This window comes from Actinokineospora sp. UTMC 2448, assembly GCF_024760565.1.
Classification (GTDB): Bacteria; Actinomycetota; Actinomycetes; order Mycobacteriales; family Pseudonocardiaceae; genus Actinokineospora; species Actinokineospora fastidiosa.
Map to the genome: position 1 here is coordinate 5143954 of NZ_CP031087.1, position 56411 is coordinate 5200364.

General features: G+C 72.7%; 51 protein-coding genes (2 of these 51 only partly in view). 11 read left to right on the plus strand and 40 right to left on the minus strand.

Translation table 11 applies throughout. The annotated features are described in order from the left end of the window. Positions 1 to 340: the 5' end (the start) of a cytochrome P450 family protein gene (locus Actkin_RS23380; protein WP_258904273.1), read on the minus strand. 869 nt of this gene lie to the left of the window's left edge; 340 of the gene's 1209 nt are visible here — the first part of the coding sequence; it begins with the start codon at positions 338 to 340; the stop codon falls past the left edge of the window. A 58-nt stretch (positions 341 to 398) separates the two neighbouring features. After that, on the minus strand, positions 399 to 3932 hold the full coding sequence (gene dnaE / locus Actkin_RS23385; RefSeq protein WP_258904274.1) for a DNA polymerase III subunit alpha: 3534 nt from the start codon (positions 3930 to 3932) through the stop codon (positions 399 to 401). A gap of 61 nt (positions 3933 to 3993) precedes the next feature. Here dnaE and Actkin_RS23390 point away from each other — a divergent pair, with 61 nt between their 5' ends. Beyond that, entirely contained in the window at positions 3994 to 4623 is a 630-nt protein-coding gene (locus tag Actkin_RS23390; RefSeq protein ID WP_258904275.1) for a nucleoside/nucleotide kinase family protein, read from the plus strand. A gap of 122 nt (positions 4624 to 4745) precedes the next feature. Continuing rightward, positions 4746 to 5780: an AsnC family protein gene (locus Actkin_RS23395; protein WP_258907977.1), complete on the plus strand. Its 1035-nt coding sequence runs from the start codon at positions 4746 to 4748 to the stop codon at positions 5778 to 5780. Here the strand turns inward: Actkin_RS23395 and Actkin_RS23400 are convergent. The 6 genes from Actkin_RS23400 to Actkin_RS23425 form a co-directional block, all read right to left on the minus strand. Further along, positions 5777 to 5995, minus strand: coding sequence for a hypothetical protein (locus Actkin_RS23400; protein WP_258904276.1), 219 nt, complete (start codon positions 5993 to 5995; stop codon positions 5777 to 5779). The two genes, Actkin_RS23395 and Actkin_RS23400, sit on opposite strands and share 4 nt — an antisense overlap. Positions 5996 to 6068: 73 nt before the next feature. Next, positions 6069 to 6953: an RluA family pseudouridine synthase gene (locus tag Actkin_RS23405; protein ID WP_258907978.1), complete on the minus strand. Its 885-nt coding sequence runs from the start codon at positions 6951 to 6953 to the stop codon at positions 6069 to 6071. A gap of 41 nt (positions 6954 to 6994) precedes the next feature. Then, positions 6995 to 7549: a signal peptidase II gene (gene lspA / locus Actkin_RS23410; RefSeq protein ID WP_229786996.1), complete on the minus strand. Its 555-nt coding sequence runs from the start codon at positions 7547 to 7549 to the stop codon at positions 6995 to 6997. A 23-nt stretch (positions 7550 to 7572) separates the two neighbouring features. After that, complete coding sequence (locus Actkin_RS23415; RefSeq protein WP_258904277.1) at positions 7573 to 8883, minus strand: aminotransferase class V-fold PLP-dependent enzyme; 1311 nt, start codon at positions 8881 to 8883, stop codon at positions 7573 to 7575. Between the two features lie 73 nt (positions 8884 to 8956). Next, entirely contained in the window at positions 8957 to 10438 is a 1482-nt protein-coding gene (locus Actkin_RS23420; protein ID WP_258904278.1) for a potassium/proton antiporter, read from the minus strand. A gap of 135 nt (positions 10439 to 10573) precedes the next feature. After that, a complete protein-coding gene (locus Actkin_RS23425; protein WP_258904279.1) occupies positions 10574 to 10840 on the minus strand; it encodes a DUF167 domain-containing protein in 267 nt (88 codons plus the stop codon). 152 nt (positions 10841 to 10992) lie between these two features. Between Actkin_RS23425 and Actkin_RS23430 the strand changes: the two genes are divergently transcribed. Beyond that, the gene (locus tag Actkin_RS23430) at positions 10993 to 12015 is read left to right on the plus strand and encodes a hypothetical protein (RefSeq protein ID WP_258904280.1); all 1023 of its coding nucleotides are present in this window, start codon (positions 10993 to 10995) and stop codon (positions 12013 to 12015) included. Between the two features lie 20 nt (positions 12016 to 12035). Here the strand turns inward: Actkin_RS23430 and Actkin_RS23435 are convergent, their stop codons facing one another. Beyond that, positions 12036 to 12572, minus strand: coding sequence for a hypothetical protein (locus tag Actkin_RS23435; protein ID WP_258904281.1), 537 nt, complete (start codon positions 12570 to 12572; stop codon positions 12036 to 12038). Between the two features lie 60 nt (positions 12573 to 12632). On the opposite strand from Actkin_RS23435, the gene Actkin_RS23440 reads away from it, so the two are divergent. Continuing rightward, positions 12633 to 13073, plus strand: coding sequence for a MarR family winged helix-turn-helix transcriptional regulator (locus tag Actkin_RS23440; RefSeq protein ID WP_258904282.1), 441 nt, complete (start codon positions 12633 to 12635; stop codon positions 13071 to 13073). Positions 13074 to 13139: 66 nt separating this feature from the next. On the opposite strand, the gene Actkin_RS23445 is transcribed toward Actkin_RS23440, so the two are convergent. The 4 genes from Actkin_RS23445 to Actkin_RS23460 all read right to left on the minus strand — a co-directional run bounded on the left by Actkin_RS23445 (position 13140) and on the right by Actkin_RS23460 (position 20004). Then, positions 13140 to 14714 carry a penicillin-binding transpeptidase domain-containing protein gene (locus tag Actkin_RS23445; protein ID WP_258904284.1) on the minus strand — a complete coding sequence of 525 codons (1575 nt, stop codon included), beginning with the start codon at positions 14712 to 14714 and terminating at the stop codon, positions 13140 to 13142. A 93-nt stretch (positions 14715 to 14807) separates the two neighbouring features. Next, positions 14808 to 17945, minus strand: a complete 3138-nt coding sequence (gene ileS / locus Actkin_RS23450; protein WP_258904286.1) for an isoleucine--tRNA ligase — start codon at positions 17943 to 17945, stop codon at positions 14808 to 14810. Positions 17946 to 18128: 183 nt separating this feature from the next. Beyond that, positions 18129 to 18788 (minus strand): ceramidase domain-containing protein, encoded by a 660-nt coding sequence (locus tag Actkin_RS23455; RefSeq protein WP_258904287.1) that lies wholly within the window; start codon positions 18786 to 18788, stop codon positions 18129 to 18131. A 13-nt stretch (positions 18789 to 18801) separates the two neighbouring features. Then, complete coding sequence (locus Actkin_RS23460) at positions 18802 to 20004, minus strand: MFS transporter (RefSeq protein ID WP_258904288.1); 1203 nt, start codon at positions 20002 to 20004, stop codon at positions 18802 to 18804. Between the two features lie 24 nt (positions 20005 to 20028). Here Actkin_RS23460 and Actkin_RS23465 point away from each other — a divergent pair, with 24 nt between their 5' ends. Together Actkin_RS23465 and Actkin_RS23470 are read left to right on the plus strand one after the other, a co-directional pair. Then, positions 20029 to 20769, plus strand: coding sequence for a class I SAM-dependent methyltransferase (locus Actkin_RS23465; RefSeq protein WP_258904289.1), 741 nt, complete (start codon positions 20029 to 20031; stop codon positions 20767 to 20769). A 158-nt stretch (positions 20770 to 20927) separates the two neighbouring features. Further along, positions 20928 to 21335 carry a hypothetical protein gene (locus tag Actkin_RS23470; protein WP_258904290.1) on the plus strand — a complete coding sequence of 136 codons (408 nt, stop codon included), beginning with the start codon at positions 20928 to 20930 and terminating at the stop codon, positions 21333 to 21335. Positions 21336 to 21606: 271 nt separating this feature from the next. On the opposite strand, the gene Actkin_RS23475 is transcribed toward Actkin_RS23470, so the two are convergent. The 10 genes from Actkin_RS23475 to Actkin_RS23520 form a co-directional block, all read right to left on the minus strand. Next, complete coding sequence (locus Actkin_RS23475; protein ID WP_258904291.1) at positions 21607 to 22164, minus strand: DUF1349 domain-containing protein; 558 nt, start codon at positions 22162 to 22164, stop codon at positions 21607 to 21609. An 11-nt stretch (positions 22165 to 22175) separates the two neighbouring features. Continuing rightward, on the minus strand, positions 22176 to 22760 hold the full coding sequence (locus tag Actkin_RS23480) for a nitroreductase family protein (RefSeq protein WP_258904292.1): 585 nt from the start codon (positions 22758 to 22760) through the stop codon (positions 22176 to 22178). Positions 22761 to 22771: 11 nt separating this feature from the next. Then, the gene (locus tag Actkin_RS23485) at positions 22772 to 23275 is read right to left on the minus strand and encodes a hypothetical protein (protein ID WP_189211570.1); all 504 of its coding nucleotides are present in this window, start codon (positions 23273 to 23275) and stop codon (positions 22772 to 22774) included. Positions 23276 to 23326: 51 nt separating this feature from the next. Next, complete coding sequence (locus tag Actkin_RS23490; RefSeq protein WP_258904293.1) at positions 23327 to 24130, minus strand: DivIVA-like cell division protein Wag31; 804 nt, start codon at positions 24128 to 24130, stop codon at positions 23327 to 23329. Positions 24131 to 24176: 46 nt separating this feature from the next. After that, positions 24177 to 24461, minus strand: a complete 285-nt coding sequence (locus Actkin_RS23495; RefSeq protein ID WP_189211572.1) for a YggT family protein — start codon at positions 24459 to 24461, stop codon at positions 24177 to 24179. A gap of 19 nt (positions 24462 to 24480) precedes the next feature. Then, the gene (locus tag Actkin_RS23500; RefSeq protein ID WP_189211573.1) at positions 24481 to 25089 is read right to left on the minus strand and encodes a cell division protein SepF; all 609 of its coding nucleotides are present in this window, start codon (positions 25087 to 25089) and stop codon (positions 24481 to 24483) included. Positions 25090 to 25200: 111 nt separating this feature from the next. Beyond that, positions 25201 to 25914 carry a YggS family pyridoxal phosphate-dependent enzyme gene (locus Actkin_RS23505; RefSeq protein ID WP_258904295.1) on the minus strand — a complete coding sequence of 238 codons (714 nt, stop codon included), beginning with the start codon at positions 25912 to 25914 and terminating at the stop codon, positions 25201 to 25203. Beyond that, entirely contained in the window at positions 25907 to 26614 is a 708-nt protein-coding gene (gene pgeF / locus Actkin_RS23510) for a peptidoglycan editing factor PgeF (protein ID WP_258904296.1), read from the minus strand. The genes Actkin_RS23505 and pgeF overlap by 8 nt, the downstream gene beginning before the upstream one ends. Before the next feature lie 827 nt (positions 26615 to 27441). Further along, positions 27442 to 28752: a cell division protein FtsZ gene (ftsZ, locus tag Actkin_RS23515; protein ID WP_189211576.1), complete on the minus strand. Its 1311-nt coding sequence runs from the start codon at positions 28750 to 28752 to the stop codon at positions 27442 to 27444. 188 nt (positions 28753 to 28940) lie between these two features. After that, positions 28941 to 29444 carry a DinB family protein gene (locus Actkin_RS23520; RefSeq protein ID WP_258904297.1) on the minus strand — a complete coding sequence of 168 codons (504 nt, stop codon included), beginning with the start codon at positions 29442 to 29444 and terminating at the stop codon, positions 28941 to 28943. 480 nt (positions 29445 to 29924) lie between these two features. On the opposite strand from Actkin_RS23520, the gene Actkin_RS23525 reads away from it, so the two are divergent. Next, positions 29925 to 30380 (plus strand): Imm1 family immunity protein, encoded by a 456-nt coding sequence (locus tag Actkin_RS23525; protein ID WP_258904298.1) that lies wholly within the window; start codon positions 29925 to 29927, stop codon positions 30378 to 30380. A 4-nt stretch (positions 30381 to 30384) separates the two neighbouring features. Here Actkin_RS23525 and Actkin_RS23530 read toward each other — a convergent pair whose 3' ends face one another. From Actkin_RS23530 to mraZ, 14 genes are all read right to left on the minus strand, one after another. Next, the gene (locus Actkin_RS23530; protein WP_309569079.1) at positions 30385 to 30561 is read right to left on the minus strand and encodes a DUF397 domain-containing protein; all 177 of its coding nucleotides are present in this window, start codon (positions 30559 to 30561) and stop codon (positions 30385 to 30387) included. Continuing rightward, positions 30540 to 31361, minus strand: coding sequence for a helix-turn-helix domain-containing protein (locus tag Actkin_RS23535; RefSeq protein WP_258907979.1), 822 nt, complete (start codon positions 31359 to 31361; stop codon positions 30540 to 30542). The genes Actkin_RS23530 and Actkin_RS23535 overlap by 22 nt, the downstream gene beginning before the upstream one ends. Before the next feature lie 75 nt (positions 31362 to 31436). Beyond that, positions 31437 to 32051 carry a cell division protein FtsQ/DivIB gene (locus Actkin_RS23540; RefSeq protein WP_258907980.1) on the minus strand — a complete coding sequence of 205 codons (615 nt, stop codon included), beginning with the start codon at positions 32049 to 32051 and terminating at the stop codon, positions 31437 to 31439. A gap of 88 nt (positions 32052 to 32139) precedes the next feature. After that, on the minus strand, positions 32140 to 33540 hold the full coding sequence (gene murC / locus Actkin_RS23545) for a UDP-N-acetylmuramate--L-alanine ligase (protein WP_258904300.1): 1401 nt from the start codon (positions 33538 to 33540) through the stop codon (positions 32140 to 32142). Beyond that, positions 33537 to 34637 (minus strand): undecaprenyldiphospho-muramoylpentapeptide beta-N-acetylglucosaminyltransferase, encoded by a 1101-nt coding sequence (murG, locus tag Actkin_RS23550; RefSeq protein WP_258904301.1) that lies wholly within the window; start codon positions 34635 to 34637, stop codon positions 33537 to 33539. The genes murC and murG overlap by 4 nt, the downstream gene beginning before the upstream one ends. Beyond that, positions 34634 to 36046: a putative lipid II flippase FtsW gene (ftsW, locus tag Actkin_RS23555; protein ID WP_189211583.1), complete on the minus strand. Its 1413-nt coding sequence runs from the start codon at positions 36044 to 36046 to the stop codon at positions 34634 to 34636. The genes murG and ftsW overlap by 4 nt, the downstream gene beginning before the upstream one ends. Further along, positions 36046 to 37431: a UDP-N-acetylmuramoyl-L-alanine--D-glutamate ligase gene (murD, locus tag Actkin_RS23560; protein WP_258904302.1), complete on the minus strand. Its 1386-nt coding sequence runs from the start codon at positions 37429 to 37431 to the stop codon at positions 36046 to 36048. Before murD ends, ftsW begins: the two co-directional genes overlap by 1 nt. Further along, on the minus strand, positions 37428 to 38513 hold the full coding sequence (mraY, locus tag Actkin_RS23565; protein ID WP_189211585.1) for a phospho-N-acetylmuramoyl-pentapeptide-transferase: 1086 nt from the start codon (positions 38511 to 38513) through the stop codon (positions 37428 to 37430). Before mraY ends, murD begins: the two co-directional genes overlap by 4 nt. After that, a complete protein-coding gene (murF, locus tag Actkin_RS23570) occupies positions 38510 to 39976 on the minus strand; it encodes a UDP-N-acetylmuramoyl-tripeptide--D-alanyl-D-alanine ligase (RefSeq protein WP_258904303.1) in 1467 nt (488 codons plus the stop codon). Before murF ends, mraY begins: the two co-directional genes overlap by 4 nt. Next, positions 39973 to 41523 carry a UDP-N-acetylmuramoyl-L-alanyl-D-glutamate--2,6-diaminopimelate ligase gene (locus tag Actkin_RS23575; RefSeq protein ID WP_258904304.1) on the minus strand — a complete coding sequence of 517 codons (1551 nt, stop codon included), beginning with the start codon at positions 41521 to 41523 and terminating at the stop codon, positions 39973 to 39975. Before Actkin_RS23575 ends, murF begins: the two co-directional genes overlap by 4 nt. 85 nt (positions 41524 to 41608) lie before the next feature. Continuing rightward, positions 41609 to 43483: a peptidoglycan D,D-transpeptidase FtsI family protein gene (locus Actkin_RS23580; RefSeq protein ID WP_396123005.1), complete on the minus strand. Its 1875-nt coding sequence runs from the start codon at positions 43481 to 43483 to the stop codon at positions 41609 to 41611. Between the two features lie 594 nt (positions 43484 to 44077). Continuing rightward, positions 44078 to 44725, minus strand: coding sequence for a cell division protein FtsL (locus Actkin_RS23585; RefSeq protein WP_258904306.1), 648 nt, complete (start codon positions 44723 to 44725; stop codon positions 44078 to 44080). A gap of 593 nt (positions 44726 to 45318) precedes the next feature. Further along, positions 45319 to 46272: a 16S rRNA (cytosine(1402)-N(4))-methyltransferase RsmH gene (gene rsmH, locus Actkin_RS23590; RefSeq protein ID WP_189211589.1), complete on the minus strand. Its 954-nt coding sequence runs from the start codon at positions 46270 to 46272 to the stop codon at positions 45319 to 45321. 146 nt (positions 46273 to 46418) lie between these two features. Further along, the gene (mraZ, locus tag Actkin_RS23595; protein WP_189211590.1) at positions 46419 to 46850 is read right to left on the minus strand and encodes a division/cell wall cluster transcriptional repressor MraZ; all 432 of its coding nucleotides are present in this window, start codon (positions 46848 to 46850) and stop codon (positions 46419 to 46421) included. Between the two features lie 552 nt (positions 46851 to 47402). Between mraZ and Actkin_RS23600 the strand changes: the two genes are divergently transcribed. The 3 genes from Actkin_RS23600 to Actkin_RS23610 are packed head-to-tail and all read left to right on the plus strand — an operon-like array spanning position 47403 to position 52189. Next, positions 47403 to 48491, plus strand: coding sequence for an AAA family ATPase (locus Actkin_RS23600; RefSeq protein WP_189211591.1), 1089 nt, complete (start codon positions 47403 to 47405; stop codon positions 48489 to 48491). Between the two features lie 10 nt (positions 48492 to 48501). Next, positions 48502 to 49752 (plus strand): DUF58 domain-containing protein, encoded by a 1251-nt coding sequence (locus Actkin_RS23605; RefSeq protein WP_189211592.1) that lies wholly within the window; start codon positions 48502 to 48504, stop codon positions 49750 to 49752. A 58-nt stretch (positions 49753 to 49810) separates the two neighbouring features. Continuing rightward, a complete protein-coding gene (locus tag Actkin_RS23610) occupies positions 49811 to 52189 on the plus strand; it encodes a transglutaminase TgpA family protein (protein ID WP_258904307.1) in 2379 nt (792 codons plus the stop codon). A gap of 445 nt (positions 52190 to 52634) precedes the next feature. Here the strand turns inward: Actkin_RS23610 and Actkin_RS23615 are convergent, their stop codons facing one another. Both Actkin_RS23615 and Actkin_RS23620 read right to left on the minus strand, forming a co-directional pair. Further along, positions 52635 to 53033, minus strand: coding sequence for an SCO2097 family morphological protein (locus tag Actkin_RS23615; protein WP_189211593.1), 399 nt, complete (start codon positions 53031 to 53033; stop codon positions 52635 to 52637). A gap of 134 nt (positions 53034 to 53167) precedes the next feature. Beyond that, on the minus strand, positions 53168 to 55126 hold the full coding sequence (locus Actkin_RS23620) for an acyl-CoA dehydrogenase family protein (RefSeq protein WP_258904308.1): 1959 nt from the start codon (positions 55124 to 55126) through the stop codon (positions 53168 to 53170). Between the two features lie 73 nt (positions 55127 to 55199). Here Actkin_RS23620 and Actkin_RS23625 point away from each other — a divergent pair, with 73 nt between their 5' ends. Next, on the plus strand, positions 55200 to 56198 hold the full coding sequence (locus Actkin_RS23625) for a PHP domain-containing protein (RefSeq protein ID WP_189211595.1): 999 nt from the start codon (positions 55200 to 55202) through the stop codon (positions 56196 to 56198). Here the strand turns inward: Actkin_RS23625 and Actkin_RS23630 are convergent. Then, on the minus strand, positions 56195 to 56411 hold the 3' end of the coding sequence (locus tag Actkin_RS23630; protein WP_189211596.1) for a MarR family winged helix-turn-helix transcriptional regulator. 233 nt of this gene lie beyond the right edge of the window; the window shows 217 of its 450 coding nt (coding positions 234-450); the start codon falls outside the window, past its right edge — the gene reads right to left on this strand; its stop codon occupies positions 56195 to 56197. The genes Actkin_RS23625 and Actkin_RS23630 overlap by 4 nt on opposite strands.

Below are 56411 nucleotides of genomic sequence, written 5' to 3' on the forward strand. Positions count from 1 at the left end.
CACCGCGGACGGTGAACGCGCGGTTCACCAGTTTGCGCAGGCGGGTGTGGTCGGGCGGGTCGGTGTTGAGCATGTGCGCGGCCAGCTCGGCGGCGAAGGCGTTGGCCGCGCCCTCCTCGGCGTGGCGCTCCACGAGCTCGCCCACGCCCGCGAAGTCCTTGCTCAGCGTCGGGTCCGCCAGCGCGGCGCGGACGTCGGCGTAGCGGGTGACCAGCCAGCCGCGCAGGCCGCCGGGCAGCACGACGCGGCGGACCGGGGCGGCCTCGCGCAGCTCCCGGTAGAGGCTGTGCGGGTCCTGCACGAAGACCTCGTCCAGGCGCACGACAACATCGTCGTCCAAAATGGACACCTGATTACCCCCTCAGGGTCGAATCCCGCCGACCCCAGGGTACCGAAGATCAGGTGAGGCAGCCCGGTCCCAGCAACGCCTTCAAATCGCCCATAAGGGATGGCGAGGGCGTCACGCGCAGCGCCTCGTCCAGCTTGAGCAGCGTCTGCCGGTGCCCGTTGACCAGCTTGAGGTGCACCACCGTCCGCCCGGGATGGGCGGTGAGGACGTCCTTCAGCTGCGTCACCATCTGCGGCGTGCACTTCGTCGCCGCCATGCTGAGCCGGAACGGTGCGTCGGAGACCGTCAGGTCGGGCACGGCCAGGTCGTTGGCGATCAGCGAGATGCGGTCCTCCCGCTTGGCCACCCTGGCCTTGACCAGCACGATCGCGTCCTCCAGCACGCTCATGCCGACCACGGCGTAGGTCTTGGGGAAGAACAGCACCTCGATGCCGCCGTTGAGGTCCTCGACCTGGGCCGACGCCCACGGCTCGCCGTTCTTGTTCACCCTGCGGTTGACCGAGGCCAGGATGCCGCCGACGGTGACCTGCGCGCCGTCGGCGATGCCGCCCTCCAGGATCGCCGCGATCGGCGTGTCGGACTGGGCGGCCAGGATGTGCTCGACGCCGTCGAGCGGGTGGCCGGAGACGTAGAGGCCCAGCATCTCCCGCTCCAGCGCGAGCTGGTGCTTGGACTCCCACACGTCGTCCGGCACGCGCACGTCGAAGACGCTGGTGACGTCCTCGTCGCCGTCGCCGCCCGCGCCGAAGAGGTCGAACTGGCCGACGGCCTCGGCCTTCTTGGTCTCCATCACCGCGTCGATGGCGTCGGTGTGCACCAGGAACAGGCCCTTGCGCGGGTGCTTGAGCGAGTCGAACGCGCCCGCCTTGATCAGCGACTCGACGACCTTCTTGTTGCAGGCCGACGCGTCCACCTTGCGCAGGAAGTCGGAGAAGTCGGTGAACTCGCCCTTCTCCGTGCGCGCGCGGATGATGGACTCGACGACGTTCGCGCCGACGTTGCGGATCGCGCCGAGGCCGAAGCGGATGTCGGCGCCGACCGGGGCGAAGTCGCGGGCGGACTCGTTGACGTCCGGCGGCAGCACGGTGATGCCCATCTTGCGGCATTCCGCCAGGTAGACGGCGGCCTTGTCCTTGTCGTCGCGGACGCTGGTGAGCAGCGCGGCCATGTACTCGGCGGGGTAGTTCGCCTTGAGGTAGGCCGTCCAGTAGGAGATGAGCCCGTAGGCGGCCGAGTGCGCCTTGTTGAACGCGTAGTCGGCGAACGGGACCAGGATGTCCCAGAGGGTCTTGATCGCGTCCTCTGGGTAGCCGTTCTCCTTCATCCCGTTGGCGAAGTTGACGTACTCCGCGTCCAGGACTTCCTTCTTCTTCTTGCCCATGGCGCGGCGGAGCAGATCCGCTTGTCCGAGCGTGTACCCGGCGAGCTTCTGGGCGATGGCCATGACCTGCTCCTGATACACGATCAGGCCGTAGGTCGTGCCGAGGATGTCCTCCAGCGGCTCGGCGAGCGCCGGGTGGATCGGGGAGATCTCCTGCTGGCCGTTCTTGCGCAGCGCGTAGTTCGTGTGCGACTTCGCGCCCATCGGGCCCGGCCGGTAGAGCGCGCCGACGGCGGAGATGTCCTCGAAGTTGTCGGGGCGCATGAGCCGCAGCAGGTCGCGCATGGGCCCGCCGTCGAGCTGGAACACCCCGAGCGTGTCGCCGCGGGACAGCAGCTCGTAGGTGGGCTTGTCGTTGAGGTCGAGCGTCTCCAGGTCCGGCACGGCCTTGCCGTTGCGCTCGATGTTGTGCAGCGCGTCGTCGATGACCGTGAGGTTGCGCAGGCCCAGGAAGTCCATCTTCAGCAGGCCGAGCGCTTCGCAGGTCGGGTAGTCGAACTGCGTGATGATCGCGCCGTCCTGCGGCCGCTTCCACAGCGGGATCGACTCCATCAGCGGCTCGGCCGAGAGGATGACCGCGCAGGCGTGCACGCCCGCGTTGCGGATCAGGCCCTCCAGCCCGCGCCCGGTGTCGATGATCTCCTTGACCTGCGGGTCGGAGTTGTAGAGCTCGCGGATCTCGGTGGCCTCGGCGTAGCGCTTGTGCTTCGGGTCGAAGAGGCTGTTGAGCGGGATGTCCTTGGCCATCACCGCGGGCGGGTACGCCTTGGAGATCCGGTCGGCGATGGCGTAGCCGGGCTGGCCGAACAGCACCCGCGCGGAGTCCTTGATCGCGGCCTTCGCCTTGATGGTGCCGAACGTGATGACCTGCGCGACCTTCTCCGCGCCCCACTTCTCGGTGGTGTAGCGGATGACGTCGCCGCGGCGGCGCTCGTCGAAGTCGATGTCGATGTCGGGGGGGCTGACGCGGTCGGGGTTGAGGAAGCGCTCGAAGATCAGCCCGTGGGCCAGCGGGTCGAGGTCGGTGATGCCCAGTGCGTAGGCGATGAGCGCGCCCGCCGCCGAGCCTCGGCCGGGGCCGACCCGGATGCCGTTGTTCTTGGCCCACTGGATGAGGTCGGCGACGACGAGGAAGTACGCCGGGAACCCCATCTGCAGGATGACGCCGATCTCGAACTCGACCTGCTTGGCGTGCTCGTCGTCGATGCCGTCCGGGAAGCGGCGGCGCATGCCCGCCCACACCTGCTCGCGGAAGAACTCGTCCTCGGTCTTGCCGTCCGGGATGGGGAAGCGCGGCATGAGGTTGCGGAACTCGAACATCCCCGCCGGGTCGACCTTCTCGGCGATCAGCAGGGTGTTGCGGCAGCCCTCCTGCCACGGCTCGGACGAGTCGACCGCGCGCATCTCGTCGGGCGACTTCAGGTAGTAGCCGTCTCCGTCGAAGCGGAAGCGCGTCGGGTCCTGCAGCGTGCTGGCGGTCTGCACGCACAGCAGCGCGTCGTGGGCGTCGCGGTCGCTGCGGTAGGTGTAGTGCGAGTCGTTGGTGACGACGAACGGGATGTCGAGCTTGCGGGCGATCTCGACCAGCCCGCCGCGGACCCGGCTCTCGATCTCGATGCCGTGGTCCATCAGCTCGACGTAGAAGTTGTCCTTGCCGTAGATGTCGCGCCACGCGGCCGCGGCCTCCAGCGCCTCGGCGTCGTGGCCGAGGCGCAGCCGGGTCTGCACCTCGCCGGACGGGCAGCCGGTGGTGGCCATCAGGCCCTCGGCGTGCTCGGCGATCAGCTCGCGGTCCATGCGCGGCCACTTGCCGAGCTGCCCCTCCAGCGACGCGCGGCTGGACAGCTTCATCAGGTTGGTCAGGCCCTTGGCGTCGCGCGCCCAGATCGTCTGGTGGGTGTAGGCGCCGGAGCCGGAGACGTCGTCGCCCTTCTGCGACGGGTCGCCCCAGCGGATCCGGTCCTTGTTGAAGCGCGACCCGGGCGCGAGGTAGGCCTCGATGCCGAGGATCGGCTTGATGCCCGCGGCGGTGGCCTGCTTGTAGAAGTCGTAGATGCCGTTGGTGTGGCCGTGGTCGGTGATCGCCACGGCGGACATCCCCAGCCGCTCGCACTCGGCGAACATGTCCTTGAGTTTGGCCGCTCCGTCGAGCATCGAATACTCGGTGTGAACATGCAGATGAGCGAAGGAGTCAGCGGCCACCCGGGCAGCCTAGACCAGGCCCCCGATCGGTCGGACGAGGCGCGCCGAGAAAGATGCGCACGTGCGATTTTCCCCTACCACACAGGAGAAACTGGCCGACGACGTCGCCGAGTCGATCATTGTGTCCGGTCGCGGAGGGTGGGCTCGGGCACTCGTCGACGGGGCTCCGCCGACCGCCCCCGGCGACCTCGCCGACGCCGTCGCCGACCGTCTGCGCGTGCTGGGCAGAGCAGTGCTCCGGGTCCGCGCCGCCGACTTCCTGCGCCCCGCGTCGCTGCGGTTCGAGCGGGGCAGGGAGGACCCCGACGCCCGCTACGAAGCGTGGCTGGACGAGGGCGCGCTGCGCCGCGAGGTGCTCGACCCGCTCGGGCCGGGCGGCAGCGGCCGGGTGCTGCCATCGCTCTGGGACGCCGCCGCGGACCGGGCGACGCGGGCGGCGTACGTCTCACTGCCCGAGGGCGGGGTGGTGGTCGTCGACGGCGAGCTGCTGCTGGGTCGGGGGCTGCCGCACGAGGTGTCGGTGCACCTGTCGATGACGCCCGCGGCGCTGGCCCGGCGCACGGACGAGGCGTGGGCGCTGCCCGCCTACGCCCGGTACGACGCCGAGGTCGACCCGCTGGCCGTCGCCGACATCGCCGCCCGGGTGGACGACCCGCGCAGGCCCGCCCGGCGGCTCAGCGCGATCGGTTGATCACCGACCGGGGTTGGAGACGCGTTGTGGCTCGGCTTCCGGCGCGGGGGGTGAGGCGACCCGGTAGCGTGCGCTGCGTGACGGATGCTGTTGACGCGCGCCTGCTCGGTGTGGTCGCCGAGATGGGCAGGGCGGCCGTGCACGAGGTGGCCGCGCGCATGGGCATGGACCCGCGCGAGGTCGCCTCCCGGCTGGTCGCGCTCTCGGCGTCCGGGCTCCCGCTGCTGGTCGGCGTCGAGTGCGACGTCAACGGGCTCCGGGCCGCGCTGGCGCGGATGGCCCCGCAGCAGCAGCAACAGCCCGGATACGGCTACCCGCCCGGCTACCAGCAGCCTTACGCGCAGTACGCGGCGCCCGGCCAGCCGCAGCACCACCCGGTCGCGCCGCCGAGCGGCGCCTACCCGGTCGGGCCGCCGAGCGGGCCACACCAGGTCGCGGGCAATCCTCACCAGGCTGGCCCCCACCAGCCGGGACCCCACCAGGCCGGACTCCACAGCGGACCCCATCAGGTCGCGCCCCCGAGCGGTCCGCACCAGGTCGCGCCCGCGCATCCGGCGGGGCAGTTCGCGGGGCCGCCGAGCCATCCGTTCCCGGCGCAGCAGCCGCCCCTCCCGCCGCCGGACCCGGGCGACCCGATCAACACCTGGGGTCCGCCGCAGACCTCGACCTGGGCGCGCGGCGACCAGCCGCCGAACAACAGCATGGACCGCACCCAGCCATCGCCGCGGCCCGGACGCCGGGACGGGCGGGCGGGCGAGACGCTGGAGACCGAGGGGCTGGAGGGCGAGCGGCTGTCGATCAAGCTGATCGAGGTCGTCGACCCGGCCGACTACCTGTTCACCGCCGCCGGTTACACCCTGCAGCCGGGCGAGCGCTCGGTCGTCGTGCACACCGAGCTGATCAACCGCGGCCCGGTGAAGTTCGCGGGTCTGCCCGACCTGTACCTGGTCCTCGTCGCCGCCGACGGCCAGGAGATCAGCAAGGCTCCGGTCTCGCTGTCCTCGCGTCCGGCCCACCGCATCGGCGTCGCGCCCGGGGAGACCGCGGGCGGGCACACCGTCTACGTGGTCCCCGAGGACACGGTCCTCACCTCGGTGCGCTGGACCCCGCGCCCCGACGAGGAGTCCCGCGCGCTGACCTGGAAGATCGAGGACTAGCGCCCGAAGAGCCTGCCGAAGAAGCCCGGCTTCCTCTCCTGCGCCTCGGGCTGCGCGGGGATGGGCCGGGTCGGCGGCTCACGGTCGTAGGCGGGCTCGTCGACCTCATCGCCCGGCGACGCCCCGATGACGGGCGGGGCGACGCCGTCGTTCAGGAAGCCGCGGCCGCCGGGGGCGAACGGGTCGTCGTCGGGGGAGCCGTTGGGCGCGTTCATTGCCGACCTCCGCGGAGACTGGTTCACCCGTCAACCTAGCCGACGCGGGACCGGATGGTCAGGACCCGCGCCCTCAGGATTCGGCGGCCAGGATGTCGAGCGCGGTGGCCAGGTCGGTCGGGTACTCGCTGGTGAACTCGACCCAGCGGCCGTCGTCGGGGTGGTGGAAGCCCAGGGTGCGGGCGTGCAGCCACTGCCGGGGCAGGTTGAGCCGCTTGGCCAGCACCGGGTCGGCGCCGTAGGTCAGGTCGCCGACGCACGGGTGGCGCAGCGCGGAGAAGTGCACCCGGATCTGGTGGGTTCGGCCGGTCTCCAGCTTCACGTCCAGCAGCGACGCCGCCCGGAACGCCTCGATCGTCTCGTAGTGGGTGACGCTGGGCTTGCCGCCCGCGACGACGGCCCACTTGTAGTCGTGGCGCGGGTGCCGGTCGATCGGGGCGTCGATGGTGCCCACGCTCGGGTCGGGGTGGCCCTGCACCAGCGCGTGGTAGCGCTTCTCGACCGTGCGCTCCTTGAACGCGCGCTTGAGCACGGTGTACGCGTGCTCGCTCTTGGCCACGACCATCACCCCGGTCGTGCCGACGTCCAGCCGGTGCACGACGCCCTGGCGCTCGGCCGCGCCCGAGGTCGACACCCGCACGCCCGCCGCGGCCAGGCCGCCGATCACGGTCGGCCCGGTCCAGCCGGGGCTGGGGTGGGCGGCCACGCCGACCGGCTTGTCCACCACGGCGATGTCGTCGTCCTCGTGCAGCAGGACGAGCCCGTCGACGGGGATGGCCTGCACCTCGACCGGGCGCTCCGGCTCGGGCAGGGTGACCTCCAGCCAGCTGCCCGCCACGAGCCGGTCGGACTTGCCCGCCGGGCGGCCGTCCACCAGCACGTCGCCCGCGTCGGTCAGCGTGGCGATGACCGTGCGGGAGAGGCCGAGCAGCTTGGCCAGTCCCGCGTCGACCCGCATGCCGTCCAGGCCGTCGGGGACCGGCAGGGTGCGCGCGTCCCTCACTTCTTGGCCACCTTGCCGTCGTAGTCGCGGCCGCGCAGCGTCAGCAGCACGATCAGGATGCCGCCGATGGTGATGCCGGAGTCGGCGACGTTGAACACCGGGAAGAAGTCGCCGTTCGGCGCGAACACCGAGACGAAGTCCACGACGTGGCCCTCGAAGACCCCGGGGGCGCGGAACAGCCGGTCGGTGAGGTTGCCCAGGGCGCCCGCCAGCACCAGGCCGAGGCCGACGGCCCAGCCGGTGGAGCGCAGCTTGGGCAGGATCCAGATGATCGCCACGACCACCCCGGCCGCGACCAGGGTCAGCAGCCAGGTCATGCCGGTGGCCATGGAGAACGCGGCCCCCGGGTTGCGCACGAGCTGCAGGTAGACCGCGCCGCCGAGCAGTTCGACCGGGGCCTGGCCCTCCAGCGTGGCGACCGCGATGACCTTGGTGACGACGTCGAGGGCGTACACCACGACGGCCGTCGCGATCAGCCACAGGCCGCGCCAGGGCCCCACGGGTTCGGCCGCCGGTTCGGGCGTGGTCTCGGTCGGGTGTTCGCTGCTCACCCGCCCATTGTCCAACGCGGCGGTCAGGCGGCCAGGAACCGGGGCAGCGGACGGGGGTCGGGCACCGGGCTCCACCGGCCGTCGACGACCTCGTAGTGGGCCCTCGGCCCGCGGGCCACGAGCAGCCGCAGCGCCCGGCCGAGCCGGTCGACGTGCTCGGGCGCGGTGCCCAGCCCGACGCTGGCGCGCACCGCCTGGGTGCCGCCGCGCGCCCGCCCGGCGAGCCTGCGCACGGCGATGTGGGCGCAGAACGCGCCGTCGCGCACGCCGATCCCGTGCTCGGCGGAGAGCACGGCCGCGGCCAGGCCCGCGTCGACGCCGTCCAGGGTGAAGCTGACGACGCCGACCCGGTCGTGGTCGGGCCCGAACAGCGCCAGCTCGGTGAGGCCGGGCACGTGCGCCAGCGCCGAGCGCAGCCGGGCCAGCAGCGTCTCCTCGTGCGCGACGACCTGCTCCCACGCCCCGGCGAGCGTCGTGCAGGCCACGGCCATGGCGTGCACGCCGACGACGTTGGGCGAGCCCGCCTCGTGCCGGTGCGGGGCGTCGGACCAGGTGACGGCGAACCCGTCGCCGACGACCTTGGTGGCCCCGCCGCCGACGAGGTACGGCTCGGCGGCCTGCAGCCAGTCGCCGGGGCCGACCAGCGCGCCCACGCCGAACGGCGCGTACAGCTTGTGGCCGGAGAGGGCGACGTAGTCGACGCCGAGCGCGGTGATGTCCACGGGCCGGTGCGGGGCGAGCTGGGCGGCGTCGAGGACGACGCGGGCGCCGTGCCGGTGGGCGACCTCGGCGAGCGCGGCCACCGGCCAGACCTCGCCGGTGACGTTGGACGCGCCGGTCAGCACGACCAGGCAGGCAGGCCGCTCGGCGAGCGCGCGGTCGAGCACGTCGACGGCGTCCTCGGCGCGGTCGGGCGTGCGCAGGTGGCGGGCGCCGCGCCAGGGCAGCAGCGCGGCGTGGTGCTCGGTGTCGAACAGCACGACCGATGGGTCCGACGGCAGGGCGCGGGCCAGCAGGTTGAGGCTGTCGGTGGTGTTGCGGGTGAACACCACGGCCGCGTCCGGACCGGCGCCGACGAAGCGGCGCAGCGCGTCGCGGGCGTTCTCGTAGACCCGGGTGGAGACCCGCGACGGGAAGCCCGCGCCCCGGTGCACCCCGGCGTACCAGGGCAGCAGCTCGTCGACCGCCGCCCGCACCGCGGCCAGGCTGGGCGCGCTGGCGGCGTGGTCGAGGTTGGCGTAGTCGATCAGCCTGCCGTCGATCAGCGGCACGCGCTGGCCCGCGCCGACGACGGCGGGCGGGCCCTGATCGGGCAGGTGCGCGGCGAGCCCCATGGACTACCTCCTCGGGCATGACGTCCTACCGAAGGTAGCGAGGAGCGGGTCACCCGGCCTTATCCCAGAAGGCTCATGCGGTGCCGGTCTCGCCGCGCCAGCGCGCGTACCGGCCCGCGCGGTCGACCGCCCGCAGCCGCGCCTCGGCCGCGTCGCGCACCGCCTCGGTGGTGACGATGAGGACGTGGTCGTCCTCCTGGAGGCGGGTGGTCGGGCCGGGGGTGAACGCCCCGCCCGCGCGGGCGACCAGGCTGACCGTCGCCCCGGGCGGCAGGCGCAGCTCGCTGATGTAGACGCCGTGCAGCTTGGAGCCCTTGGGGATGGTGAGCTGCAGCAGGTGCGCGTCCAACTCGTCGAGGGAGGCGACGTCGACCTGCACCTCGTGCGCCTGCGCCGCCGAGTCGAGGCCGAGCGCCCTGGCCAGCGGTTTCAGCGTGGTGCCCTGCACGAGGGTGAGCACGACGACGAGCACGAACACGGCGTCGACGAGCAGTTCGGACCCGGGTCTGCCCTGCGACAGCGGGATCATCGCGAGCACGACGGGCACCGCGCCGCGCAGCCCGGCCCAGGACAGGAAGACCTGTTCTCGCCACGGCATGCCGAACCAGGTCGCCGACAGGGCGACCGAGAGCGGGCGGGCGATGAAGGTGACCACCGCGCCCGCGACCAGCCCCGGCACGATCGCGTCGAGCAGCCGTCCGGGGCTGGCGAACAGGCCGAGCAGCACGAACAGCCCGATCTGGGCCAGCCAGCCCAGCCCCTCGGCGAAGGAGAGCGTGTCGGACCGGTGCGGCAGCTTGGCGTTGCCGAGCACCAGGCCGGACAGGTAGGCCGCGAGCAGCCCGGAAGCGTGCACGGCCTGTCCCCCGGCGAAGGCGAGCACGCAGACGGACACCGCGGCCAGCGGGTAGAGGCCGGTCGCGGGCAGCGCGGCCCGGCGCAGCGCCTGCGCGCCCAGCCAGCCGAGCGCGCCGCCGATGAGCGCGCCGACGGCGAGTTCGTAGGCCATCAGCAGCGCCGCGTCCCAGCCGATCGGCTCGGTGCCGACGAGCAGCACGACGGCGATGTAGCAGGGGGCGTCGTTGATGCCGGACTCCAGCTCCAGCGAGCCCGCCAGCCTGCGGGTGATCGGCAGCCTGCGCAGCACGCTGAACACCGCGGCGGCGTCGGTGGACGCCAGCACCGCGCCCCACAGCAGGGCTGTCCGCCAGTCAAGGCCGAGCACGTGGTGCAGGACCAGCCCGGCGACCCCGATGCTGATCAACACGCCCACAGTGGACAGCGCGAGCCCGGCGCCCACCGCGGGCCTGATGTCCGACCACCGCGTGGTCAGTCCACCCTCGACCAGGATCAGCACGAGGGCGGCGAGCCCGAGCGACTGGGTGAGTTCGGCGTCGGAGAACTGGATGCCGAGCCCGGACTCCCCGAGCAGCACCCCGATCCCCAGGTACAGCACGAGCGAGGGCAGTCCCAATCGGACGGACACCCGGACGGCCAACGCCGCCACGAGGATCACGGCCGCGCCCACACCCAGGGCCGCGGTCAGCTCGCTCACCCACACCTCCCTCAGCCCGGGTGTCGCCCCGGGACCCGGGTCGCGCCCACACGCGACCGGCGGGCCCCATTCTCCACGGTGGGCGGGCCAGCAGCCCGGCACGCGCCGCGGTGGCGCGCGGCCGCCGCGGCGTGATCACTTGCCCAGCAAGCGTTCCAGCGTCTCGGCGTGATCGCCGGAGATCTCGATCACCTTGTCCCGGCCGCGCTCGCCGACGGCGATCACCACGTCGCGGGCGCGGACGCCGAACGCGTCGGCGACGGCCCTGCGCACGGCCTCGTTCGCCTTGCCCTCCACGGCGGGCGCCTGCACCGCGACGACGAGCGCGTCGCCGTGGCGCCCGCCCACGGCGGTCCGGCGCGCGCCCGGCTTCACCCGGATGCCGAAACGCACACCCGCCATCCTGGCATTCGCCCGGTCGGCGCAGGTTTCTGCCCACTCGATCACCCGTCCGGACGCGGGCGGGCGCCACGGAAAGTTGCAGTACGCAAGGGCCTGAACGGCGGTCTAGCATGGGCCGAACCGCCGCGCGAAGGAGGTCGTCCGGGCACCCCATGGCCACCGAACGCTGGAGTACCCGCCCCCGCACCGTCGTCCTCCCCCGGCCCGCGACCCCGCGCGCCACGCTGATCGCGCGCGGATCGCTGCTCGGCCTGGTGGGACTGGCCGCCGCGATCCGGGTCGCCGCGCTCGACGGGCCCGCGCAGCTCGGCGAGATCGGCCACGTCTTCCAGGTCCACACGCTGCGGAGCCTGGACACCGTTCCCAGCGGGGCGTCCACGCTGGCGCTGCTCCAGCTCGCCGTCTACACCACGGCGACGGGCGCGTTCGGCAGGCACGACACCGGCCTGGCCGCCGTCCGCGAGCCGATGGTGCTCGCCGCGGTCGCGGTCGGCGTGGGGATCTGGTGGATGGCGCGCCGGATGGGGCTGTCCCGGTGGACGGCGGGCGCGGCGGTCGGGCTGGTGGCGGTGTCGCCGCTGGCGGTGGCCGCGCAACTCGGCGTGCGGCCGGAGAACCTGGCCGCGGCCTGGGCGGTCGCCGCGCTGGTGCTGTTCTGGACCCCGCACCGGCACCGCACCCTCGCCCCCGACCTGTGGGCGACCGCGTTCCTGGTCATCGCCGTGCTGACCGCGCCGGTCGCCATGGCGCTGGTCCCCACGGCGGCCTGGCTCATGTGGCGCAGGCGCAGGCGCAGGCTCTCGCTCATGGTCGGGTCGCTGTTCGCGCTCGGCGTGGGCATCGGCTGGCCGTCGACCAGCCTGCGCCCGACGCCCGGCCCCGACTGGCTCGCGCTCGACCCGGTGCTCGCCGCCGCCGGGGTGTTCGCCGCGGTCGCCGCCCTGTTCTCCTTCCGGCTGCGCCCGCTCGCCGTGGGCGTGCTCGGGCTGATGGCGGTGGGCGCGGCCGTGCTCGCCGTGCCGTTCGCCGCCATCCTGCTGGCGGGCACGATCGAACGCGGGCTCACCCACCAGGCCAGGACGGGCCGCCACACCCTGGTCCACCCGTACCGCACCCCGACGGCGGCGCTGGCGGGCACGGTCCTGCTGGCCGCCATGGGCGTCTGGGTCCTTTAGGTCCTAACTGATCAGTGGTCCTAGGCGACGGACGACGGCGCGTACGCGCTTGGTGCAGCCGGACCGCTGTTCGATCGGTGACAGATCGCCAGAAGGGCGAACCAGACCAGGATCAGGATGCCCGCCGGGCGCAGGAACGATTCCGGGAGCACATCTCCCACGAAGGAGTACCCGGCCAGCCAGAGACCCGTGACCACGCCGACCACCCGGACCGGCCAGGTCCTGCTGACCAGGGAACTCGACACGATCCAGACGCCTGCGAGGACGTGCCCGCCGAGCCGGACCGCCCAGGCGGTGTCGTAGGCGATGTCGTTGATCATCAGGATGCCCGCGAGCACGTCCAGCGCCACCCAGCCGTACCCAGCCGCCTTCGCCCACGGGGCCGCGTCCAGGCGCGAGACGAGGAAGAGGATGGAGAGGTGGAAGAAGACCCCCAGGTATTCGCCCCACGCCACGTGCGGTTCCACGAAGAAGGCGACCACGGCCGGGAGGAACAGCACGAGCGGGAGAAGCGCAAGAACGCGCAGGCTGGCGTAGTGCCGTCGGGCGTCGAGCATCGAGGAAGTCCTTAGGTGCGAGCTGCTTGTAGGGTCGAACCGTAGAAGGGAGGTGTTGACATGTCAACATCTGGTCCGGCCGAGTCGACGGAGCTGTGGCTGCTGTGGAAGCGCGCGCATGAGCTGGTCCGCGCCGCGGTCGTCGCCGACATGACCGCGGCGTCCGGCCTCTCCGAGGCGGAGCTGAGTGTGTTGGTGTGCCTGCACGAATCGGGCGGTGTCCTGCGGCAGAACGCCATCGCCGCGGCCCTGGGCTGGGACCGGACCCGGCTCTCGCACCTGCTGACCAGGATGGAGAAACGCGACTACCTCGTGCGCGGCAAGGTCGCGAACGGGGTCGAGGTCACCCTGCGACCGGCGGGACGGCGCACGGTCGAGGCGTCGGTGCCGAGCCTGAACGACTCGACCCGCCGCCACCTGCTGGACCGCCTCGGCCCCGACGACGCGAAGGCGCTCAGGGACATCGTCGAGCGATTGCTCTCCGGCGAGGACAGCCGCTGACCGACCGACGCAGTCGCCCGCGAGCCGCGTGAAGCACGCAGGCGATCCAGCTCAGGACCTGCTCGTCTAGAGCCCGCCGAGGAACCGGCCGACGGCCGTCACCGCGGGCCCGGACGTTCCCGCGCCCTCGACCAGCACCGCGAAGGCGACGTCACCGCGGTACCCGGCGAACCAGCCGTGCGCGACGCGCCCGTCACCGAACTGCGCCGTCCCGGTCTTGCCCGCCACGGCCCCGTACCGCCCGAGCGCCGAGCCGGTGCCGGAGGTGACCACCGCGCGCATCATCGTCCGCAATGCCGCGACGGTGCCGGGCGCTGGCGCCTCGTACCCGCGGTTGACCTGCGTCTCCAGCTCGTCGTAGAGGCGCGGGGTCACCGCGTCGCCGCGGGCGACGGTCGCGGCCATGAGCGCGAGCCCGAACGGGCTGGCCTGCACGGTGCCCTGCCCGATGGCGTTCTCCACCTGCTGGGGCGTGCCGTTCGCCGGGTCGACGCCGCCGGTCTGCGTGGTGATCCCCGGGATCTCGAAGTCGGCGGCGAGGCCGAACCGCGCGGCCGCCGCCGACAGCGAGTCGCCGGGCAGGTCGGCGGCCAGCGCCGCGAACGTCGTGTTGCACGAGCGGGCGAACGCCGTCGTCAGCGGCACGGCGCCCAGCTCGAAGCCGTCGTTGCGGATGCGGCGCGTGCCGATCGTGGCCTCGCCGGGGCAGGGCAGCACGGTGCCCGCGTCCGCCGCCCCCGCGGACAGCACGGCCGACGCCGTCACGATCTTGAACGTCGACCCCGGCGGGTACAGCCCGTTGAGCGCGTTCGTCCCCGTGGCCGCCGAGTTCTGCGCCACGGCGAGGATCCCGCCGTCGGAGGCGTCGATCGCCACCAGGTACGCGGGCGCCTTCACCGCGTCCACCGCGGCCTGGGCCGCCGCCTGCGTCTCGATGTCCACAGTGGACGTGATCGGTTTCGCCGAATCGCCCGCCAGCAGTTCCGCCTTCTCCTTGCCCGCGCCGTCGACGATGACGACCGCAGGACTCCCTGCCGACTCCCCGCCTGCCGCGCGGACCATGGCCGGTCCCAGGACCCGTCCGGCCGAGGGCACCGACGCCCCGCCGCGCACCAGCGGCCTGCCGTCGCGGTCGACCACGGCCACCTCCGGGGCGACGCGCAGGGCCAGCCGCGTGCCGTCGGCCAGCTTCGGGTGCACGACGCCCGGCGCCCAGCGCACCTTCCACTGCCCGTCCCGTCGGGCCAGGCCGAACTCGGTGGTGTAGCTCAGGGTGCGGTCGTCATCGAGCGTCCACCCCACCTCCGCCGTCGCCCGCGCGGACTCCCCGGACTCGGCGACCGGCCCGCTGAGGACCACGCTCAGCGTCCGCGGGCCCACCGCCTGCCGCGCGCTCGTCAGCGCCGCCCGCGCCACGTCCGGCCTGTCGGTCAGCGCGGCCGCGGCGGCGTGGTCGGCCCGCGCCCACGCCGCGGCGAAGTCCTCCCCCACCTCCTGCGCGGAGGCCACCGGCTTCTCCTCGGCCACCGGCGCAGGCGGCGGTGAGTCGTCGCCCAGCAGCACGAAGTACGCGAACAGCACGATGGCCACGCAGGCCACGCCGCCGATGGACAGGATCAAGCGTCTGGCGCCGTCGGACACGTCACGAACCCCCAAGCTCCCCAGGCAACGCCCCCACGATGCCAGAGGAGCGGCCCCCGGGACCCGGGAACCGCTCCTCAGCGCACAGAACCGTTACCGCTTCACCACATCCACGCGCACCGCGACGCCGTCGCCCACCGTGCCGGTCGACCCGCCGTCGACCGACCCGTGGGAGACCTCGTCGGCCAGGGTCTCCCCGGCGATGAACTCCCGGTGCGCCGCAGCGGCGTCGAGGACCTCGGCGGGCGCGTCGACCGTCAGCGCGATCCGGTCGGACACCGCGAGCCCGGCGTCGCGCCGCGCCTGCTGCACGACGCGCACCAGGTCGCGCGCCACGCCCTCGGCGGCCAGCTCGGCGGTGACGGTCGTGTCCAGCACGACCAGCCCGCCGGGCAGCTCGGCCGTCGCGCCCGGGTCGACCGCGACGAGCCGCCGCTCGTACTCGCCCTCCAGCAGCGCGATCCCGGCCGCGACGACGGCGCCGGACTCGTCCGTCGACCACTCGCCCGCCTTGACGGCCTTGATCACCTTCTGCACGTCCTTGCCCAGCCGCGGCCCGCACGCCCGCGCGTTCACCGCGAGCTCGAACCGGCCGTGCGCGGCGACGTCGGTGGTCAGCTCGACCGCCTTGACGTTGACCTCGTCGCGGATCAGCTCGACGAACGGCTCCAGCACCGCCACGTCCTCGGCGGCGACCAGCAGCGAGGCCAGCGGCAGCCGCACGCGCAGCTTGTTGGCCTTGCGCAGGGCCAGCGCCGACGAGCACACCTGCCGCACCCGGTCCATGGCCGCGACCAGCGCGTCGTCGGCGGGCAGCGCGTCGGCGGCAGGCCAGTCGGCCAGGTGCACCGACCGCTCGCCGGTCAGCCCCCGCCAGACCACCTCGGTGGTCAGCGGCAGCAGCGGCGCGGCGACCCGGCAGACCGTCTCCAGCACGGTGTGCAGGGTGTCGATCGCGTCGGTGTCGCCGGACCAGAACCGGTCCCGCGAGCGGCGCACGTACCAGTTGGTCAGGACCTCGAGGAACTCGCGCACCGACTGGCACGCCCCGGAGATGTCGTAGGTGTCCATCGCCTCGGTGACGGACTCCACGAGCTGCCGGGTCTTGGCCAGCGCGTACCGGTCCAGCACGTGCTGGGAGTCGGTGCGCCACGCGCCTTCCTTGCCCTCGGCGTTGGCGTAGAGCGCGAGGAAGTAGTACGAGTTCCACAGCGGCAGCACGGCCTGGCGCACGGCGTCGCGGATGCCCCGCTCGGTGACGACGAGGTCTCCGCCGCGCAGGATGGGCGAGGCCATGAGGAACCAGCGCATCGCGTCCGAGCCGTCCCGGACGAACACCTCGTTGATGTCCGGGTAGTTGCGCAGCGACTTGGACATCTTCTGCCCGTCGTCGCCGAGCACGATCCCGTGCGCGATGCAGTTGGTGAACGCAGGCCGGTCGAACAGCGCCGTCGCCACCACGTGCATGGTGTAGAACCAGCCGCGCGTCTGGTTGTTGTACTCGACGATGAAGTCGCCCGGGTAGTGGTCCTCGAACCACTCGCGGTTCTCGAACGGGTAGTGCACCTGGGCGAAGGACATCGAGCCGGACTCGAACCAGCAGTCCAGCACCTCCGGCACGCGCCGCATCATCGACTTGCCGGTCGGGTCGTCCGGGTTCGGGCGGACCAGCTCGTCGATCGCCGGGCGGTGCAGGTCGGTCGGGCGCACGCCGAAGTCGCGCTCCAGCTCGTCCAGCGACCCGTACACGTCCATGCGCGGGTACTCCGGGTCGTCCGACACCCACACCGGGATCGGCGAGCCCCAGAACCGGTTGCGCGAGACGTTCCAGTCGCGGGCGTTCTCCAGCCACTTGCCGAACTGGCCGTCTCGGACGTGCGCGGGCACCCAGTTGATCTGCTTGTTCAGCTCGACCATCCGGTCCTTGAACCGGGTGACCGCGATGAACCACGACGACACCGCGCGCTGGATGAGCGCGTTGCCGCAGCGCCAGCAGTGCGGGTACGGGTGGTCGTAGGTCTCGTGCCGCAGCAGCAGGCCCGCGTCCTTGAGGTCGCGGATGATCGGCTTGTTCGCCTCGAAGACCTGCAGCCCCTGGTAGGGCGCGACCTCGGCGGTGAACCGGCCGTGCGAGTCGACCGGGTTGACCACCTCGATGCCCGCGGCGTCGGTGACGACCTTGTCCTCCTCACCGAAGGCGGGCGCGATGTGCACGACGCCCGTGCCGTCCTCGGTGGTGACGTAGTCGGCGGCGAGCACCTGGTGGGCGTTCTCCCGGCCGGTGAAGAAGTCGAACGGCGGGCGGTAGCGGGTGCCGAGGAGGTCGGCGCCCTTGTACCGGGCCTCGACCCTGGGCTCGTCGCCCAGCTCGCGGGCGTAGGCCGACACCCGGGCCTCGGCCAGCAGGTAGCGCCGGTCCGGGTGGTCGAACGCCTCGACCACGACGTAGTCGACCTCGGGGTGCACCGCGGCGGCGAGGTTCGACGGCAGCGTCCACGGGGTCGTCGTCCAGACCAGGGCGTGCACGCCGTCGAGGTCGGTGCCGGGCGCGTCCAGCCGCAGCGACACCGTGACCGCCGGGTCCTGGCGGCTGCGGTAGGTGTCGTCCATCTTCGTCTCGGTGTTGGACAGCGGCGTCTCGCAGCGCCAGCAGTACCAGAGCACCCGGAAGCCCTCGTACACCAAGCCCTTGTCCCACAAGGACTTGAACGCCCACATGACGCTTTCCATGTAGTCGAGGTCGAGCGTCTTGTAGTCGTTGTCGAAGTCCACCCAGCGGGCCTGGCGGGTCACGTAGTCGCGCCACTGGTCGGTGTAGCGCAGCACCGAGGTCCGGCAGGCCTCGTTGAACTTCTCGATGCCGAATTCCTCGATCTCGCTCTTGGCGCTGAACCCGAGCTGCTTCTCGGCCTCGACCTCGGCGGGCAGGCCGTGGGTGTCCCAGCCGAAGCGGCGCTCGACGTGGCGCCCGCGCATGGTCTGGTAGCGCGGCACGACGTCCTTGACGTAGCCGGTCAGCAGGTGGCCGTAGTGCGGCAGGCCGTTGGCGAAGGGCGGGCCGTCGTAGAAGACGAACTCGTTGTCCCCGTTCTCGCCAGCCGGGCGGGCGTCCACAGTGGCCTGGAAGGTGCGGTCGGTCGCCCAGAAGTCCAGGACGGACCGCTCCAGCTCGGGGAAGCTCGGCTGGGCGGGGACGTCGGCTGCGTCGCCGTGGTGTGCGCGGGGGTACATCGCGGTAGCTCCTCGTACGGATCGGTCGGACCCACACGGGGACGACGCTCGCGCGCCGCGGTACCACCCCGCTTGCCGCCGGGAACCCGGCGACCTCTCGCTGGTCGGCTGTGACGGGCCGTCCCGTCCGGTTCTACTGGGGCTCGCGCCTGTTCTTCCGGAGGCTCCCCGGTGATGGCCGGATCAGCGCCTTGTGCGTCCAGGGTAGCCAATGCCCGCAACCTGGTTTGCGGCCCGGTCGGCCGCGACCCGGATCACCAGGTACAGGACGGTGGCGTTGAGCACATGCCAGAGGAAGTGCGTGCCCAGCGGCAGCCATCCGCAGACGGACTCGTCGATCGTGCGCAGGGTCAGCGAGACCGCGAACAGCCCGGCGATGCCCAGGTAGGCCCGGGCGTAGCCGTACATGCGGCGGAAGGCGGCGATCCCGGACATGATCAGCAGGCCGAGCAGGGCTGGCGCGTAGCCGCCGAGGTCGACCAGGGCGTTCACCCCGATGGAGAAGACCACGAACACCGGCGCGGCCACCCACGCCCACCGCCACGGCGCGCCCATGAAGTGCCGGGCGAAGGCGACCACGTAGGCGAGCATGAACAGCAGGATCGGCGTGGTGTCGAGGGTGGCGGCCCAGCGCGTGGCCACGGTGTGGAAGGTGAAGCTGCCCACCCCGATGGCCGTGAGCAGGACCACCAGCGCGACCAGCGTCGGCGGCCGGGTCGACTGCCTCAGCAGGTGCCGGTAGGCGAGGACCGCGGCGATGAGGAACGCCACGTTGGTCAGCGCGTTGACCGGCTCCGACCAGAAGTCGGGGCCCGTCCGTTCGCAGTAGGCGTCAACCGGCATGGGGACATGCCTATCAGATGGCGAAAGCCGCCCTGCTGAACTTCCGCCAAACAACCGCGCTGAGCACGGCCATCGCGCCCGCGGCCACCCAGAACGGCCCGGTCACGCCCAGCCAGACGGCCAGCACGCCGCTCAGCGGCGCGCCCAGCGCCGCGCCGCCGATCACCAGCAGCCGGTAGACGCTGTCGACGCGCCCGCGCAGCTCGTCCGGCACGACCCGCTGGCGGACCGAGGTGGCCACCACGCCCCAGATGGCGCCGTGGCAGCCGAAGACGACGGTGATGGCCGCGGCGACCCAGGCGTCGGTGGCCAGGGCGAGCCCGACGTGGGTCAGCGTCTCCACGACGAGGCCCGCGCGCAGCAGGGTGTGCTCGCCGAACCGCCCGCGCAGCGGCGAGACCAGGGCCGTGCCGATGAGCCCGCCGACCGCGCCCGCGGTGATGAGCACGCCGAAGCCGATCTCGTCGAGGCCCAGGCGCTCCTTGGCGTAGAGCACGTAGATCGCGAACGCGGCCATGAGCAGGAGGTTCATCACGCCCAGGCACAGGCCCAGCGTGCGCAGCAGGCCGTGGCGCCACAGCCAGCGCACGCCCTCCCTGATCTCGCTGGTCAGCCGGGTCGTCGGGCGCTCGCGGGGCGCGGGCCGGTGCCGGATGGTCAGCATGACGGCCGAGGCGAGCAGGAAGGCCACCGCGTTCACCCCGAACGGCAGCGCAGCCGCCACCGCGAACAGCGCCGCGCCGATGGGCGGGGCGGCGAACTGGTTGCCGACGTAGAGCACGGCCGTGAGCCGGGCGTTGGCCCTGGGCAGCGCCTCGGGGGCGACGAGCGCGGGCAGCAGCGCGCCCGCGGCGGTGTCGGCGAAGGTCTCGGCGATGCCGATCAGGAAGAACGCCAGGTAGACGACCCACACGGTGGCCAGCCCGCCCCACACCGCCACCGCGAGCCCGGCGACGACGACCGCCCGCAGGACGTCGACGACGGCGATCACCTTCCGCCGGTCCAGCCGGTCCACCCACGCGCCGCTGAACAGGGCGAACAGCAGCCACGGCAACTGCTGGGCGAACACCGCGCCCGCGACCAGCCTCGGGTCGTCGGTCAGCGAGGAGATCAGCAGCGGCCCGGCGGCGAGCGCGATCCCGTCGCCGATGTTGGTGGCGGCCGTCGCCGTCCAGAGCTTGCCGAACTCGCGCCCCAACCTGGTGCCGCCCCCCATGCCGCACAACCTAGCTTGGTCCTCATGACCGTCTACGACACCATCGGCCGGACGTACACCAGCACGCGCAGGCCCGACCCCCGGGTGGCCGCCCGGATCACCGCCGCCCTCGGCGACGCGGCCACCGTGGTCGACGTCGGCGCGGGCGCGGGCTCCTACGAGCCGCCGACGACGGTGCTGGCCGTCGAGCCGAGCCCGACGATGATCGCCCAGCGCCCGCCGGGGGCGGCCCCGGCGGTGCGGGCGGTGGCCGAGGCGATCCCGCTGCCGGACAAGTCGGTCGACGCGGCGATGGCGGTGCTCACGATCCACCACTGGACGGACCTGGCCGCGGGCCTCGCGGAACTGCGCCGCGTCGCCCGCTCGCGGGTGGTGATCCTGACGTGGGACCAGACGGTGGCGCGGGAGTTCTGGCTCCTGCGCGAATACCTCCCGGAGGCGATCGCCATCGACGACGCCCGTGCGGTCCCCATCGACCGCCTGGTGGACGCGCTGGACGCCAGGGTGGAGGCGGTCCCGGTCCCCCACGACTGCACGGACGGCTTCCTCGCGGCTTATTGGCGCCGCCCAGCCGCGTACCTCGACCCGGCGGTCCGCGCGGGCGCCTCCGGCCTCGCCCAAACCGGCGACGCCCGCCTCCGCCCCGGCCTGGCCCGCCTGGAAGCCGACCTCACCTCCGGCACCTGGACGACCAACCACGCCGACCTACTGGCCTTGGACGAACTGGACGCCGGCTACCGCCTCCTAATCGCCGACTTGCCCTGACTCTGATGATGACATCATCTCGCCCGCCCGCTGCGCATGTAAAAGGTCGCCTTGATGTCCGCCTTATGGGCGACTGACCATGGAACTAGGCGTGACCGGCTTCGGCGTCTCGATATTCATGAGCTACCCGGAGCCGTACAACTCTCGGCAACGTCAGCTTGTCAGCGACGGCGATCAGGCGGCTGACGTCGGAGTCCTACGGGCTTCTCACCATCGCCTTCCGCAGGGCGTATGTCGAACGGGGAACGGCCAATATCCGCACGGACCTTGAGAACATCCGCGAACAGTCCCTCGACGACACCTGGCTCACCACGCCCTGGGCGCACATTGAACCCGCGATGGCGTTCCAGATCGGGCTTCCGATTCTCATCCTGCGGGAACAGGGAGTCCGCGCGGACGGGGTGCTGGAGAAGGGTGTGGTCGGGCTCTACATGCCCGAGTTCGACCTGCACACCCACGAGGAGAGCTACCTGAAGAGCCCGGAGTGGCAGCAGATATCCGGAAAGTGGGAGCGCCAGGTCAAGGCCGTCGCGGACCGAAGGAGCGAGCCGCCGGTTCTGTATTGAGGCGCACGACACCGGATAGGCCACCGAGCACAGAGCCTGGGTTTCGTGGGCCGCGACCGAATCCTGCGGCCAGTCAGATGATGCGATCATCCGGATGGTCTCATCATCCCGATGATGACGCCATCCGGATGATGGCATCATTTGGATGATCTCGCCATCTGGTGATCGCATCATCGGGATGGGCAGATCGCCCGGATGGCGACGTCATCTGAATGGTCACGTCTCCGGATGGGCACATCATGTGGATGGGCACATCATCCAGATGGTGGCGTCATTCGGATGATGTCAGCATCTGGATCTCGTCGAAGTGGGTGGTGAAGCCGGGGCCGGTGGGGGCGGCGGTCATCACGCCTGCCAGGACGGGGGGATCGGGTGGGAAGTAGGCGAGGCGCAGCATCGTGGTGGGGGTGGCGGGGCCCAGGCCGTACGTGATCGTCACCGTGTCGCCCGTGCGTTCGGCGGCGATGGTGACGCGGTCCACCTCGGCCACGCCCACGACCGACCAGTCGGAGAAGTCGCGGGTCACCACCGTGCTGATCTGGTAGGCGCCGTCCACGAGTTCGACCCCGGCCTTGATCCAGTTCCGCTCGTCGATGCGCAGCGCGATGCCCGCCTGGTCGTACTGGGCCCCGTAGTCGGCGGTGAACGACGCGCGGAGGGTGAAGTCGCCCACCAGGTGGGTGCCGAAGAGGTGGGCGGTGTCGCGGGCGTAGCCGTAGTGGGTGGTGCGCCAGAAGTCGGTGTCCGGGTCGGCGGTGATCGTCAGGCCGTCGCGGGTGGACCAGGATCGGGGCTCGTTCAGCCACTGCCAATCATCGAGGGGCGTCATCTCGGGAGCGCTCACCACCGACCGAAGTGGACGATCTCGTCGAGGTCGCGGCGCGGGATGCGGCGCGGGGAGGCGTCCTCGGACAGCTCCGGCTCGTCGGGGTGGCCGATGGCGATGACGCCGATGGGCTCGTGCGTGGCGGGCACGCCGAAGTCGGTGTGCAGGCGCTCGGCCCCCTCCGGGCCGATGCCGAAGAACACCGCGCCCAGGCCCTCGTCCACCGCCGTCTGCAGGATGAGCAGGGCGGCCATGCCCGTGTCGATGTGCCAGTACGGCACCGGCCAGTGCGACTCGGCGCGGTCGGTCCAGCCCTTGTCCTCGCGCGCGTAGCGCTCCAGGTACTGGTCCTTCACCGAGAACGGGACGATCACCACGGGCGCGGTCCGCACCGAGTCGGACGTCCAGTCCGCGCCGAACTCCCAGAACTCCGCGAGATCGTCGCCCTGCAGGACCAGGAACGCCTGCCCCTGGGAGAACCCCGCGGACGGACCCCGGCGCGCGTTGCGCAGGATCCGGGACAGGCTTTCCGGGGACACCGGCTCGGAGGTGAACCTGCGCACCATCCGGCGACGGCGCACCACGTCCTGGAACTCCACGGTCCCCCCAGCTAGGTCGTCTGGTCGTGCCGGTGTCGAGCCGCGAGCACGGAGTCGGGCGTGCACACCGCGCACGGGGTGAAGCCGAGTTGGCGCGCCTCCGACACCGGCAGCGCCAGCGTCGGCCGCCCGGACAGCCACGAGCACCTGGCCAGGTGGTACCGGGGCCGCTCGTCCACCACCCGCACCTCGACCGACAGCCCGGCCACGACGAGCAGGTCCGACGCGTCGGTCTGCTCCTCGGCGGGCTCGTCCTCGGGCAGGTCGTCGGGCTCGGCGTCGACCACGGGCTCGTCGTCCGGCGAGTCCTCCGGCTCGGCCTCCGCCTCGTCGACCGCGCGGTCGGCGGCGGCCGCCCGGCGGCGGCGGTTGCCCAGCCAGTCCATGACCAGGACGGCGGCGCCAGCGAGGCTGATCGCGATCGACAGCCACGCCCACAGCGTGCTCGCCGTGGACAGCGCGACGACAAGCATGCCGAGCGCGGCCAGGACCAGCACCAAGACGATGTACAGCACCGTTGCGCCTCACCGACCGGGTCGCGTCAACGACCCGGTCGGCTTCGAGGATCAGCCCGCTTCGGCGCGGGGGCCGAAGGAGTAGCCGCTTTTCTGGCCTGCCGCCCGGCCGCCGTCGGCCGGGGCCGCGGGGCCGCGGTCGCTCAGCTCGCGCAGGCTGGACTCCAGCAGCGACTTCAACCGGGTGCGGTACTCGCGCTCGAACGTGCGCAGCTCGTCGATCTTCTTCTCCAGCGTGGTGCGCTCGGACTGCACCGCGCCGATGATCTCCGCGTGCTGGCGCTGGGCGTCGCGCTCCAGCGTGGTGGCCTTCTCGCGGGCCTGCCGCTCCAGCGTCTCGGCCCGGGTCCTGGCGTCGTTCAGCATGGTCTCCGCCCGCGTGCGGGCCTCGTTGACCATGGTGTCGGCCTTGGTCCGCGCCTCCGAGAGCAGCTGCTCGGACTTGGTGCGGGCCTCGGCGAGCATCCCGTCGGCCTCGGCCTTGGCCTCACCGGTGAGCCGGTCGGCCATCTCCTGGGCCAGGCCCAGGACCTTGGCGGCCTGCACGTGGTGGTCGCCGCCACCGGGGCTGGTCTGCTCCATCGGGCTCGGCGGGGGCACCGGCTGCAAGCGCCGGGACTCCTGCACCGGGGCGGCGCCGGAGCGGGCCTCGTCGAGGTCGGCGCGGGCGGATTCCAGCTGCGCGTCGAGCTGCTCGACCTGCGCGCGCAGGTCGTTGTTCTCCTCGATCAGGCGGGACAGCTCCACCTCGACCAGGTCGAGGAAGGCGTCCACCTCGTCCTCGTTGTAGCCCCGCTTGCCAATCGGAGGCTTGCTGAACGCCACATTGTGCACGTCAGCGGGGGTCAACGACATCTGATCACCTCACGCACTCCAGGGCTGCCAGCACCCGAGTTCCCCGTCACCCGGGATACGCCAGCCGCATCAGGATGAACACGACCAGCAGCAGCACCATAATCGATAGGTCCAGGCCCACGCCTCCGATTCGGACCGTCGGGATGATCCGACGGACCAACCGAACCGGAGGATCGGTCACTGTGTAGATGGTCTCCAGCGTCACCGCAACTCCACCCGCGGGCCGCCACTCGCGCGCGAAAGTGCGGACGAGCTCGACGACCACACGCGCGGTCAGCAACAGCCAGAAGGCGAAAAGCACCCAGTAGGCGATGAGCAGTACCGGTTCCACCCCACAACTGTGCCATCACTCAGCCGCGCCGGTCGAACCCGCCCTCGACGAGCCGCCGCTTGTCCTCCGCGGTGGGGTCGATGTTGGGCGGTGAGATCAAGAACACCTTGGCGGTGACCTTGTCGATCGAGCCGCGCAGCGCGAACGCCAGACCGGCGGCGAAGTCGACGAGGCGCTTGGCGTCGGCGTCGTCCATCTCGGTCAGGTTCATGATCACCGGACGGCCGTCGCGGTAGTGCTCGCCGATCGTGCGCGCCTCGTTGTAGCTGGTCGGGTGCAGCGTGATGACCCGGCCGAGCGGGTAGCCGCCGGGCGCGGGAGCGGTCTCGACCGGGCGCAGCCGGGGTGCGGGCTCGCGCCTGGGCTCCACGGCGAGCGCGCCGTGCGTCGCGGGCTCCGGCTGGGCCCAGGAGGGCCTGGCCGGGCGCTCGGCGTCGAAGTCGTCGCCGTACTCGCGCTGCGCGCCGAGCCAGCGGCGGCGGCCGGGCGGGTAGTCGTCGAACTCCTCGTCGAGGTACTCGGGTCGCCGGTAGCCGCCACGCCGGTCGTAGTCCTCCGACTCGTAGTCATCGAACTCGTCGGCGGGGACCATGCCGAAGTAGGCCTTCAGCTTCTGCAGTGTGCTCATGGCGTTCCTCCGCGACTCCCCGAGCGTGGCCCGACATTCCCCGACCTGCGTCGATCTACCACGTTCCAGCCCGACTCAACCACTCCCCGGGGTTATGGCAACCGGAACCTCTTACGGGGAGGCTAGACCTCGGCCTCCCAGCAGGGCGGTTCCGACACGCACGCATGTCGACCCGTAGTCGATCGCTTCTTCCAGATCGTTACTCATGCCGCAGGACAGCTCACGGGCCGTGGGAAACTCGGTCCTCAGCTCTCCGGCGACACTTGCAAGACGATCAAAGGCGGCCCGGGGTTCCATCCCGAGCGGCGCCACGGCCATGATCCCGCGGAGGCGAAGATCACTCGATCGAATTACCCCGTGGGCCAACTCCGGGAGCCGGTCGAGCGGACAGCCGCCGCGCGCGGGGTCGCCGTCGATGCTGGCCTGGACGAGCACGTCGAGCGGCTCGGTCCGCTCCCCGGCGTCGCGGGCGGCGGCGACCGCTCTGGCCAGGGCCTCGGCGAGGCGGGTCGAGTCGACGGACTGCACCTCGTCGGCCCAGCGGACGACCGAGCGGGCCTTGTTGCGCTGGAGGCGGCCGACCATGTGCCAGCGGACGGGGGCGTCGACCTCGGCGGCCTTGGCTGCGGCCTCCTGGTCGCGGTTCTCGGCGAGGTCGCGGACGCCGAGCCCGGCCAGGATGGCGGCGTCGGAGGCCGGGAAGGTCTTGGTGACGGCGAGCAGCCGCACCTCCTCGGGGCTCCTGCCAGCGGCTTTGCACGCGGCCTCGATGCGGGCGCGCACGTCGGCGAGGTTGGCGGCGATCTCGGCGGCGCGGTCAGTCATGGTCGACCCAGGTGATCGCCGCCAATCGCCCAGTGGTGCCGTCCCTGCGGTGACTGAACAGCGTCCGGTCCTCGCGGGTGCACCTCGGGTCGACGCCGATGCGCGCCACGCCCGCGTCGGCGAGCTGGCGCCACAGGCCCGCGCGCAGGTCGACGCCGGGGGTGCCGGAGCGGGTCTTGCAGGCGCTGCCGGGCAGCCGGGCCTCCATGTCGTCGCGCATGGCGGCGGGGACCTCGTAGCACTCGCCGCAGATGGACGGACCAAGCAGCGCCTCGACGCGCTGCACGTCGGCGCCCGCCGAGGCCATGGCCGAGAGCGTCGCCGGGATGACGCCCACCCGCGCGCCGACGCGCCCGGCGTGCACGGCGGCGACGACGCCCGCCTCGGGATCGGCGAGCAGGACGGGCACGCAGTCGGCGACGAGCGCGACGAGCGCCAGCCCCGGCTCGGCGGTGACCAGCGCGTCGGTCGCCTCGACCGGCTCACCCTGCGGCCCGTCGACGACGGCCACCGTCCGCCCGTGCACCTGCTCCATCCAGACGACGCGCTCCTCGGGCAGACCGAGCTCGGCCGCCAACCGCGCCCGGTTGGCCGCCACCGCCCCCGGCTCGTCCCCGACGTGATCGCCGAGGTTGAACGAGTCGTACGGGGCCTTGGACGCCCCACCCTCACGCGTGGTCACCACGCGACGAATCCGCACGTGGTGAACATTAGTGGGCGCTGGCGGCCCGGGTGGGGTGTCGCCCCCGGCCACGAGTGTCGTGAGGTGGCAGGCAGGCCGCAGGTGGTCGAGGGGGCAGGGGTTCCTTCACCGGCCCCCAGGACGCGCCCACGGAGCGGGTGCGGCGAGGGAGGAACGCCGGGCGAGTGGTCGGTTTCCGGCGGACGTGGCTAGCGGCCCGGGGAAGGCGAGGCGTCCACCTCGCCTCGAACCGAACACCACTTCCCCGCAGTGCGGCGGAGACGCAGAAACGCCGGAGACGGCGGGCGTGGCTGATGGGCCGCCAACGGTGGGGCATCCGCCTACATACCGCCCTCCCCGGGGGCGCGGGATGACAGCAGATTCACCCGGTGCCGGACGGGGAAGCGACACCGCCGGAGACCAAGTCGATTCCCGGCGGACCTGGCTGATGGGCCGTCAAGGGTGAGGCGCCCGCCTGCAAACCGCCCTTCCCGCGGGCGTGGGATGACAGCGGGTTCACCAGGTGCCGGGCGGGAATCGGAACCGCCGGAAACCTCGTCGGTTCCCGGCGAGCATGGCTGATGGGCCGTCAAGGGCCGGGGCGTCCACCTGCATACCGCCCTCCCCGGGGGCGCGGGATGACAGCAGATTCACCCGGTGCCGGACGGGGAAGCGACACCGCAGAAGACCAAGCCGGTTCCCGGCGGACCTGGCTGATGGGCCGTCAAGGGTGAGGCGCCCGCCTGCAAACCGCCCTCCCCAAGCGCGGGGTGACAGCGGATTCACCCCGCACTGGGCGGGGAAGCGGCACCGCCGGAGACCTTGGGGGTCTCCGGCGGTCGCGGCTAGCGGCGCATGAAGGGGGGGACGTCCACCTCGTCGTCCGGGTCCTCGCCGACGGGGGTGGCTCGGCTGGGGAGGGTGCCGGGGGTGGTCGCGGGCCTGGTGACCGGCGGGTAGCTCGGCGTGACGGGGCGGGGTGGGTAGGTGGTGTTCTGGTAGCCGCCGGGGTAGCTGGGGGTGGTGGCGGTGGTGGGCTGCTCGGCCGGGGCGGGCGCCGGCGTCGGCGTCGGGGCCGGGGTCGGCTGGCTCACCGGGGGCGGGGTGGGTTCGGCGGGCTTCTGGACCTCGCCTGCGGTCGCCGTGGCGGTGGCCGTCGTGGGCTTGGCCGAGGACAGGGCCGTCGGGTCGAGCTTCTTGTGGGTCGGCGTGCCGCCGTCGAAGCCTGCGGCGATGACCGTGACGCGGACCTCGTCGCCGAGGGAGTCGTCGATGACCGTGCCGAAGATGATGTTGGCCTCGGGGTGCGCGGCCTCCTGGACCAGCGACGCGGACTCGTTGATCTCGAACAGGCCGAGGTCGGAGCCGCCCGCGATGGCCAGCAGGACGCCGTGGGCGCCGTCCATGCTGGCCTCCAGCAGCGGCGAGTTGATCGCCTTCTGCGCGGCCTGCACGGCGCGGCCCTCGCCGCGGGCACTGCCGATGCCCATGAGCGCCGAGCCAGCGCCGGACATGACGGACTTGACGTCGGCGAAGTCCAGGTTGATCAGACCGGGCGTGGTGATCAGGTCGGTGATGCCCTGGACACCGGAGAGCAGCACCTCGTCGGCGGAGCGGAACGCGTCCATCAGGGAGACGCCCACGTCGCCGAGCTGGAGCAGCCGGTCGTTCGGGATGACGATGAGCGTGTCGCACTCGTTGCGCAGCGCCTGGATGCCGTCCTCGGCCTGCTTGGCCCGCCGCTTGCCCTCGAAGGAGAACGGCCGGGTGACCACGCCGATGGTCAGCGCGCCGAGCTTGCGCGCGATGGAGGCGACGACGGGCGCGCCGCCGGTGCCGGTGCCACCGCCCTCGCCCGCGGTCACGAAGACCATGTCGGCCCCCTTGAGGACCTCCTCGATCTCCTCGCGGTGGTCCTCGGCGGCCTTGTGGCCGACCTCGGGGTTGGCGCCCGCGCCGAGGCCGCGGGTCAGCTCGCGGCCGATGTCGAGCTTGACGTCGGCGTCGGACATGAGCAGGGCCTGGGCGTCGGTGTTCACCGCGATGAACTCGACGCCCTTCAGCCCGACCTCGATCATGCGGTTGACGGCGTTCACGCCGCCGCCACCGATGCCGACGACCTTTATCACGGCGAGGTAGTTGTGCGGGGGCGTCATCGAGCCGCCTTCCTGTTCGCTGGACCTGCACTGCCGCCCGGCGAAACCCTCGACCTCAACCAGAGAGTCAGAGCTGTGTCAACCCCGGACCTACGCCAAGAAAGGTAGGCACACGATGACGCCCGATCCAGCCGCCACGCCGAACGGGCCGCCGGATGTTCGTCACCCGGTGTGAGCACACCCGGTGGTCATTCACCGGTGACGCCGTCGAGCAACTCCCGGATGATATCGAGGTGCCCGGCGTGCCGCCCGGTTTCCTCGATCATGTGCAGCACGACCCACCGCACGTTGACCTCGCCCTGGTTGCGGAACGGGACGGTGTCGGTCAGGCCCATACGGGCGGTGACCGCCCGGCTGTTGGCGCACTCGGCCTCGTACTCGGCGATGAGCCGGGCGGTGGGGAGGTGGGCGGCGTCCTCGAACTCGGCGTCCGGCCGCTCCTTGGTGTAGGGCGCGGCGTCGGGCTCGCCGCAGAGGACGGTCCGGAACCAGTACGCCTCGACCCACCGCAGGTGGGAGAGCAGCCCGGCCACGGTCATCAGCTTGGACGGCAGCACGGCGCGGTGGGCGTCCTCCTCGGAGAGTCCCCGCGCCTTCATCACGATGGTGGCGCGCAGGTAGTCCAGGAACCCCTCGGCCTGGGCGAGTTCGTCGCCCACGTAGGCGGGGTCGATGCGGGTATCGGCAGTCATGGGAGGGGAGTCTGGTCGAGGGCGCGGATCACGGGCCACCGGATTACGGCAGGTCCGGCTAGCGGCGGCCGTGGTGGAGCCCGGTAGAGGTCAAAGGTTCTGCAGGGTGACCGCGAGCGCGGACGCATTGGCCAGCGTCACCTCGGCGGCTGCCGTGGTCGGCGAGGCAGGAGGTCTCGGGGCCCGCTCGACTGCGGGCAGTGGGCACGCGGCAGCCGCACATGCGCACTCGACGATGGCGCTCACGTTGGCCGAGTTGGGTCGCGTTCACGAACTCGCCGCGAACGCGGCCTCGGCGATCGAAGAGTACCTGGCGGCCATCGCGGGCGCGCCGGGCTCCACGAGCGAATCCGTTGACCAGCGCGTCCATCGGAGACCGCCGCACGGACGAGTCGCCGAGGTCGACCGCGTCGAGCGTCTTCGCGCCGAGTTGCCGCGGCCGATCGACGGGAAGGGCACCGGGCGCAAGACCCACGGGCGGTGGTTCGTCCGAGAGCGATCGGCTCAACCGATCAGGAAGGCGACCACATCGCCGCCACGCCGGACGCGGTCGACGAAGCGCTGGACCACCTCGCCTCCCTCGTGCACGACGGCGGGCTCGTCGCCGAGGTCACCCGGCAAGGCGACGACGTGACCACCCTTTACGTCGGCATCAACGGCGAGGTGGGCGCCCTTTGCTTCACCGACACCGACGCCGCTCACTACAGCCAGGGCACCCCGTCGGCAAGCGGCGAGGTGTTGAGCTACGCGATGCAGCAAAACGAGATGGAACTTCCCCCCGACGCGGAGCTACCGATCTCGGACGTACGAGCCGCGGTGCACGAGTACGCGAACACCGGAACTCGACCGGTCGGGATTCGGTGGCAGCGGTGGCGTGCGCCGGAAACGCCGGGCAGCGCCGTCGCTGATCCGTCCGACGCCTCCATCTGGGGATGACGCGCTAGCGGAGGTGGGTGAGGAGGGCTCGTAGGGCTTCGATGGGGACGGGGAGTTCGGTCTGGGGGTGCTTGCTGTCGCGCAGCGCCGTTAGGTCTTGGCGCAGTTCCACGCAGTCGCCTTCGCTGCCGGACCGGGAAGACTTACGCCACTCCATGATCACAACCTTTCCAGCATCCATCCGATGAAGCGCCTGCTGTCCGCCGATGACATGGCCGACTGCTCGATCTTGGCACGGATGTCCTGGTATGGCTTCACCTCTTCGTCGTAAAGGAAGACGGCGCTGCGCATCAGCTCGACGTAGACGACCGGGCTGTCACGGCGGAACTCCATCAACATCCACGAATGCAGCAAGGCCGCCGGGTGCTGGCGGACGATGCGGACACCGATGCCGCGGTCGTAGACCGCGTACAGGTGCTCCAGTTGCTCCCTGAAAGCCTCACGACCGCCGAACGCCGACCGGAGGGCGTGCTCGTGGATGAAGGCCGTGTAGTCGATCTTCCGCAGCACCTCCTGCCGCTTCTGCCGCGCCGCCCACCTGACTTCGACCTGATCGCCCGCGAGGCCGTCCGCGCGCATGATGGCCTCGGAGTACTGCCTGGTGTGGAGCAGACCCGGAATGACGCTGACCGCCCAGCTGGTGATCTGCCGGGCGTCGGACTCCTTGCTGATGAGGGTGTTGAGGTGCGGCATGCCGGGCAGGTCGCGGGCCCACCAGCCGGTCTGATCGCCCGTCCGGGCGTTGGCGACCATCTGCTCGCGCAGCGGACGGGGCACGCCGTAGATCGCCAGGACGGTGGCCATGTCCTCGGTGGTGATGTGCCGTTTGCCGTTCTCCACCCGGCTGAGTGTCGAGATCGACCAGCCGATCGCCTCGGCGGCTTGCTCCAGTGACAGGTTCGTCCGCTCGACGCGGACCGCTCGCAGTTGTGCCCCTAGGGCGCGATCCCGGCCCTGGGGTGGCTTCCGTTGACCTCCCATTTCGCGGAGAATGCCGTAACGGGCCGACAACTGAACGTGCTTTGCCGCAGTAGCAAGAGGTTTGGGCCGCGAAGATCACCCAATGGTGGGAAACTCGGGAGCGGCCACGTCGTAGACCTTTCCCTTCTGTGTCAACAAGGCCCCGATTACCGCCGCTTTATGCGCGGAATCCTCCACCCCGCCCCACTTGATGACGCGCCCGTCCTTCAACGTCAACCGCACGTCGTGCGCGGTTCGCGCGTCCACCACCCGCACCTGTGGGCGCAGTTTCGCCGGGAGCGCGTGCAATACCTGCACGCCCGCCTTCACCGCCGCCGGTTCCGGCGCCTTCAATGTGGGCAAACCGGCGGGCGCTTTCGCCTTGACCGCGTAATCCACGCCTTCCACGTCCACCAAATGGAACCCGTCCTCGGCGACAATCATCGCCACGGGGGTCCGCTCGGTCACCGTGATCTCCAGCGTGCCCGGCAGCGACCGGCCCACGTCCACGCCCGCGACGCGCGGCAGCTCCAGCACCTTCGCCGCCACCTCCGCCGTGTCGACGCGCGCCAACGGCGTGCCCGACTCGACCGCGGCGACCTTCCGCACCTCCTCAGCCGTCAGCTCCTTGATCCCGACGACCGAGACCTCGCGCACGCCGAACACCGACGTGAACATCACGACATACACCACCGCCGTGATCACCAGCATCACGCCGATGACCGTCAACCGGCGGACCAGGAACCGCCGCCGGGCGCGCCGCGCCGCCGGGCGGCGGCGCGGCGCAGGCCTGGCGGACCTAGTCACCCGTGCGCCGATCCAGCTCGGCGAGCAGCTCAGGGCCCAGCGACGTCACGTCGCCCGCGCCCATCGTCATCACCAGGTCGCCCTCGCGCACCAGGTCCGCGACCTTCGTGATGACCTTGTCGAACGCGGGCTCGTAGTGCACCCTGCCCTCCGGCAGCGGCACCGCGTCGGCGATGAGCGCGCCCGACACCCCGGGCACCGGCTCCTCGCGCGCGCCGAACACGTCCAGCACGACCACCTCGTCCGCCAGCCCGAGGGCGGTGGCGAACTCGGCGGCGAACGCCTCGGTGCGCGAGTACATGTGCGGCTGGAACACCACCACGATCCGCCCCTCCCCCGCGGCGGGGCGGACCGCCCGCAGCTGGGCGTCGACCTCCGTCGGGTGGTGGGCGTAGTCGTCGTAGACCCGGACGCCGCCCGCGCGGCCCTTGAACTCGAACCGCCTGCGCACGCCGCCGAAGGACGCGATGCCCTCCAACATCCCGGACCGGGGGGCGCCCAGCTTCTCCCCCGCCAGCAGCGCGGCCAGCGCGTTGCCCGCCATGTGCTCGCCGGGCACGGCCACGTCCAGGTCGAACTCGTCCGACCCGATCCGCACCCGCGCGACGCCGCCGCCGTCGACGGCCCGGTAGTCGAGCAGCACGGCGTCGTCCTCGCCGAAGGCGCGCCGCCCGTACCGGCGGACCCGGATGCTGTGCGCGGCCGCGCGCTCGGCCAGCGCGGCCGAACCCGGGTCGTCCGCGCACGCGATCAGCACGCCGCCGGGCTCGATGCGCTCGATGAACGAGTCGAACACCGCGACGTACGCCTCGACGGTGCCGTGGTGGTCGAGGTGATCGGCCTCCACATTGGTCACCACCGCGACCGACGGCGTGTAGACCAGGAACGATCCGTCCGACTCATCCGCCTCGGCGACGAAGATCCCGCCCGTGCCGTGGTGCGCGTTCGACCCCGACTCGTTCAGGTCGCCGCCGATGGCGAACGACGGGTCGAGGCGGCAGTGCTGCAGCGCCACCGTCAGCATCGACGTGGTCGACGTCTTGCCGTGCGTGCCCGCGATGCACGCCGACCGCTGTCCGACCATCAGCTCGGCCAGGGCCTGCGCGCGGTGCAGCACCGGCAGCCCGCGCCGCCGCGCCTCCGCCAGCTCGGGGTTGGTCTCCCTGATCGCCGTGGACACCACCACGGCCGACGGGCCGCCCGGCAGCAGGTCCAGGTTCTCCGCGGCCTGCCCGACCGCGATGCGGGCGCCCTGCGCGCGCAGCGACAGGAACGAGCGCGCCTCCTTGGCGTCGGAGCCCGACACCGCCATGCCGCGCGCGAGCAGGATGCGGGCGATGCCGCTCATCCCCGCGCCGCCGATGCCCACCAGATGGGCGCGTTCCAGACTCACTTCCGGTCCTTGAGCGTGTCGAGCACCATGCGGGCGAGGACGTCGGCGGCCTCGCGGTGGCCGCTGCCCTGAGCGGCCGCCGACATCTGCCGCAGCCGGGTCGGGTCGGTCATCATGGGCACCACCAGGGAAGCGACCTTGTCCGCGGTCAGCTCGGCGTCCTGGACCATGAGCGCGGCCCCGGACTTCACCGACGGGCCCGCGTTGAGCGCCTGCTCGCCGTTGCCGTGCGGCAGCGGGACGTACACCGCGGGCAGGCCGACGGCCGACACCTCGGCCACCGTCATCGCCCCGCACCGGCACAGCACCGCGTCGGCGGCGGCGTAGGCCAGGTCCATGCGCTCCAGGTACGGCACCGACGCGTACCGGGGCGCGCCCGGGAACTCCTGCACGGCCAGGGTGTTCTTCGGCCCGTGCGCGTGCAGCACGCCGATCCCGGCGTCGGCGAACGCCTTCGCCGCGCCGGACACCGCGTTGTTGATCGACCGGGCGCCCTGCGAACCGCCGAACACCAGCAGCGTCGGCGCGGTCGGGTGCAGGCCGAAGAACTCCCGCGCCTGCGCCCGCAGCGCCCGCCGGTCCAGCTTGACGATCGACTCGCGCAGCGGGATGCCCACGACCTCGGCATTGGCCAGCCCGGTCCCGGGCATCGCGACGGCCACCCGGTCGGCGAACTTGGCGCCCACCTTGTTGGCCAGGCCGATGCGGGCGTTGGTGTCGTGGACGATGATCGGCATGCGGCCGCGGGCGGCCAGGTAGGCGGGCAGGGCGACGTAGCCGCCGAAGCCGACCAGCACGTCCGCGCCGACGCGGTCGAGCACCTCACGGGTCTGCTTGATCGCCGCGCGCACGCGCAGCGGCAGCTTCAGCAGGTCGACGTTCGGCTTCCTCGGCATGGGGACCGGCGGGATCATCTCCAGCGAGTAGCCGCGGGCGGGGACGATGGTCTTCTCCAGGCCGCGCTCGGTGCCCAGCGCGACGATCCGGGCGTCCGGCCGCAGCCTGCGGACCGCGTCGGCCAGCGCGAGCGCGGGCTCGATGTGCCCGGCCGTGCCGCCGCCCGCGACGACAACGCAGGGACCGGTACCTGAACTCAACGACGTCCTCCTTTGCTGGCGCGCGGGGTCGCGCGGCTTGCCTTCTGCCGGGCCTGCGGCACCCGCTTCGCGGTCACCCCGGTCGGCCGCCCCGAGCCGCGCGGGCGCGCGGTGGGCCGCGCGGGCCTGCGCTTCTTCGGCGGCTGGTACGGGTCCGGCGCGGGCAGGCGCATGATCCTGCCGAAGCGGCCCGGCCCCTGTGAGCGTAGCGCCGACACCGCCTCGGGCTCATTGCGCGCGCAGTTGGCGAGGATGCCGAACACCAGCATCGTCACGACCACGGACGTGCCGCCGGAGGAGATCATCGGCAGGGTGATGCCGGTGACCGGGAGCAGGCCGACGACGTAGCCGACGTTGATGGCCGCCTGCGCGACCAGCCACACCGTCAGCGTCCCGGCGACCATCCTGATCCACGGGTCGATGTTGCGGGTGGCGATGCGCAGGCCCACCACGGCCAGCATGGCGAACAGGCCGAGCACCAGCGTGCAGCCGAGCAGGCCCAGCTCGTCGCCGATCAGGGCGAAGATGAAGTCGTTGTAGACGTTGGGCAGGAAGCTCCACTTGGACGACCCCTGGCCGAGCCCGCTGCCGAACAGCCCGCCGTCGGCGAGCGCGAGCCGGGCCTGGTCGGCCTGGTAGTTGAGCCCCTCGGCGTCATCGCCGGGGTTGAGGAACCCGACGACGCGCTCCAGGCGGTAGTCGGTGCCCACGGCCAGCAGCAGCGCCCCGGCGACCGCACCCAGCAGGAGCGCGCCGAACAGCCGCATCGGCGCGCCCGCGAACCACAGCAGGGCCACGAGCACCACGCCCAGGGTGATGGTGCCGCCGAGGTCGGGCTGCAGCATGATCAGCGCGCACATCAGCAGGGCGACCGGCAGGACGGGGACCAGCAGGTGGCGGTAGCGGTGCAGGACGGCCTTCTTCACCACCAGCACGTGCGCGCCCCACAGCGCGAGCGCGACCTTGCCCACCTCGACCGGCTGGAACGACAGCGGGCCCAGCTTGAACCAGCTGTTGGTGCCGTTGATGTTGGCGCCGAGCGGGGTGATGACCAGGACCAGCAGCACGATGCTGACCACCATCGACGGCGCGCTCCACGACCGGATGCGCGCCAGCGGCAGCCGCACGCCCAGCCAGAACAGGCCCGAGCCGACGACCACGTAGATCAGCTGCTTGAGGAAGACGGTGTAGAGGCCCTTGCCGTCGTCGTAGGACTCCACCGACGACGCCGAGAGCACCATGACCAGACCGATCACGGTCAGCAGCGCGAACACCGCGAGCACCAGGTGGAACGACGCCAGCGGCCTGCCCAGCCACGCCGTCAGCGCGGTGCTCGCCGCGCCCAGCTTCCCGCCGACGCGCACCCCGCGCCCGGCGCGCTTGGGCCTCGGCTGCGCCTCGACGGCCATCACCGGGCCCCGGTGCCGCCGTGGTCCTCCCCGGTGAGCCGCCGGACGGCTTCGACGAACGCCTCGCCGCGGTGGGCGTAGTCGCGGAACATGTCGAGGGAGGCCGCGGCGGGGGCGAGCAGGACGACATCCCCCGGACGGGCCAGGGCGCGCGCCGCGCGGACCGCTGCGATCATGGGCTCATCGTCTCCCGACGGGACCCGCTCGACGGGGACATCCGGCGCGTGTCGCGCCACCGACCCCGCGATGACCTCGCCGTCCGCGCCCATGACGACCACGCCGCGCAGCCTGCCGGACACCTCGCGCGCGAGGTCGTCCACGGTCGCGCCCTTGAGCAGGCCGCCCGCGATCCACACGATCGAGTCGAACGCGCGCAGCGAGCCGCCCGCCGCGTGCGGGTTGGTCGCCTTGGAGTCGTTGACGTAGGTCAGGCCGCCCGCCTCGGCGACGACCTCCGCGCGGTGCCTGCCGGGGGTGAACGCCCGCAGCCCGTCGCGCACCGCGTCCGGGCCCACGCCGTAGGCGCGGGCGAGGGCGGCGGCGGCGAGCGCGTTGGCGACGTTGTGCGGGCCGGGCGGGCGGACGTCGGCGAGCGTGGCCAGCTCGGCGGCCTCGTTGACCGGGTCGTCGGTGAACGCGCGGTCGACCAGCAGGTCCTCGACGACGCCGAGGCCGCCGGGGCGCGGGGTGTCCAGGCCGAACCCGACGCGCTGGGTCTCGACCTCGTGCGCGAGGCGGGTGACCAGCTCGTCGGCGGTGTTGTGGACCGCGTACCGGGCTCCGGTGTAGACGCGCGCCTTGGCGCGGGCGTACTCCTCCAGCGAGCCGTGCCAGTCGATGTGGTCCTCGGCGATGTTGAGGATTGCGGCGGCGTGCGCGCGCATCGACGACTGCCAGTGCAGCTGGAAGCTCGACAGCTCCACGGCCAGCACGCGGTGCCCGGCGAGCACCGCGTCGACCACGGGCAGGCCGACGTTCCCGCAGGCCACGGCGTCCAGACCGGCGGCGAGCAGGATCGACTCCAGCATGCCGACGGTGGTGGTCTTGCCGTTGGTGCCGGTGATGGCCAGCCAGACCGGCGGCTCCGGCATCGTCTCGCCGATCCGCCAGGCCAGCTCGACGTCGCCGATGACCTCGACGGCGGCGTTGGCCAGCAGCGGGCTGTCCGGCCGCCAGCCGGGGCTGGTCACGACCAGCTCCGTCCCGGCGGGCGGCTCGGTGATGGCGTGCGCGGTGCGCACGTCCAGCTCCAGCGCGGCCAGGCGGGCCGCGTCGCCGTCGGCGACGGTGACCTCCGCGCCCAGCGACACCAGCGCCCGCGCGACTCCCGTCCCGGCGACCCCCGCGCCCGCGACCAGGACCCGCGTGCCCGCGTAGAGCGTCACCGGCCGCCGCCCAGGGCGAGCCAGTCGGCGTAGAACAGGCCGAGGCCGAACATCGCGCAGACGCCCGCCAGCAGCCAGAATCTGATGATGACCGTGGTTTCGGCCCACCCGGCGAGCTCGAAGTGGTGGTGGAACGGGGCCATCCGGAACAGCCGCCGCCGGGTCGTGCGGAAGACCGCGATCTGCAGCACCACCGACATCATCTCGACCACGAACAGGCCGCCGATGACGATCATCAGCAGCTCGGTGCGCGTGGCGATGGACAGGCCCGCGACCAGGCCGCCGAGGGCCAGCGAGCCGGTGTCGCCCATGAAGATCTTGGCCGGGGCGGCGTTCCACCACAGGAAGCCGATGCACGCGCCCATGCCCGCCGCGGCGACCACGGCGAGGTCGAGCGGGTCGCGGGTGTCGAAGCAGGCCGCCTCCTGCACCCGGGCGCAGTCGTGGCTGAACTGCCAGAACGCGATGACGACGTAGGTGCCCAGCACCATCGCCGACGAGCCGCCCGCGAGGCCGTCGAGGCCGTCGGTGAAGTTCACCGCGTTCGACCACGCCGACACGGCCAGGTAGCAGAAGACGATGAAGCCGATCGTGCCGAAGGAGACGATCGCGATGTCGCGGACGAACGACAGGTGGTCCGACGCGGGGGTCAGGCCGTTCTCGTCGGGATAGCGCAGCGCGAGGATGGCGAACACGATCGCCACGGCCAGCTGGCCGACCAGCTTCGCGGTCTTGTTCAGGCCGAGGTTGCGCTGCTTGCGGATCTTGATGAAGTCGTCGAGGAAGCCGACCATGCCCAGGCCGGTGGTCAGGAACAGCACCAGCAGGCCGGACGCGCTCGGCGAGTCGTTGCCCTCGCCGAAGGCGTTGAACGCGTGCGCGGCGCCGTAGCCGACCCACATCGCGATAATGATCGCGACGCCGCCCATGGTCGGGGTGCCGCGCTTGGACTTGTGGCCCTGCGGGCCCTCCTCGCGGATCTCCTGGCCGAAGCCCTGCCGGGAGAACACCCGGATCAGGTAGGGGGTCAGGAGGATGGACGCGACGAGCGCGAGCGCCGCCGCGATCAGGATGGACTTCACCGGGTCTCCCCCTGGGGCGACTCCAGCAGCGCGTCGGCCACCCGCCACAGGGCGGCCGACTTGGAGGCCTTCACCAGCACGACGTCACCGGGGGCCAGCTCGGCGCGCAGCAGCGCGACGGCGGCGTCGACATCCGGCACCAGCACCGACTCCTCTCCCCACGAGCCCTCCAGGCTCGCCCCCCGGTGCATGGGCGCGGCCTGCTCGCCGACCACCACCAGGCGGTTGATGTCCAATCTGACGGCCAGCCTGCCGATCTCGTCGTGCGCGGCCACCGACTCCGCGCCCAGCTCGGCCATCACTCCCAGGACGGCCCAGGACCGCCGCCGGTTGCCCGTGCGGGCCATCGCGGCCAGGGTCTTGAGCGCGGCGCGCACCGACTCGGGGTTCGCGTTGTAGGAGTCGTTGACGACCGTCACGCCGTCGGGCCTGGTGATCACCTCCATGCGGCGCGCGGACACGCGGCGGGCGTCCGACAGCGCGCGGGCGGCCTGCTCCGGCGTCGCGCCCGCCTCCAGGGCGACGGCCGCGGCGGAGAGGGCGTTGCCGACGTGGTGCGCGCCGTGCAGGCCGAGGGCGACGTCGGCGGAGCCGTTGGGGGTGACCATGGTGAAGCTCGCCCGCGCCTGCTCGTCGAGGCGGATGTCGACGGCGCGGATGTGGGCGTTCATGGCCTCGCCGACCAGCACGACCCGCGCCCTCGTCCGCGAGGCCATGGCCGCGACCAGCGGGTCGTCGGCGTTGAGCACGGCGACGCCGTCCTCGGGCAGCTTCTCGACCAGCTCGCCCTTGGTCTGGGCGATGCCCTCGCGGGAGCCGAACTCGCCCACGTGCGCGCTGCCGACGTTGAGCACCACGCCGATGCGCGGCGGCGCGACGTCGCAGAGCGCGGCGATGTGGCCGGGGCCGCGCGCGGACAGCTCCAGCACGAGGAAGCGGGTGTCGGCGGTGGCGCGCAGGGCCGTCCACGGGTGGCCCAGCTCGTTGTTGAACGAGCCGGGCGGGGCGACCGTCGGGCCGAGCGGGGTCAGGACCTGGGAGATCAGGTCCTTGGTCGAGGTCTTGCCGGACGAGCCGGTGACGCCGACGACGGTCAGCCGGTCGAGCCGGTCGACGACGTGGCGGGCGAGCCTGGCCAGCCCGGCCAGGACCGCGGCGCCGGAGCCGTCGCGGTCGCCGGTGAGCGCCACCGAGCGGCGGTGCGCCTCGGTGACCGGCGGGACGATCACCGAGGGCGCGTCGACCTCGCGGGCGGCGAGCACCCCGACCGCGCCCTGCGCGACGGCCTGGGCGGCGAAGTCGTGGCCGTCGACCTTCTCGCCCGGCATGGCGATGAACAGCCCGCCGGGGGTGACCCGGCGGGAGTCGAACTCGACGGAGCCGGTGACGGTCTCGGAGCCGTCGGCGTTGTGGAGTCGGCCGCCGGTCGCCTCGGCGACCTCGGCCATGGTCAGCGGGATCATGCGGGCTCTCCCAGGCTGGCGCGGATCGCCGCCTCCAGCTCGTCGCGGTCGGAGAAGGGGTGGACGACGCCAGCGACCTCCTGGCCGGTCTCGTGGCCCTTGCCCGCGACGACGACGACGTCGCCGGGGCGGGCGGCCGCGACCGCGACGCGGATGGCCTCGCGGCGGTCGCCGACCTCGACGATGTCGCCGCGGTCGGGGGCGCTCTCGGCGCCCGCGCGCATGGCGGCGCGGATGGCCGATGGCTCCTCCCCGCGCGGGTTGTCGTCGGTGATGACCAGCAGGTCGGCGCGGCGGGCAGCGGCCTCGCCCATCAGCGGGCGCTTGGCGGTGTCGCGGTCGCCGCCGCAGCCCAGCACGACGATGACGCGGCCCTCGGTGCGGGCGCGCACGGCGTCGAGGGCCAGGGCGACGGCCTCGGGCTTGTGCGAGTAGTCGACGACGGCGGTGAACTCCTGGCCGACGGCGACGCGCTCCATGCGCCCGGGCACGCCGACACCGGCCAGGCCCGCGGCGATGGCGTCGTGCTCGACGCCGACCGCGTCCAGGCAGGCGGCGGCGACCAGGGCGTTGGCGACGTTGAACAGGCCCGGCATGGGCAGCACGACGTCGATCGCGCGCTGGTCGGGGGTGTGGATGCGGAAGGACTGCTCGCCGGAGCGGGAGGTGCGCACCTCGCCCGCGGTCCAGTGCGCCTCGCCGGTGAGGGCGACGGTGACGGTGTCGGGGGTGACCAGGCGGCGGCCCCACTCGCCGTCGACGCAGACGACCTCGGCCCGGGAGCGGCCGTCGAACAGCCGCGCCTTGGCCCGGAAGTAGTCCTCCATGTCGGCGTGGAAGTCCAGGTGGTCCTGGGACAGGTTGGTGAAGGCGCCCACGGCGAACGCCGTGCCGCCGACCCGCTCCAGCTCCAGCGCGTGGCTGGAGACCTCCATCGGCACGTGCGTGACGCCGCGCTCGCGCATGACGGCCAGCAGCGCCTGCAGGTCGGGCGCCTCGGGCGTGGTGAACGCGCTGGCCAGCCGCTGGCCCGCGATGCGGGTCTCGACCGTGCCGATCAGCCCGGTCGTGGCCCCGGCGGCGGCCAGGCCCGCGTCGATCATGTAGGTGGTCGTGGTCTTGCCGGACGTGCCGGTGACCCCGATGACCTTGAGCTCAAGCGACGGCTCGCCGTAGATGTAGGCGGCGAGCGGGCCGAGCGCGGCACGCGGGTCCTCGTGCACGAGCACGGGCACGCCCGCGGCGCGCACGGCGGGCCGGGCGGCCCCGGCGGCGTCGGTGAGGACGGCGACCGCGCCCGCGCTCACCGCGTCCGCGGTGAAGTCGGCGCCGTGCGCACGCGCGCCGGGCAGCGCGGCGAAGACGTCGCCGGGCCGCACGTGCTGAGCGCGCAGCGTGGCGCCGGTGACGGCCACATCGGACACCGCGGGTGCGTCCGGGTCCGGGCGGGCGTTCGCGCGGGTGGCCAAATCGGCCAGCGCGACGGGCGGGATGCGAGTGGGGCGAGGCGGCGCTGTGACTGCCTTGCCGACGAGCTTGGCGGGCACGTCGGGGAGGCTACCCGCGCACGGAGGGCGACCATGCCACCCCTGGTTCCCCGCGCGGGTCCACCGATGAGGTACAACCCGCCGATCACGGCAGCACGAGCGGCACCACCGGGCTGGGCTCGGCCGACAGCGGGATGTTGTAGCGCTGGGCGAGGAACGAGGCCACGTCGTGGAAGAACGGCGCGGCGCTGTGTCCCTCCGGAGTGGAGTACACCGGCCGGTCGTAGACCATGCCCACCACGAACCGCGGGTCGTCGGCGGGCAGGATGCCCGCGAAGGTGACCCAGTACTTGGTGTCGCTGTAGCGGCCCAGCTCCTTGTCGTACTGCTGCGCCGTGCCGGTCTTGCCGGAGATCTGGTAGCCGGTCAGCGCCGCCTTGGGCGCGGTGCCGTCGTCGTAGCCGGGGCCGTCCTGCGCGACCGCGCGGAACATGTCGACGGTGGTGCGGGCGGTCTGCGGGGAGACCACGCGCACGCCCTCCGGGCGCGGCTCCTCGACGCGCGTGCCGTCCGGCTTGATCACCGCCTTGACGATGCGCGGCGGCACCCGGACCCCGTCGTTGGCGATGGTCTGGTACATCCCGGCCATCTGCAGGACGGTCATCGACAGGCCCTGGCCGATCGGCAGGTTGCCGAACGTGCTGCCCGACCACTGGCTCTGCGGCAGCAGCGTGCCCGGGCTCTCGCCGGGCAGGCCGACGTTGGTGCGCTGGCCGATGCCCAGCTTGGCGAGCAGGTCGGCGAAGCGGTCAGGGCCGATCTTGTCGGCCAGGATCAGCGTGCCCACATTGGACGACTTGCCGAAGATGCCGGTCGTGGTCATGTTGATCCGGCCGTGGGTCCAGGCGTCCCCGACGATCCGGTCGGCCACGCGGGTCTGGCCCGCGACGGAGTACACGTCGGTGGGCGTGGTGAGGCCGTACTCGATCGCGCCCATCGCGGTCACGACCTTGTTGACCGATCCGGGCTCATACGGCGTGGTGACGGCGGGGTTCGTCATCAATTTGGGGTCCCAGCCGGACTTGCTCGCGTCGAACGTCTTGTCGTTGGCCAGGCCGTAGACCTCGCCGGTCTTGGCGTCGAGCACGACCACGCTGACCGACTGCGCCCCGCTGCGCTTGGCGTACTCCTCGGCCTTCTGCTGCAGGAAGAACTGCAGGTCGGCGTCGATGGTCAGCTCCAGGTCGGCGCCGTCGACGGCGGGCTGGCGGTTGCGCTCGCTGCCGGGGATGACGACGTTGCCGCCCTCCTTGGTCTCCACGGTGACCGAGCCCGGATTGCCCGACAGCTCGTTGTCGCGCAGCAGTTCCAGCCCGACGAGCCCGTGCAGGTTGTGGTTGGCCTGCTCCGGGTCGTCCATCCGCCAGTTCGCGACGCCGACGATGTTGGCGGCCAGGCTGCCGCCCGGGTACTCCCTCACCGCCCGGTACTCCTCGTTGACCTGCGGGAACCGGTCGGTGATGAGCCGCGCTTTCGCGGGCTCGATGTTGTGGACCAGGTAGACGAAGGACTTGTCGGAGCGCAGCTTCTCCAGCAGGTCGGCCTCGGAGACCCGGCTGCCCAGCACCTCCACCATCAGCCGCGCGAGGTCGGCGGTCTGCTTGTCGTAGTCGAGCTTCTCGGCGCCGGGCTTCTTGTTGTGCTCGGCGATGACCTGACGCTGCGCGCGGGGCCGCCACGCCAGCGACCGCGCCTCCACGCTGAACGCCAACTCGACCCCGTTGCGGTCCACGATGGCCCCGCGCGCCGCCGGGATCGGGATGGTCTCCACCCGCTGCCGCTCCGCCCGCGCGGCGAGCGCCTCGGCCTCGAAGACCTGCACCTGCACCAGCTTCAGGCCCGCCGCCACCAGGGAGGCGATCAGCACGAACCGGGTCACCACGACCCGCACCCGGTGGTCGACGCCGGACGCCCGGTTGCGCACCCGGCGGCCCGGGGGCCGCTGGCCCTTGCCCGCCACCCCGGGGCCGTGGGTGCTCGCGTACCCGTAGCCGGACTTGCCCGATGGAGCGGTGCGCCTGCTCGCGGGCCCGTGCGACCGACCACCGCCGCGCGCGGTCGGGTAACCGGACCTGCTGGCTGCGCCCTGCGGGTATCCCGCCCGGCCCGCGCCCTGCCCACCCTGCTTGCCGACCGGCCCGTCCCCGCGCCCGTACCGCTGCTGGCCCGCCCCTTGACCGCCCGGCTTGCCGCCGCCACGCCTGCCTGCCTGCCCGTCGGCACGCCTACCCGACCCCTGGGCGGCAGGGTTGCTGTCGCCGCGGTTGCCTGTCTGGCCGTAGCCCTGCCCGTCGGCACGCCTGCCCGACGCGCCGGGCTTGCCGTCGCCGCGCCTGGCTGGCTGGCCGTGGCCCTGCTTGCCCGCGGGGGTTCCGCGCTTGGGCGGGGGCACGTCGCCCTGGTCTCGGGGGCCGCCGGTCGGGCCGCGGCCGTCCCAGCCGCTCCTCGGCCTGCCGTCGCCCGAGTCCCACCTGCTCACAACCAGCTCCCCTGCGCCTTCACCCGTGTGCCCGCCGTCGCGCCCGGCGGGGTCCGGTCTTCCGTTCTAAGCAGCTCACGGTGCCTCCGCGCCCGACGTGGGCGGCGGGGTGGGCACCGGCGTGGGCTCGCCGACCACCGACACCTTCCCGTCCGGGGAGACGACCAGCCACGCCGCGTCGCCCGCCGGGACCATGCCCAGCTCGCGGGCGCGCCGGGCCAGCTCGGGGGCCGACTCCAGCCGCGCGACCTCGCGCTGCAGGACGGCGACCTGCTCGGCCAGCCGGTCGGCGTCGGTCTTGGCCCGCTCCAGCCGGTAGGAGTCGACGATGGCCTGCGTGGACAGCCACAGCGTGGCCACGACGCCGACCACCAGCAGCGCCATGATCACCACGACGAACGACGCCCGCCCGGCGCCGACGTCCCCCGGGTCGGCGGCGCGCTGCCGGTCGGGCTTGGCGCGGCGCACGCGCTCGGCGGCGAAGGCCCGCGCCCGCCCCAGCCTGCCGGGCCGGTCGCCGCGCTCCAGCCGGGCCGGGGCCTCGGTGCGGGTGCCCGCGGAGCCGCGCGGCCTGCGCTTGGTGTCACCGCGACGCCCACGCGCGCGGCGCGGCCGGGTCGCGGGCTGGGCCTCCTCCACCACCCGCTCGACGGCCGCCGCACGCTGCGACCGCCGGACCGGGACGTCGGGCTCCTCCACCCGCTGCGACCGGCGCACCGGCACGGCGGGCTCACCGGACCGACCGCGACTTCCGACGGCCTCGCCCGATCGACCGCGGCTCCCAGCGGCCTCGCCCGACCGACCCCGACTTCCCGCGCCCTTGCCCGACCCGCCTCGGCCCTCGGCAAACGCGCCGGACCGGCCGCGGCCCCCCGCGGGCTCGCCCGACCGGCTGCGGCTTCCGGCGTCCTTGCCCGACCGGCCGCGCCCCTCGACAAACTCGCCAGATCGGCCGCGGCCCCCAGCGGCCTCGCCCGACCGGCCCCGGCTTCCCGCGCCCTTGCCCGACCGACCGCGCCCTTCGGCAAACTCGCCGGACCGGCCACCAGCGGCCGCGCCTGCCCCGCCCCGGCTTCCGACGGTCTCACCGGACCGGCCGCGATCCTCCACGGGCTCGTCGGACCGGTCGCGACCGTCGGTGAAGTCGATGGGCTCGCCGGAAGCCGTGCGGGGCTGGGCGGCGTGGGGGTCGTCCTCACGGGGACGCCTGCGGGAGCGGGTGGCCGCCCGTTCCTCCGGCGTGCGTCTGCCCCTGCGGGCGCGCTGACGCGCGGCGACCTCGCCGTCCGGGTCGCTCGGGCGGCGGGCGGGGGCGCTCATGTGTCCTCCCGGGTGCGTTCCGCGGCCCGGAGACGGACGGACTGGGCGCGCGGGTTGGCGGCGATCTCGGTGTCGTCGGCCTGTTCCGCGCCGCGGGTCAGCAGCCGGATGCGCGGGGCGTGCTCGGGCAGCTCGACCGGGAGGCCGGGCGGCGCGGTGGACTTCGCCAGCTCCGCGAGCGCGTGCTTGACGATGCGGTCCTCCAGCGACTGGTAGGACTCCACGACGATGCGCCCGCCCACCCGCAGCGCCGACAGCGCCGCCGGGATGGCCCGGCGCAGCACGTCGAGCTCGCTGTTGACCTCGATCCGCAGCGCCTGGAACGTGCGCTTGGCCGGGTGGCCGCCGGTGCGCCGCGCGGGGGCGGGCACCACGGCGTAGATCAGCTCCACCAGCCGCCCGCTGGTGGTGAACGGCTCCCGGGAGCGCTCGGCCACGACGGCGGCGGCGATGCGCGCGGCGAACTTCTCCTCCCCGTACACCCGCAGGATGCGCGTGAGGTCGCCGTGGCTGTAGGTGTTGAGCACGTCGGCGGCGGTGATCCCGGTCGTCTGGTCCATGCGCATGTCGAGCGGGGCGTCCTGGGAGTAGGCGAACCCGCGCTCGGCGACGTCCAACTGCATCGACGACACGCCGAGGTCGAACAGCACACCGTCCACCCGCGACAGTCCCAGACCGGACAGCGCGTCGGGGAGTCCGTCGTAGACGGTGTGGACCAGGTGCACGCGCGACCCGTGGCGGGCCAGCCGTTCCCCCGCCAGCGCCAGCGCGTCGGGGTCGCGGTCGAGGCCGACCAGCGTCAGCTCGGGGAACGCGGTGAGCAGGGCGTCGGAGTGGCCGCCGAGGCCGAGGGTGGCGTCGACCAGCACCGCGGACGGCGCCGACAGGGCAGGGGTGAACAGCTCGATGATGCGGTCGAGCAGCACGGGCACATGCCGCGGCTCCGTCATCGCCACCCCCTTCTCCTCGCGAGGTCCGCACCGGGTGCCGCCAGGTCCCCGCCCGCTCGTCGGACCTGGCGCCGGGGAAGGTGCGCCAGGGCCGAAAGCGAGCGGACCGAGGCCTCGCGGCACCCGTTCCGTCGTGTTCGGCACGCTCAGAACACGCCGGGCAGGACCTCCTCCCGAGCCTGGGCGTAGCTCTCCTCGTGGTCGTCCAGGTAGGTCTGCCAGGACTGGGCGTCCCAGATCTCCAGCCTGGTGATCGCGCCGATGACCACGCACTCTTTCGACAGCCCGGCGTAACGCCGCAGCTCAGGGGCGATGGTGATGCGGCCCTGGCCGTCCGGCCGCTGCTCGTCGGTGCCCGCGAACAGGTAGCGCTGGTACGCCCGGACCGCCTCGTTGGTCAGCGGGGCCGCGGCGACCTTGCGCGCCATCTCCTCGAACTCCGCGCGCGGGAACACGTAAAGGCAGTGATCCTGACCCTTAGTGACCATGAGCCCACCCGCAAGCGCGTCCCGATACTTGGCGGGCAGTGTCAGCCGCCCCTTGTCGTCCAGCTTCGGGGTGTGGGTGCCCAGGAACATCAGCACTCACCTCCCTGCCGAACCTGACGGATCGGCCGCGGGGACCCCTGCTGCCCCACTGCGGGCCACACTACCCCACTTTTCACCACAGTCAACGCGAATCGCGCGGGTTCCACCCCGGCAAACTCCGCGTTTCCGCAGCTAGACGCCCAGGGGGCGAGGTGGGGGACGCGGTGGGGCACAACCGGGCCGGGTTACCCCGACGCCCCCGGAAACGGCCGTTGACGGCCCGAAACGGCCGCCGATCCGGCAGCCGGGGCGTCGAGTGGGGGACGGTGGGGAAACCCGGTGCGGGCGGATCGGGATCCGCCGGACGGCGTCGCCTGGACGGGTAGCACAGAGTAATCAGTTGACGACGGAGGCAAAGTCCGCTCGTCCGGGCCGGGAAATCCGCACGGACCGCGCGGTTTCCGTTGGGTACTTCGCCCCGGTTTGACACACTCCATGACAGGCTGTCGCGGCCACGGGCGTATCCGCCCGGCAAGCAGCACGGGTTGTGCCGCGGCGACGGCGGAGCCGGAACGAACCGCCGGTCTGCAACCAGGAGGTCGAGTGACGTCTAGTACCCCGCCCACCGCCCTGCCGGGCCACCCCTACGCAGGGCCGGGCCGTGAGGGGACGACCTCCCCGTACGCCACCGACGGGCACAGCCGCTCCGGACTGCAGGACCTGCACGCGACCGTGCAGCGCATCGCCGCCAACGTCGAGCGCGTGCTGGTGGGCAAGCCCGAGGTCATCCGGATCGCGCTGGTCACCCTGCTGGCCGAGGGGCACCTCCTGGTCGAGGACGTTCCCGGCGTGGGCAAGACGTCGTTGGCCAAGGCGCTGGCCCGGTCCATCGACTGCTCGGTCAGCCGCATCCAGTTCACCCCGGACCTGCTGCCCAGCGACGTCACCGGCGTCTCCATCTTCAACCGCCAGACCAGCGAGTTCGAGTTCCGGCCGGGGCCGGTGTTCGCCAACATCGTCGTCGGCGACGAGATCAACCGCGCCTCCCCCAAGACGCAGTCCGCGCTGCTGGAGTGCATGGAGGAGCACCAGGTGACCGCGGACGGGCAGACCTACCCGCTGCAGTCGCCGTTCATGGTGATCGCCACCCAGAACCCGATCGAGATGGAGGGCACCTACGCCCTCCCGGAGGCCCAGCGCGACCGGTTCACCGCCCGGGTGTCCATCGGCTACCCGGACCCGCAGGCCGAGCTGGCCATGGTCGACGAGCACGCTGGCCAGGACGTGCTGCGCACCCTGAAGCCGGTGTCGGACGCCGACCAGGTGCGCTCGCTGATGGAGACCGTCCGCGGCGTGCAGATGTCGCAGGAGGTGCGCCGCTACAGCGTCGAGCTGGTCAGCGCGACGCGCAGGCTCCCGGAGATCCGGCTCGGCGCGTCGCCGCGCTCCACGCTGCACCTGGTGCGCGCCGCGCGCGCCCAGGCCGCGCTGTCCGGGCGCGACTACGTGGTGCCCGACGACATCCACGCCGTGGCCATCCCGGTGCTCGCCCACCGGCTCGTGCTCACCCCGGAGGCGCAGGCGGCCCGCCGCTCCCCCGCCGAGCTCGTCCGCGGCCTGCTCCAGCGGGTTCCGGTGCCGCAGCCGAACCCGGACCGCGGCGGCGCGACCTGGTCCGCCGCCCACCGCTGAGGGGAACGGCATGAGGGGTGCGCTTTCAGGGCTGACCACGCGAGGGCGCTGCCTCTTGGCCGCGGGCGTGGCGGCCGGGCTGTGCTCGCTGGTGCTCAACGAGCGCGATCTGCTGCGGGTGGCGGCGTTCATCATCACGCTGCCGGTCCTGGTGGCCGTGGTGACCGCGGTCGCGCGGGTGGGGCTGCGCGCGCAGCGCCAGATCACGCCGTCGCGGGTGCAGGTCGGCGGCCGCGCCGAGGTGACGCTGCACCTGCAGAGCAGCGGCAGGCTCCCGACCGGCGGGCTGCTGGTCACCGACGGCGTCCCGTACGCGCTCGGCGGCAAGCCCCGATTCGTGGTGGAGCACCTGCCCCGGCACGGCGGGGCGCAGCTCAAGTACGGGCTGCAGCCGATGCTGCGCGGCATCCAGCAGATCGGGCCGCTCAAGGCGGTGGTGACCGACCCGTTCGGGCTCGCCGAGTTCGAGCGCGAGCTGGCCGGGTCGACCCGGCTGGTCGTGGTGCCCAGGGTGGTGCCGCTGCGCGGGGTGCCCGGCGGCTCCGGCCTCGGCTCCGGCGACGACGGCTCGGTGCGGCTCAACGCGGGCAAGGGCGAGGACGACGCCGTCGTCCGGCCCTATCGCCAGGGCGATGACCTGCGCAAGGTCCACTGGCGCTCGACGGCCAAGCGCGACGAGATGATGGTGCGCGTCGAGGAGAGCCCGTGGCGCGGCGGCACGACCGTGCTGCTGGACCGGCGCGTCGTCGGCCACCGCGGCGCGGGCGCGGCCTCCAGCCTGGAGTGGGCGGTCTCGATGGCGGCCAGCGTCTGCGTGCAGCTGCACCGGCACGGCCACCAGATCCGGCTGGTCACCGAGACCGGCGGCGTGCTGATCACCGACCACGGCGACGGCAGCCACAACGACGCGCTGCTGCTCGACGCGCTGGCCGCGCTGCAGCCGGTGCACCAGCGCGAGATCAACTGCCCGGCCGACCCCGGCCACGGCCAGGAGCTGATCGCCATCGTCGGCGCGGCCACCGCGGCGTCGCTGGCCCAGCTGATCCGCTACCGCACGCGCGGCGCGCGCAGCCTGGCCGTCCTGCTCGACGTCGACGCCTGGGGCCCCGGCGACGGCGAGAGCGACCCCGACGGCGCGGCCGCGCTGCTGACCGGGGCGGGCTGGGGCGTGGTCAAGGCCCGGCCGGAGGTCCCGATGACCCAGATCTGGGCCGACCTGTGCCGCACCGGCACCAAGCGCGTCTCGGGGGTCGGCACGTGAGCGGACCGTCGACCCGGCGCCGCCGCGAGCGGCGTCCCGAAGCCCGCGAGGAGGCGTCGTGAGCGAGCAGGAGACCCCGCAGGCGCAGTGGTCGGTGACCGTCACCCCGGTCATCGCGGCGCTGACGGCGCTGTGCGCGTCCACGGCGCTCGCGGGCGTCATCGAGGGCATGCGCTGGCTCGGGTACGCGGGCATCGCGCTGATGGTCGTCACCGCGACCGGCCTCGGCCTGCGCGCCCTGCGGACGCCCACGCTCCTGGTCGCGCTCGCCCAGCTGTTCGCGCTGCTGTGCCTGCTCGTCGCGCTGTTCACCAGCAGCGGCATCCTGGGGCTGTTCCCCGGTCCGAAGTCGATCGGCGACCTCGGGACGGTGCTGGAGGCGTCCGTCGAGGCGGTGCGGGTCGGGGTGCCGCCGGTGCCCGCGACCACGCCGGTGCTGTGCCTGGTGGTCATCGCGATCGGCATGGTCGGCGTCCTGGTCGACACGCTCGCCGTCGCCGCGGGGACGCCTGCCGCGTGCGGACTCGTGCTGCTGTGTGTCTACGCGGTGCCCGCGTCGCTGGCCGACGAGATGCTGCCGTGGTGGTCGTTCGTGCTGGGCGCGAGCGCGTTCGCGGTGCTGCTGGCCGTCGACGGCGCGCACCGGCACCAGGTGTGGCGCAACCGCCCGGTCATGCCCGGCACCGGGCGCGGCTTCGGGTCGCCGTCGGCGCTGGTGTCCGCCGCGCTCGCCCTCGGCCTGCTGGTCGGCGCGACGGCCACCGCCGTCGGCACGGTCGGCAGCCTCCCCGGCGGCGGCGCGGGCGGTGGCGCGGCGGGCGGGCTGGCGCTCAAGCCGTTCACCGCGCTGCGCGGCATGCTGAGCCAGGGCGCCAACGTCGAGCTGTTCCGGGTGCGCGGCCTCGGGTCCGAGGGCCGCTACCTGCGCGCCCTCACCCTCCCCCGCTACGACGGCGCGGGCGGCTGGCAGGCGGCCGAGGCGCTGCCGGACAACGTGCCCGCCATCGGCGACCTTCCGCTCGGCCCCGGCGACGACGGCGGCGGGCTGGTCACCCCGATCGAGATCGAGCCGATCAACTCCGAGGACCTGTGGGCCCCGGTGTACGGCACGCCCCGGCAGCTGCGCGACCTGCCGCAGGGCATGTTCTACGACCCCAGCGGCGGGATGGTGTACTCCCGCAACGCGCGCAAGCTGCCGAAGTACGTCGAGGAGGCCGACCTCAGCCAGCCCGAGGCCGACGACCTGCGGACCACCGGCACCGACTACGGCGAGCTGGACCCGGCCTACCTGGTCAACGACGGCATCGACCCCGAGGTGGTCGCCCTCGCCGAGCGCCTGGTCGCGGGCAAGTCGACCGCGTTCGACCAGGCGGTGGCCATCCAGGAGTACTTCGCGCCGTCCAACGGGTTCCTGTACCGCACCGAGACCAGCCAGGCGACGGGCGTGGAGGCGCTGAAGGACTTCCTGTTCGGCGCCAAGATCGGCTACTGCGAGCAGTACGCCTCCGCGATGGCCATCCTCGCCCGGGCCGCTGGCCTGCCCAGCCGGGTCGCCATCGGCTACACGGCCGGCTACCAGGCGGGCGACTACCGCTCGATCACCACGCAGGACGCCCACGCGTGGGTCGAGATCTTCTTCCCCGGCGAGGGCTGGGTCACCTTCGACCCGACCCCCTTGTCCGACGGCCGCGGCTACCAGCCGCCGTACGTCGACGACGGCACCAGCACGGACCCGTCGACCGGCGTGACGGAGGAGGAGATCCCGACGGGCGCCGACGAGCCCACGTCGTCCCCCCAGGACGAGGAGACCACCGACGACCCGGGAGCGGCCCCGCCGACCGAGGACACCGGCCTGACGATCCCGTGGACGGTGTGGGTGGGCCTCGGCCTGCTCATCGTCGCGGCCGCGGCCGCTGTGCCCGCCCGGCGCCAGCGGGCGCTGCTGTGGGTGGCGGTGCCGTTGGGGATCCTGGCGGTGTTCTTCCTGCTGGGCGCGCTGTCGTGGTGGCTGGCGGCGCTGTGGCTGGTCCTGTCGATCGCGGCGGTCCCGGCGGCGGTCCGGGGATGGCAACGCCATACGAACCGCCATGCGCTCGCCGTGCCTGGCGTGGTGGACCCGGCGACGGCGGCGTGGCGGGAGCTGATCGCGGAGTCGGAGGACCGCGGGGTGGCGGTCCCCGCATCCGACACTGTCCGCCTGGCGGCGCGTCGGATGGCGAAGGAGCACAGCCTGGACGAGCCCGGCCGTCATGCGCTGCGGACGGTGGTGGACTCGGTGGAGCGGTCCTGGTACGCGGGGCGGACGGAGCCGGACCCGCGGTTGCGGGCGGCGTTCGATGAGGTGGTGGCGGGGCTGCGGCGGACATCGCCGTTGGCTTTCAAGTCTCGCGTGATGCCTCGGTCGGTGATGCGGCGGAGGCGGGGGACGGAGGAGTAGGCGCGAGGGCGGGTCGGGGACTTGCCACCCGACCTGCCACAGCGATCTGCCTGTGGGCCTGCCTGCGTGCCTGCCCGCCCGCTAGCACGCGACCTGCGTGCCCGGGGCGCGACCTGCCTGCCCGGGCGCGACCTGCCCGACTTGGTCGGCTCTAAAGAACGCGAGTTGCTTGGTGGGTGTCCGATGTGGTGAACCCGCATTCGCGGGGCCCCTAAGCGAAGCGGCGCGGCGCGGAAAGAAGGGCGGAGCGGCGAAGCCGTTCCGCGCCGGGCGAGGGTAGCACCGCTTCGCTCCCCACGAATGCGGGTCCACCCCATCGGACAGTTGTGTGGGGCGTGTTGCGTTTGTGGGGTAGTTGCGCTGCGCTGCTTCGACACCGCGTTGGGTGGACTGCGCATGTGAAAGCGCCGGTCCGACGTTGTCGGACCGGCGACCTTGGTGCTTGTTAGCGCTCTTCGTCGAAGCGCTTGCGGAAGCGTTCTTCCATGCGCTGGGAGAAGCCGCTGCGGCCGGGTGGGGTGGGGCTCGACGGGGGGTCGCCGTCGCCTTCGGCGGCGGTCTTGTCGCCGCGGCGGAAGGACGTCCAGGCTAGTAGGGCGCCGCCGAACATGATCAGGAAGCCGAGCAGGCTCACTACCGGGACACCGGCCACCTTGGGGAGCATCACACCGGTGACGAGCAGCGCCGCGCCGAGTAGCAGCAGGGCGATGCCCTGGAGCTTGCGTCGTCGGGACGGCTTGCGTAGGCGTGCTCCTCGAACGGTGGAGGCGAACTTCGGGTCCTCTGCGTAGAGCGCGCGCTCGATCTGGTCGAGCAGTCGCTGCTCGTGCTCGGAGAGTGGCATCGTTCCTCCTCCGGCACTGCGGTCGCGGGCGCCGGGCGATCACGGGTTGCCGCCGGACCCGGCGGGCACCCCCGCCGGGGGGTGTCGTCCACCAGAATACGGCGCATTCCACGTCCCGACTACCCGATCCGGGATCACCGTGCCACAGCTTTGCGCGACTCCTCCCCCGAACGTGATCCCGTCATGGTCGCGCCACTTTCCGTACCCTGACGATCACCCTGCGCGATCGGCGCGGTGATGAGGGCGTCCGGGATGGCGAAGGCGTCGACCAGGGTCCTGGCGTGCGGGCGCAGGGCGCGGCACAGGGCGTTGACCGCGCCGGTCACGGCCTTCGCGCGGGCCGTCGTGAAGCGGCCGTGGCCCAGGAACCAGTCCAGGTCGGCCTCCAGGTTCGCCAGCACGTACAGGTCGCACACCCGGTTGAGCAGCGGCGACGGGTTGCGGTCGAGGGCGGCGACGAACGCCTCCAGCACGATCCGGTCGACGTGCACCCTGGCCGCGCGCAAGACGTGGTCCTGGGCGCTGTTGAACACCTCGAAGGCGTCGGCGTCGGGGTCGGCCGCGCGGCGGAGCCTGCGGGCCAGGGTGTCCAGGACGTGCTTCTCCCGGTCCTCGAACACCTTCAGGTGCCACCCCCGGTCGAGCAGGTCGGTCTCCTCGTCGCGCGGGGTGACGGCGTTGACCAGGCGTTCGATGACCGACCGGGCCGCTGTGCGCTCGATCACGGTCGCCACGAACTGGTCGGCGATCACCCGCCCCATGCCGCGCTCGCCGATGTACTGCCGGTAGCCCGTCAGCAACCCCTTCGCAACAAGCTGCAGCAACACCGTGTTGTCGCCCTCGAAGGTGGTGAACACGTCCGTGTCCGCCTTCAGCCGAGGGAGCTGGTTCTCCATCAGGTACCCGGCCCCGCCGCACGCCTCCCGGCATACCTGCACTGTCCGGGTCGTGTGCCAGGTGCCGATCGCCTTGAGCCCGGCCGCGCGGGACTCCAGCTCGCGGCGGTCGGCGTCCTCCGGCAGGTCGTGCAGGGTGCTGACCAGCTCCTCCTGCGCGAAGTGCAGCGCGTACGTCGTGGCCAGGGCGGGCAGGAGCTTGCGCTGCTGGGCCAGGTAGTCCAGGACGACGACCTCGTCGCCGCTGTCCGGGTGCGGGAACTGGCGGCGGGTGTCCCCGTACCGGACCGCGATGGCCAGCGCCTTCTTCGCCGCGCTGCCCGCCGCGCCCGCCACGCTGATGCGGCCCCGGATGAGCGTGCCGAGCATGGTGAAGAACCGCTTGCCGTCCCCCTCGATCGGGCTGTGGTACGTGCCGTCCGCGTCGACCCGGCCGTACCGGTCCAGCAGGGCGTCGCGCGGCACCCGCACGTCGTCGAACCAGATGCGGCCGTTGTCGACCCCGTTGAGCCCGGCCTTGGGCCCGCAGTCCTCGATCCGCACGCCCGGCACGGGGTTGCCGTCCTCGTCGCGGATCGGCACGACCAGGGCGTGCACGCCGTGGCTGACGTCACCGACCACCAGCTGGGCGAAGACGACGGCCAGCCTGCCGTCCCGGGCGGCGTTGCCGATGTAGTCCTTGCGGGCGGAGTCGTCGGGCGTGCGCACGACGAAGCCGTCGCCGTCGAAGGTCGCCGTGGTGCGCAGGCTCTGCACGTCGGAGCCGTGCCCGGTCTCGGTCATCGCGAAGCACCCGGCCACCTCCAGGTCCATCAGCGGCCGCAGGTACCGGTCGTGGTGGCGCTGGGTGCCCAGCGCCTCGATCGCGCCGCCGAACAGGCCCCACTGGACACCCGCCTTGACCATGACGGACAGGTCGCCGAAGCCCAGCATCTCGAACGCGGTCAGCGCGCCGCCGGGGTCGCCGCCCCCGCCGTGCTCGGGCGGGAACCCGATGCGCGGGTAGCCCGACCGCGCCAGCTCGCGCAGTTCGGTGAGGACGACGGCGCGGTAGTCCTCAGTGGTGAGGTCGGCGGTGTCGGGCAGCCCGCGCTCGGCCATCCGGGCCCTGGCCTCGGCGCGGACGTGCGCCCAGCGGCCGTCGAGCAGGCCGGTGAGCGCCTCGGCGGGGATGGCGGGAGTGTCCGGGATGTCCATGTCCCGACGCTAACGGCGCGCCGGACGCCCTGCTCGCTGGCGCAAGATCGCGTCCTGCGGTTGGGTTGTCGCCATGGACCCCGTCTCGGCGCTCAAGCAGATCGCGCTGTTCCTGGAACGGTCCGGCGCGCACACCCAGAAGGTGCGGGCCTTCCGCAGGGCCGCGCAGGTGATCGCCGACCTGCCGCCCGGCGAGGTGGCCACCCGCGCCGCCGCGGGCACGCTGACCGGCCTGCCCGGCATCGGCAACTCCACCGCGAAGGTGATCAGCGAGGCGGTGGCGGGCGGCGAGCCGGAGTACCTGACCGAGCTGCTGGCCAAGGCGGGCGGCCCGGTCGCGGGCGGCGACGAGCTGCGCAAGGCCCTGCGTGGCGATTGCCACACCCACTCCGACTGGTCCGACGGCGGCAGCCCGATCCGGGAGATGGCCGAGGCGGCGATCCGGCTCGGCCACGAGTGGATGGCGCTCACCGACCACTCGCCCCGGCTGCGGGTCGCCCACGGCCTCAGCGCCGACCGGCTGCGCAGGCAGCTCGACGTCGTCGCCGAGCTGAACGCCGAGCTCGCGCCGTTCCGCATCCTGACCGGCATCGAGGTGGACATCCTCGACGACGGCGCCCTCGACCAGCAGCCCGAGCTGCTCGCCGAGCTGGACGTCGTGGTCGCCAGCGTCCACTCCCACCTGCGCATGCCGCGCCGGGCGATGACCAGGCGGATGGTGGCCGCGGTGTCGAACCCGCTGGTGGACGTGCTGGGCCACTGCACGGGCAGGCTGGTCACCGGCAAGGGCAGGCCGGAGTCGGAGTTCGACCCGGAGGAGGTCTTCGGCGCCTGCGTCGAGCACGGCGTCGCCGTGGAGATCAACTCCCGGCCGGAGCGGCTGGACCCGCCCCGGCGGCTGCTGCGCCTGGCCGCCGACCTGGGCTGCTTCTTCGCCATCGACAGCGACGCGCACGCGCCCGGCCAGCTCCACTGGCAGCCCTACGGCTGCCAGCGCGCCGAGGAGTGCGGCATCGGGCCGGACCGGGTGATCAACACCAGGACCGCGGACGACCTGCTCGCCGAGTTCTAGACGGGCACGCCCGCGTCGGCCACCGCGGTGAACTCGCGCAACCCGGTCAGCAGGGCCGCGCGGCCCTCGGCGCTCATCCCGGCCAGCACCCGCCCGAGGTCCGCCCGCCGGTCGCGGCGCAGCCGGGCCAGCAGGTCGCGGCCGGAGTCGGTGACCAGCAGCTCGACCTCCCGACGGTCGTGCGCGCCGGGGCGGCGGCTCAGCAGGCCCGCG

Excerpts from the sequence above, each read along its gene's own strand:
- rsmH (WP_189211589.1), bottom strand. The coding sequence starts at position 46,272 with ATGACGGAGCCGCGGCATGTGCCCGTGCTGCTCGACCGCATCATCGAG.
- ftsZ (WP_189211576.1), bottom strand. The coding sequence starts at position 28,752 with ATGACGCCCCCGCACAACTACCTCGCCGTGATAAAGGTCGTCGGCATC.
- Actkin_RS23415 (WP_258904277.1), bottom strand. The coding sequence starts at position 8,883 with ATGGGGCTCGCCGCGCACCTGCCCGATCAGGGCCCGCCCGCCGTCGTC.
- Actkin_RS23425 (WP_258904279.1), bottom strand. The coding sequence starts at position 10,840 with ATGGCGGGTGTGCGTTTCGGCATCCGGGTGAAGCCGGGCGCGCGCCGG.
- Actkin_RS23530 (WP_309569079.1), bottom strand. The coding sequence starts at position 30,561 with ATGGATGCTGGAAAGGTTGTGATCATGGAGTGGCGTAAGTCTTCCCGG.
- ftsW (WP_189211583.1), bottom strand. The coding sequence starts at position 36,046 with ATGGCCGTCGAGGCGCAGCCGAGGCCCAAGCGCGCCGGGCGCGGGGTG.
- Actkin_RS23540 (WP_258907980.1), bottom strand. The coding sequence starts at position 32,051 with ATGCTGGTGATCACGGCGGTGGTGTATGTCGTGATGTTCACGTCGGTG.
- Actkin_RS23625 (WP_189211595.1), top strand. The coding sequence starts at position 55,200 with ATGGACCCCGTCTCGGCGCTCAAGCAGATCGCGCTGTTCCTGGAACGG.
- mraZ (WP_189211590.1), bottom strand. The coding sequence starts at position 46,850 with ATGTTCCTGGGCACCCACACCCCGAAGCTGGACGACAAGGGGCGGCTG.
- Actkin_RS23405 (WP_258907978.1), bottom strand. The coding sequence starts at position 6,953 with ATGCGGGTCGACGCGGGACTGGCCAAGCTGCTCGGCCTCTCCCGCACG.
- ileS (WP_258904286.1), bottom strand. The coding sequence starts at position 17,945 with ATGTACCCCCGCGCACACCACGGCGACGCAGCCGACGTCCCCGCCCAG.
- Actkin_RS23435 (WP_258904281.1), bottom strand. The coding sequence starts at position 12,572 with ATGCTCGACGCCCGACGGCACTACGCCAGCCTGCGCGTTCTTGCGCTT.
- Actkin_RS23535 (WP_258907979.1), bottom strand. The coding sequence starts at position 31,361 with ATGGGAGGTCAACGGAAGCCACCCCAGGGCCGGGATCGCGCCCTAGGG.
- Actkin_RS23400 (WP_258904276.1), bottom strand. The coding sequence starts at position 5,995 with ATGAACGCGCCCAACGGCTCCCCCGACGACGACCCGTTCGCCCCCGGC.
- Actkin_RS23505 (WP_258904295.1), bottom strand. The coding sequence starts at position 25,914 with ATGACTGACCGCGCCGCCGAGATCGCCGCCAACCTCGCCGACGTGCGC.
- Actkin_RS23460 (WP_258904288.1), bottom strand. The coding sequence starts at position 20,004 with ATGGGGGGCGGCACCAGGTTGGGGCGCGAGTTCGGCAAGCTCTGGACG.
- Actkin_RS23395 (WP_258907977.1), top strand. The coding sequence starts at position 4,746 with ATGGGCAGGGCGGCCGTGCACGAGGTGGCCGCGCGCATGGGCATGGAC.
- Actkin_RS23490 (WP_258904293.1), bottom strand. The coding sequence starts at position 24,130 with ATGTCGTTGACCCCCGCTGACGTGCACAATGTGGCGTTCAGCAAGCCT.
- Actkin_RS23440 (WP_258904282.1), top strand. The coding sequence starts at position 12,633 with ATGTCAACATCTGGTCCGGCCGAGTCGACGGAGCTGTGGCTGCTGTGG.
- Actkin_RS23520 (WP_258904297.1), bottom strand. The coding sequence starts at position 29,444 with ATGACTGCCGATACCCGCATCGACCCCGCCTACGTGGGCGACGAACTC.
- Actkin_RS23615 (WP_189211593.1), bottom strand. The coding sequence starts at position 53,033 with ATGCCACTCTCCGAGCACGAGCAGCGACTGCTCGACCAGATCGAGCGC.
- Actkin_RS23605 (WP_189211592.1), top strand. The coding sequence starts at position 48,502 with ATGAGGGGTGCGCTTTCAGGGCTGACCACGCGAGGGCGCTGCCTCTTG.
- Actkin_RS23430 (WP_258904280.1), top strand. The coding sequence starts at position 10,993 with ATGGCCACCGAACGCTGGAGTACCCGCCCCCGCACCGTCGTCCTCCCC.
- Actkin_RS23500 (WP_189211573.1), bottom strand. The coding sequence starts at position 25,089 with ATGAGCACACTGCAGAAGCTGAAGGCCTACTTCGGCATGGTCCCCGCC.
- Actkin_RS23475 (WP_258904291.1), bottom strand. The coding sequence starts at position 22,164 with ATGACGCCCCTCGATGATTGGCAGTGGCTGAACGAGCCCCGATCCTGG.
- murF (WP_258904303.1), bottom strand. The coding sequence starts at position 39,976 with ATGATCCCGCTGACCATGGCCGAGGTCGCCGAGGCGACCGGCGGCCGA.
- Actkin_RS23620 (WP_258904308.1), bottom strand. The coding sequence starts at position 55,126 with ATGGACATCCCGGACACTCCCGCCATCCCCGCCGAGGCGCTCACCGGC.
- Actkin_RS23465 (WP_258904289.1), top strand. The coding sequence starts at position 20,029 with ATGACCGTCTACGACACCATCGGCCGGACGTACACCAGCACGCGCAGG.
- Actkin_RS23455 (WP_258904287.1), bottom strand. The coding sequence starts at position 18,788 with ATGCCGGTTGACGCCTACTGCGAACGGACGGGCCCCGACTTCTGGTCG.